Source organism: Tepidiforma thermophila, from assembly GCF_002563855.1.
GTDB lineage: Bacteria > Chloroflexota > Dehalococcoidia > Tepidiformales > Tepidiformaceae > Tepidiforma > Tepidiforma thermophila.
The window spans coordinates 2,638,184-2,692,517 of record NZ_PDJQ01000001.1 but is presented as its reverse complement, the minus strand read 5'-3'; the positions used below and the strand labels follow the sequence as shown (position 1 = coordinate 2,692,517).

Below are 54,334 nucleotides of genomic sequence, written 5' to 3'. Positions count from 1 at the left end.
CCGCATCACAATCGCGTTGTTCAGCACCTGGAACGCCCCGGTGCCCGCACCGATCGCGAGCATCGCCAGGAGCGCGACGCCAAAGTTCGGCGCACTCGCCAGCAGCACAAGCGACAGCCCGAGCACGACTCCGCCCGCCGCCATCAGTGACCACGCATGCCGCGACCCCGCTGCCCCCGCCACGCCGACCGACACCACGAACCCGCTCGCTGCCCCGGCTGCCATCAGGAGCGCCATGTCCTTCGACGACCGCCCCAGCTCATTCTCCAGAAAGCCGGGCAGCACCACGAAGTACGAGAACCCCGCCATGATCACCCCGATAAAGGTGACCACTGCCAGCATCAGCCGCGGCCGGGCCCGGATGTGCCGCACACCCAGCGCCATGTCATCGCGGAACGACCGCCCGCCCCGCGCCACCGCCTGAGACGGCGGCAGCATCGAGAGCGTCAGCACCACGAACACGAACAGCCCCGCCATGAACAGGTAGGTGCCGCCCGTCCCAATGAACGAAACGCTGATCAGGCCCGCCGCCACGAACGGCCCGATCACCCGCGTCAGCGTCATCCCAACCTGCTGCAGCGCAATTCCGTTCGGCAGGTCGTGCGCCGGCAGCAGCTCCCCAATCCACGCCTGCCGGGCCGGCCCGATGAACGAGAAGACAGCCCCCATTACCAGCGTCGAAAGCGCCAGCAGCGGAATCGTGATCAGGTCGAACACGATCAGCAGGCCGACGGCCGCAAAATTCAGCCCGATGATCGACTGTCCGATAAACAGCAGCCGCCGCTTCGGCAGCCGGTCCGCCGTCACACCCCCGAACGGCGACACCAGGATCGTCGCCAGCCCCATCCCGAGCGATACGAACCCAACCGCCCCGTTCCGCCCCGTCAGCTCGAACGCGACAACCGCCTGCACGACCGACGACATCATGAACGCGAGGAACGCCAGCGACGTCCCGATCCAGAGCACCCGGTAGTGCCGGTACTCCAGCGCCTTGAACGTCCGCGCAGCCCATGCCGAAATCATTCACCGCATCCTAACCGAATGCCGGCTGCCACTGCCAGCGGTCTGGTGCCTCGCCCGTCCCCCTACACGAACCCCCGCAGCTGGATTGCCCGCGCAACCCGCTCCAGCCCGATATCGAACGCCGCCTCCCGCGGCTGCGTGCCGTCCCGCGCCGCCCGCGTCATCAGCTCGTCGAAGGTCGCCACCATCCGCTTCTCGAGCTCATCCAGCACCCGCTCGAGCGGCCAGCGGAACTGCTGGATGTTCTGCGTCCACTCGAAGTACGAGACGGTCACGCCCCCCGCATTCGCAAGGATGTCCGGCAGCACCAGCACCTTCTTCGCCCGCAGGATGGCGTCCGCCGCCGGCGTCACCGGGTGGTTCGCCGCCTCCACCACCACCCGAGCCTTCACCCGCGCCGCGTTCTCCTCCGTGATCACCTCGCCGATGGCTGCCGGCACGAGGTAGTCGCAGTCGAGCTCCAGCAGCGCTTCATTGGTAATCGGGTCCGCCGGCTCGAATCCCGCCACGCTCCCGGCCACCGCAAACCACCGGTCGAGCGCCGCGATGTCGATCCCCTCCGGGTTCCAGATGCCCCCTTTCACGTCGCTCACCGCAATCACCCGGAAGCCCATCTCGCTCGCGATCCGCGCCGTCCAGCTGCCCACATTCCCGTACCCCTGGATCGCCACCCGGATATCCTGCGGCGCCACCCGCTCCATCCGCGCCAGCTCCCGCATGCAGATCGCCACGCCGCGCCCCGTTGCCTGGTCCCGCCCGTAGCTCCCGCCAAGCTCGACCGGCTTCCCCGTCACAATCCCCGGCGTGTACCCGTACCGCGCACCGTAGGCATCCATCATCCACGCCATCGTCTGCTGGTTGGTGCCCATGTCCGGCGCCGGGATATCACGGTTCACCCCGAGCACCATCCCGATGTGCTGGGTGTACGTCCGTGTCAGCCGGTTCAGCTCTGTCTCGCTCATGTGCGTTGGGTCGCACATCACCCCGCCCTTGGCACCCCCGAACGGCAGGTCCATCAGCGCGCACTTATAGGTCATCAGCATCGCCAGCGCCCGCACCTCGTCCAGGTCCGCCTTCGGGTGATACCGCACCCCGCCCTTGTATGGGCCCCGCGCCCCGTTGTGCTGCACCCGGTACCCCTCGAAAATCCGCAGCGTCCGGTCGTCCATCCGCACCGGAACCTGCGCCCGCACCTCCCGCCACGACGTCCGCAGCAAATCCACCACCTCGGGCGGCGTCCGCAGCCGGTCGGCCGCTGCAATCACACTCTGCAGCACCGACTCCGTCGGCGACACATGCCGCGGTTCGCTCGTCGTCGTCATTCCGGCGCCTCCCATGGTCAGGGTCGCGCGAAGCCTACACCCCGGCTCGCGTTCCCGCTGTCACCACGCCAAACTTGTCGGCCATGGGCCACGTCTTCATTACCCGGGCAATTCCCGGCACCGCCGTCGCACAGCTCGAAGCCGCCGGCCATACCGTCGAGGTCTGGCCCGGCGAACTCCCGCCCCCGCCCGATGCCCTCGCCGCCGCCCTCGCCCGCAGCGATGCGGCCATGACCATGGTCGTCGACCGCATCACCCCTGCCATGCTTGCCGGCGCGCCCCGCCTCCGCATCGTCGCCAACATGGCCGTCGGCTACGACAACATCGACCCCGCCGCCGCGGCCGAAGCCGGCGTCTGGGTCACGAACACCCCCGGCGTCCTCGCCGAGACGACCGCCGACCTCGCCTTCGCCCTCCTCCTCGCCGCCGCCCGCCGCGTCGTCGAAGCCGACCGCGATACCCGCGCCGGCGGCTGGAAAACCTGGTCGCCCACGGCATTCCTCGGCACCGACCTCTTCGGCGCCACCCTCGGCATCGTCGGCCTCGGCGAAATCGGCGAGGCCGTCGCCCGCCGCGCCCGCGGCTTCCGCATGCGCATCCTCTATCACTCCCGCACCCGCAAACCCGCCCTCGAAGCCGACCTCGGCCTCGAATTCTGCGACCTGCACAGCCTCCTCGCCGGGTCCGACTTCGTCTCGCTCCACACGCCGCTTACGCCGGAGACCCGCCACCTCCTCGGCCCGGCGGCGTTCGCCGCCATGAAACCTGGCGCCATCCTCGTCAACACCGCCCGCGGCGGTATCGTCGACCAGGATGCCCTCGTCGAAGCCCTGCGCAGCGGCCGCCTCGGCGGCGCCGCCCTCGATGTCACCGAGCCCGAGCCCCTCCCGCTCACCCACCCCCTCTACAGCTTCCCGAACGTCATCATCACGCCACACATCGGCAGCGCCAGCCGCGCCACTCGCGCCCGCATGGCCGAGATGGCCGCCGCCAACATCCTCGCCGTCCTGGAGGGCCGCGAGCCGCCCAACCCCGTGAATCGCCCGCCCCGCCCCCGCGGCTAACTTGACACATAACGCCGCACAAACGAAAAAAGAGCCTTACATAGCGTGCACAGTCGCGGCCGCTGCTCCCAGCTTCCCCGGGGTGCCCCTTGAGCAAATCCTCCAAAGCGCCAGGCAACCTCTGGCTCGCCGAAGAACTCTGGAAACTCGACGCCATCGAATTCGGCGATTTCACCCTCGGGCGCACCGCCGTCCATTCCCCCATCTACATCAACCTCCGCCGCCTCATCTCCAACCCCAAAGCCCTCAACCGCTGCGCGCGCATCATCAAAGAGGAGCTCGAAGCCCTCATGTCGATGCGCAACCCCCACGTCCACCCCTTCACCCTCGTCGCCGGCGTCCCCTTCGGCGGGCTGCACGTCGCCACCGCGTTCTCCCTCCTCGCCAACGTCCCGATGATCTACATCCACCCCCCGCATACCGATAAGGCGGATGTCATTGAAGGCATCTACGTCCGCGGGCAGAGCTGCCTCATTATCGACGACCTCATCACCGGCGGAGGCTCCATCCTCCAGACCGCCGCAACCCTCGAATCCGCCGGCCTCGTCGTCCGTGACGCCGTCACCCTCATCGACCGCCAGGAAGGCGGCCGCCAGGCCCTCAAGGCCGCCGGCATCAACCTCATCTCCATCCTCACCCTCGAGCAGATCGCCAACTACCTCATGTCGGCCGGCCACATCACCGAAGACCAGTACCGCGCCACCATGGAGTACCTCGCCTCCCGCAACGGCGGCTGACCGCCGGCAGACGCCCGCCCTCACCCGGCCCTTCCCCCGGTAAAGGCCCGTCACCTTTTGCCTTCCCCCGGCCATACGTACAGTGAATCCCGCTGTGTGCGAACCGGGGGAAGGCGCCCATGACCACCGGGCTGGCGACGTCGCCGATGCTGAACTGGCAGCCCGCGCTGCCCGGCGCGACCCCGCCGCCTGGGAAACGCTCTTCGAGCGCCACTACCGTTCCGTGTACGCCTACCTCCGCTTCCGCCTCGCCAGCCCCCAGGAGGCCGAAGACCTCGCCTCCCAGGTCTTCGAAACCGCCTACGCCCGCGCCGATACCTTCGACTACCGCGGCGTCCCCATCCAGGCGTGGCTCCTCGCCATCGCCCGGAACCTCGCACGCGATGCCATCAAGAAACGCATTCGCCGCGGGCCTTCCGATGACCTCGAAGCAGCCGACCTCGCCGGAATGCTCGCCGAGGCCGACCCCGCGCCCGGCGTCCACCTCCGCAGCGACCTCGCCCGCGCCCTCGCCGAACTCACTGAAGACCAACGCGAGGTCATCCGCCTCCGCTTCATCCTCGATAAATCCGTCGCCGAGACCGCAGTCCTCATGGACCGCTCCGAAGACGCCGTCAAAAACCTCCAGCGACGCGCCCTCGCTGCCCTCCAGCGCGCCCTCGGCGGCGCACACTACCTCAGCGGAGGCGGTGCATCGTGACGCCTGACCGCCTCGCCGACCTCCTCCAGCGCGCCCTCGAAACCGGCGTCATCCCGCCCGAGGCCGACCCTGCCGAGCGCGCCGAGCTCGAAGCCCTCCTCGCCGCCCGGGGCGAACTCCGCGCCGTCCGCGAGGCAGTCGCCCGCGAGGCCGATGCCGCCATGCCCGCCGCCCGCGCCCGCTTTCAGCGCCACCTCGCCGCGCATCGCCCCGCCCCGGTCGAGGTGCGGACCGTCGCGGCCCGCCCTTCGTTCGTTGCGCGCCTGTTCGCCGGCCGCCGCCTCCAGTTCGCCGGGTCGCTGGCCGCGCTGCTCCTCGTCGCCTTTGTTGCCCTCCTCGCGACCCGTCCCTTCCAGGGGGCCCGGGAAGTCCAGGCGCTCGGCGTCGACGACTACGTCCAGCTCTCCGGCGTCGTCACCGAATCCGCGCCCGACCGCGTCGTTATCACCAGCCCCGACCTGGGCCCGGTCACCGTCGCAGCCTCCGGCGCCGCCTTCCTCGATGCTTCGGGCGTTACGCTCCAGGCACCGCCCCCGCCCGGCGCCGCCGTCATTGTGACCGGTATCGTCCGCGATGCCCGCAAGGGCCGCATCGCCGTCGATGGCCAGGCCCTCGCCATCGCCGCGGTCGACCTCCCCGCGGGCAACCATCGCCCCCTCGACCGGCTCCGGGCGCTCCCCGAAATGCCCGAAGGCATGCTCGCCCTCGTCGCGATCGGCCGCGATGGCCGCGACGGCCGCGCCATCGTCATCCTCCCCGATGGCCGCCGCGCCCTCGTCCAGGTCGATGCCGGCTCCCTCGAACAGGTCGTCGCCGCCACCGGCTCCCCCCTCGGCACCCGCGTCCGCCTCGCCGACCACGACGGCGGCCCGTTCCGGCTTGAACGCCTCGCCGGCGATGACGCGCACCAGGGCGGCCCCGGCGCCCACCGCGGGCTCGCTCGCATCGCCGGCACGATCCGCGCAGCCTCCCCCGACGGCTTCACCCTCGAAACCGCCACCGGAGAAGTGAACGTCCGCCTCCGCCCCGGCTTCCGCATCCTGCCCGGGAAGAGCGGCCTCTCCGTCGCCGAAATCCGCGCCGGGGCCAGCCTCGATGGCTACAGCGCGGCCGTCGCCGGCGGCTTCGATCCCCGCACCGGCACCTTCATCGCCACGGTCGTCGTCCTCGGACCGCCCCCCTGAGCCCCCATCCGCTTGAGCATCCCCCGCCGGTGGCGCACCCTGAGGGCATCACACCCCGCAGGCAGAGCGATTCCGCATGACCACTCCCTCCGCCCCGTCCCGCTGGCTCATCACCGGCGGCACCGGCTTCCTCGGCTCTCATATCGCACGCCGCCTCCTCAATGACGGCATCCACCCCGTCCTCTTCGACATCGTCCCCCTCCCGCCCGATGACGCCGATATCGCCGACCGCGTCACCTTCATCCAGGGCGACGTCCAGGACCGCGAGGCAATCCGCCAAGCCCTCGAGGGCGTCGACGTCGTCATCCACGCGGCCGCCGCCCTCCCCATCCAGGTCTCGAAGCGCAAAATCTACGCCACCAACGTCCGTGGCACCCGATACGTCCTCCACGAGGCGCTCAAGGCCGGCATCCGCCGCGTTGTCTTTATCTCCTCCACCGCCGTCTACGGCGTCCCCAAAATCCACCCGATCGACGAAACCTCGCCCCTCCATCCCCTCGGCCACTACGGCGCCTCCAAGGTCGTCGGCGAGCAGCTCTGCCGCGACTACCAGGCCCGCGGCCTCGAAGTGAACATCATCCGGCCCAAGACCTTCCTCGGCACCGGCCGGCTCGGCGTCTTCGAAATCCTCTTCGAATGGATCGCCGAGGGCCGCCGCATCCCCCTCCTCGGCAACGGCACCAACCACTACCAGCTCCTCGAAGTTACCGACCTCGTCGATGCCATCGTCCGCGCCGCCACCCGCCCCGACGTCGTGAACGAAACCATGAACGTCGGCGCAGACCGCTTCCAAACCCTCAACGAAGACATGCAGGCCCTCTTCGACCACGCCGGCTCCGGCTCGCGCCTGTGGCACCTGCCGGCCCGGCCCGGCGAGCTCGCTCTCCGCGTCCTCGAACTGCTCCGGCTCTCCCCGCTCGCTGCCTGGCACTACGGCACCATGTGGCGCGACTCCTACGTCGAAGTCGACAAAGCGAAACGGCTCCTCGGCTGGCAGCCGCAATACTCCAACGCCGAAGCGCTCATCCGCGCCTGGGACTGGTACATCGAAAACAAAGGCCGCTACGACACCGGCGTCACCCACCGCGTCGCCTGGCAGAAGGGCGCCCTCGCCATCCTCCGCCGCCTCAGCTGACCCGCCCGGGGGGCTTTTTTACGGGAGCTTCAACTGCTGCCCCACCGCCAGCCGGGTGCAGTCGTCCTCGGTGAGGTTGTTCACCCGCAGCAGGTCTTCGAGCGCCACGCCGTTCGCCTGGGCGATCGAGAAGCAGGTATCCCCCTCCGCCACCGTGTGCGTCCGCCCGCCGGCGTCCGGCGTCGCCGTGCCCGCGCCCGGCGTGCGCGTTGCTCCCGGGGTGCCAGTGCGCGGCGTACCCGGGGGCTGCGTCCCGGGCTGCTGAGTCGGCGGGGTCGGCGTCCCGCTCGCAGCCTGCGCCGTCTGCGTCCGGTTGAGCGCATCCCGGGTGGCCACGGCATCCGCCGGGGAGATCGTCCCCCCGCCGCCGTCGCCGACCACCTGCTGGATCACGAACGCAATCACCACCACCACAATCGCCAGCGCAAAGAGCCCGATCGTCGCCACCGGCATACTGATGCCGCCCGGCCGCGGACGCGGTCCCAGCGCGCCCGGCGCGGGCCGCCGCGGCGCACGGGGTGAACCCGCCGCCGGCTGTCCGAACGGTCGCCGGCTCGCTCCCTGCCGCCCGGCTGGACCCGGCACCGTGGCTGCCGGGGGTGGCGGCGCCGCAGCCGGGGCCTGCCTCCCCGGGATCCCCTCACCCAGGTACACCGGGCAGGTCACATGGTTCGCCCCAAGGCAGTAGCTCTCCTGGTGGGGCAGCGCAATCCGCGTCGGGGTCTCGAGCCGGTAACAGCGGTGCGCCTCGGTCGCGTAGGTCGCGTGCGAATCGGCGTCATCCGCCAGCCCAAGATACGGGCATACCTGCGAATACTCTTCCTGCGTCACGCCCTCTCCTGTCCCCCGGGGCTATCCCACCACCGCGGCCCATCCTACCAGCATTCCGCAATACAGGAACCGCCCTGCCTCCTGCCGGCCGTTCCGCCCGGGCCGGTCATCTTGGGGGTGGGGGCGCCCCTTGCGGAGCGCCCCCGTGCGACGGGGAGGACAATGTCGCCAGGCGTCCTTTGGTCAGGAGGCCGCCTACCTCTACAAACGACCTTCTCCGCCCGAGCCCGAGAGACCGATCGCGGACGATTCGGTAGCCAGTTGGGTGCCCCTGTCATACCATCAATAAAGGCGAGACCGGCCGGGCTCCCCGCCCCTCCCCGCATCGCCCGCACGCGCGCCGCGGGTTGACAGCACCTCGTGCTATGCTACCCTTCTCCCTTGGCGCTTATTGACTGGCGAACCTATTGAGTTTGCACAGGTCGTAAAGCTGCGTGCTTGAAGACGGCTCTGCGCATGGGGAACCAGCGCGGGGCGCTGTTCACGAACAGGCTTTCCGGCCTGTTTTCGTGCCCAAAACTCCAGGTGGCCCTCCCGGCCCCATCCCTGGCGCCCTCGCGGGCGCCGCCAGACGCTGAATTGCAGGGGAAGCAGGAATGCCGACCATCAACCAGCTCGTTCGCAAAGGACGAATCAAGAAGACGAAGAAGTCGGGCGCGCCTGCCCTGCTCTTCAGCTTCAACTCCAACACCGGCAAGCTGACCAAATCGGCCCGGCGCGGCAACCCGCAGAAGCGCGGGGTCTGCACCCAGGTCCGCACCCAAACGCCGAAAAAGCCGAACTCCGCCCTCCGCAAGGTCGCCCGCGTGCGCCTCGTCAACGGCATCGAAGTCACGGCCTACATCCCTGGCGAAGGGCACAATCTCCAGGAACACTCCGTCGTCCTCGTCCGCGGCGGCCGCGTCAAAGACCTCCCGGGCGTCCGCTACCACATCGTCCGCGGCGCCCTCGATGCCGCCGGGGTCAACAACCGCAAGCAGGGCCGCTCCAAGTACGGCACCCGCAAGAACGCCCAGCCCGCCGCCGGCCGCAAGCGCTAACCAGCCAAGGAAGTATCCCGGAGTCCACGCCATGGCCCGACGCACCAAGCCCGAGAAACGCCCGATCCCGCCCGACCCCCGCTACGGCAACGTCCACCTGCAGATGTTCATCAATAAGCTCATGCGGCGTGGCAAAAAGAGCGTCGCCGAGAAGGTCGTCTACGGTGCGCTCGAGCGGATCCAGAACCAGACCGGCCGCGACCCGCTCGATGTCTTCCAGCAGGCGATCCGCCAGGCCACGCCCGTCCTCGAAGTCAAGCCCCGCCGCGTCGGCGGCGCCACCTACCAGGTGCCCGTCGAAATCCGGCCCGACCGCCGCATCGCCCTCGCCATGCGCTGGATCCTCAACGCCGCCCGCAACCGCAACGGCCGCTCCATGAGCGAAAAGCTCGCCGCCGAGCTCCTCGACGCCGCAAACGGCACGGGCGCTGCGATCAAACGCCGCGACGATACTCACCGGATGGCGGAGGCCAACCGCGCCTTCGTCCACTACCGCTGGTAAGCCAGGAGTCCCATGCCCCGCAACGCCGACCTCGATCGCATCCGGAATATCGGCATCATCGCCCACATCGACGCGGGCAAAACCACCGTGTCCGAGCGCATCCTCTTCTACACGGGCAAAACCTACAAGCTCGGCGAAGTCCATGAAGGCGCCGCCACCATGGACTGGATGGAGCAGGAGCGCGAACGCGGCATCACCATCACCGCCGCCGCGACCACCTGCGAGTGGCGCGACCACCAGATCAACCTCATCGATACCCCCGGCCACGTCGACTTCACCGCCGAGGTGGAGCGCTCGCTCCGCGTCCTCGACGGCGGCGTCGTCGTCTTCGATGCCGTCGCCGGTGTCGAACCCCAGTCCGAAACCGTCTGGCGCCAGGCCGACCGCTACGGCGTCCCCCGCATCGCCTTCGTCAACAAAATGGACCGCGTCGGCGCCGATTTCTGGCGCACCGTCGAAATGATGAAGGACCGCCTCGGCGCCAACCCCGTCCCGGTCCAGATCCCCGTCGGCGCAGAAGCCGACTTCGACGGCTGCATCGACCTCGTCGAAATGTGCTGGTGGTGGTTCGGCGGCGAGAAAGGCGACAAGCCCGAGCGTCGCGAAATCCCGGCGCACCTCCGCGAGGTCGCCGAAAAAGCCCGCGAGCAGCTCATCGAAGGCATCGGCAACGTCGACGACCAGATCGCCATCGCCTACCTCGAAGGCCACGAGATCGGCGTCCACGAGCTGAAGACTGCGATTCGCCGCGCCACCCTCCACAGCCTCGCCCAGCCCGTCCTCTGCGGCTCCGCACTCAAGAACAAGGGCGTCCAGCTCATGCTCGACGCCGTCGTCGACTACCTCCCCAGCCCGCTCGATATCCCGCCGGTCAAGGGCGTCGACCCCAAGAACGGCGGCGAAGTCGTCCGCCACGCCTCCGACGACGAGCCCCTCGCCGCCATCGCCTTCAAAATCGTCTCCGACCCCTACGTCGGCCGCCTCGCCTACATCCGCGTCTACTCCGGCGTCCTCAAAGCCGGCGAGACGGTGCTCAACTCCACCAAGCAGGAGCGCGAGCGCATCGGTCGCCTTCTCCAGATGCACGCCAACCAGCGCGAAGAGATTACCGAAATGGGTGCGGGCGGCATCTGCGCGGCCGTCGGCCTGAAGCAGACCTTCACCGGCGACACCCTCTGCGCCCCCGACGCCCCCATCATCCTCGAGAGCATCCAGTTCCCCGAGCCCGTCATCCGCGTCGCCCTCGAACCCAAGAGCAAGGAAGACCAGGACAAGCTCGCGACTGCCCTCTCAAAAATGGCCGAGGAAGACCCCACCTTCCACTGGACCTTCGATGAGGAGGCCGGCCAGACCATCATCTCCGGCATGGGCGAGCTCCACCTCGAAGTCATCGTCGACCGCATGAAGCGGGAGCACAAAGTCGAAGCGAACGTCGGCCGGCCCCAGGTCTCCTACCGCGAGGCAATCACCCGCCCGGCGAAGGCCGAAGGGCGCTTCGTCCGCCAGTCCGGCGGCCGCGGCCAGTACGGCGTCGTCGTCCTCGAGGTCGAACCCCTCGAGCGCGGCCAGGGCTTCGTCTTCGAAAACCGGATCGTCGGCGGCGCCGTGCCGAAGGAGTACATCCCCGCCGTCCAGCAGGGCGTCAAGGAAGCGCTCCAGGGCGGCGTCGTGGCCGGCTACCCGGTCCTCGATATCAAGGTCGCCCTCGTCGACGGCTCCTACCACCCCGTCGACTCCTCGGAAATGGCCTTCAAGAACGCCGGCTCCATCGGCGTCAAGGAGGCCATCAAGAAGGCCGGCCCCGTCCTCCTCGAACCGATTATGAAGGTCGAGGTCCGCTGCCCCGAGGAGTACTTCGGCGCCGTCGTCGGCGATATCAACAGCCGCCGCGGCATGATCCTCGGCACCGAATCGATGGGCAAGACCCAGATCGTCCACGCCATGGTCCCGCTCGCCGAGACCTTTGGCTACTCTACCGAACTCCGCTCCATCACCCAGGGGCGCGCCAGCTACAGCATGGAGTTCGACCACTACGAAGAAGTCCCCAAGAACATCGCGGCCACGCTCGTCAAGCAGGCTGTCGGCTAACCATCAACCACCGCCCACCCGGGCAAGCAGGAAAGGATAGATACCATGGCGAAGGCGAAATTTGAGAGGACGAAACCGCACGTCAACGTCGGGACGATCGGGCACGTTGACCACGGGAAGACGTCGTTGACGGCGGCGATCACGAAGGTGCTCTCCCTGAAGGGGGAGGCGGAGTACCGGCCGTTCGATTCGATTGACAATGCGCCGGAGGAGCGTGCGCGCGGGATTACGATTGCCATTGCGCACGTGGAGTACGAGACGGACAAGCGCCACTACGCGCACGTCGACTGCCCGGGCCATGCGGACTACATCAAGAACATGATCACGGGCGCGGCCCAGATGGACGGGGCGATCCTGGTGGTCGCGGCGCCCGAGGGGCCGATGCCGCAGACGCGGGAGCACGTGCTGTTGGCGCGGCAGGTGGAAGTGCCGGCGCTGGTCGTCTTCCTGAACAAGGTGGACATGATGGAGGACCCGGAGCTCCTCGAACTGGTCGAGCTGGAGCTGCGGGAGCTGCTGACCTCGCAGGGCTTCCCGGGCGATGAAGTGCCGATCATCCGCGGCTCGGCGCTGAAGGCGCTGGAGTCGACCTCGACCGACCCGAACGCGCCCGAGTACAAGTGCATCTGGGAGCTGATGGATGCGGTCGACAACTACATCCCGACGCCGGTGCGGCCGCTCGACAAGCCGTTTTTGATGCCGATCGAGGACGTCTTCGGCATCAAGGGGCGCGGCACGGTGGTGACCGGCCGGATCGAGCGCGGGGTGGTGAAGGTCGGCGACGAAGTGGAGATCGTCGGCCTGCGGGAGACGAAGAAGACGACCGTGACGGGCGTCGAGATGTTCAAGAAGATGCTGGACGAAGGCCAGGCGGGCGATAACGTCGGCTGCCTCCTGCGCGGCATCGAGCGGGATGAAGTGGAGCGCGGGCAGGTGCTCTGCAAGCCGGGGAGCATCAAGCCGCACACGAAGTTCGAGGCCCAGGTGTACGTCCTTTCCAAGGAAGAAGGCGGGCGCCACACCCCGTTCTTCAACGGCTACCGGCCGCAGTTCTACGTCCGCACCACCGACGTCACCGGCACCATCCACCTGCCCGAGGGCGTCGAGATGGTCATGCCCGGCGACAACATCACCATGACCGTCGAACTCATCCAGCCCGTCGCCATCGAAGACGGCCTCCGCTTCGCTATCCGCGAGGGCGGCCGCACCGTCGGCGCCGGCGTCGTCACCAAGATCCTCGCCTGAGGCACAGGACACCCGAGGGGACCGGCACCATGGCACGACAACAAATCCGCATCAAGCTCAAAGCCTTCGACCACCGCCTGCTCGACCAGTCGGCGCGGCAGATCGTGGAGGCGGCAGAGCGGACTGGCGCGGCCGTCGCCGGGCCGGTCCCGCTCCCAACCTCCATCGAGAAGTTCACCGTCATTCGCGGCCCCCACATCCACAAGGATGGCCGCGAACAGTTCGAAATCCGCACCCACAAGCGGCTGATCGACATCATCGAGCCCACCTCCAAAACCGTTGACACCCTCATGCGGCTCCAGCTCCCCAGCGGAGTCGACATCGAGATAAAGCTGTAACCGCCATGACCATCGAAGGAATGCTCGGCCGCAAACTGGGGACCACCCAGGTCTTCGACGCACAGGGCAGGCTGCGCGGCGTCACCGCCGTGGAGGTGGGCCCCTGCTATGTCACGCTCATCCGCACCCCCGAGAAGGACGGCTACAGCGCCATCCAGGTCGGCTACCAGGAAGACCGCCGCCTCAATAAGCCCGAAACCGGCCACCTCCGCGCCGCCGGCGGGCTCAAGCTCCGCCACCTCGCCGAGTTCCGCACCGACGGCACCGCCACCTACAGCCTCGGCGACCGCCTCGGTGTCGAGCTCTTCGAAGTCGGCAGCCGCGTCGATGTCACCGCCACCTCCAAGGGCCGCGGCTACCAGGGCGGCGTCAAGCGCCACGGCTTCCGCGGCGGCCCCCGCACCCACGGCCAGAGCGACCGGCACCGCGCACCCGGCTCCATCGGCTCCGGCACCACGCCGGGCCGCGTCCTCAAAGGCACCCGCATGGCCGGCCACATGGGCGCCGAACGCGTCACCGTCCGGAACCTCGAAGTCGTCACCCGGAACGACGAGGCCGGGGTCATCTTCGTCGCAGGCTCAGTGCCCGGCCCGAAGGGCGGCCTCGTCCGCATCCGCAAGGCAAGGAAGGTATCGAAATGAAGCTTCCGGTCTTCGATACCGCAGGCAACCGCATCCGCGAGATCGACGCCGCCGATGAGGTGTTCGGCATCGAACCCAACGGCGCTGTCCTCCACCAGGCCTACGTCGCCCAGATGGCCAACCGCCGCGCCGGCCTCGCCAACACCAAGCGCCGCGGCGAAGTCGCCGGCTCCACCATCAAGATCCGGCGCCAGAAGGGCCTCGGCCGCTCCCGCCAGGGCTCCATCCGCGCCCCGCACCACGTGGGCGGCGGATCGGCCCACGGCCCCAAGCCGCACAGCTTCGCAAAGCAGCTCCCCCGCACCATGAAGCGGCTCGCCCTGCGCTCCGCCCTCAGCAACCACGCGCAGAACGGCAGCCTGCTCGTCGTCGATGGCCTCGCCGCCCCCGATGGCAAGACCCGCACCGTCCAGGCAATCCTCGATGCCCTTAAGGTCGACCGCCGGGCCATCGTCGTCAGCGGCGAGCACAACCCCGAACTCACCCGCGCCGCCCGCAACATCGAAAACGTCAAGGCGCTGCCCGCGCAGTACCTCAACGTCGTCGACCTCCTCAACGCCCACCACGTGGTCATGAGCGAAGACGCCGTGCGCAAGTGCGAAACGCTCTGGGGCGGCGTCAACATCAAACCGCAGCGCGGCCGCACCCGGGAGGCAGTCTGATGCCGAGCGAACTCCACCCCTACGCCGTCCTCATCCGGCCGATCATCACCGAAAAGTCCACCATCCTGGCCGGCCAGGATAAGTACGTCTTCGAAGTCGACCCGCGGGCCAACAAGGCCCAGATCAAAGAGGCCGTCCAGCTCGCCTTCAACGTCCGTGTTGCCGACGTCAACACCATCAACATGAAGGGCAAGCCGCGCCGCTTCGGTCGCCGCGTCGTCCATCGGCCGAACTGGAAAAAGGCGATCGTCACGCTCGTCCCGGGCGACAAAATCGAACTCTTCGAGGGGGTCTAGGCCATGCCCATTAAGCAGTACAAGCCCACGTCCCCCGGCCGCCGCAACGCTACCGGCGACACCTTCGCCGATATCACCAAAGACCGCCCGGAGAAATCGCTCGTCGTCTCCCTCCGGAAGAAGTCGGCCGGCCGCAACAACCAGGGCCGCATCACCGTCCGCCACCGCGGCGGCGGCCACCGCCGGCTCTACCGCATCATCGACTGGAAGCGCGACAAGCACGGCATCCCGGCCCGGGTCGTCGCCATCGAGTACGACCCGAACCGCACCGCCCGCATCGCCCTCCTCCAGTACGCCGACGGCGAAAAGCGGTACATCCTCGCGCCCAACGGCCTCACCGTCGGCGCCACGCTCGTCAGCGGCCCCGAGGCCGAGGTCCGCGTGGGCAACGCCCTGCCCCTCGCCAACATGCCGACCGGCACCCAGATTCACAACATCGAACTCACCCCCGGCAAAGGCGGCCAGCTTGTCCGCAGCGCCGGCGCTGCTGCCCAGCTCATGGCCAAGGAAGGCGAGTACGCCCTGGTCCGCCTGCCCAGCGGCGAAATGCGGCGCGTCCGCATCGAATGCATGGCCACCGTCGGCCAGGTCGGCAACCTCGAGCACTCCCTCATCAAGCTCGGTAAAGCCGGCCGCAGCCGTCACCGCGGCCGCCGGCCCGAAGTCCGCGGCGCCGTCATGAACCCGCGCGACCACCCGCACGGCGGCGGCGAAGGCCGCGCGCCCGTCGGCATGCCCGGGCCCAAAACCCCGTGGGGCAAGCCGGCCCTCGGCTACCGCACCCGCAACAACAAGCGCACCGATAAGTACATCGTGCGGCGCAGGTCGTAGGAGAGGAGCACGACATGTCCCGTTCGACCAAAAAAGGCCCGTTTGTCCATCCCAAGCTCGAAAAGAAGGTGATGGCCATGCGGAACGCCCAGAACCGGACGGTCATCAAGACCTGGTCCCGGGCGTCCACCATCCTCCCGGAGATGATCGGGCTCACCATCGCCGTCCACGACGGCCGGCGTCACGTGCCCGTCTTCATCACCGAGAACATGGTCGGCCACCGGCTCGGCGAATTCGCGCCGACCCGCACCTTCCGCGGCCACGTCGCCAAGAGCGATAAGCAGAGCAAGGTGAGGCGGTAGCCATGGAAGTCCGAGCCGTTACCCGCGGCATGCCCGCATCCCCCCGCAAGGTGCGCCTCATCCTCGAACGCCTGCCCGGCCTCTCCGTCGACCAGGCCCTGGCGCTCCTCCGCTACGTGCCCTCTCCCCACGCCCGAACCATCTCGAAGACGGTGCTCTCCGCCGCCGCCAACGCAGAGAACAACTACAACCTCGATGTGGACGAGCTCTACATCAAGCGCGCCTACGCCGATGAGGGCCGTACCCTCAAGCGCTTCCGGCCGCGCTCCCGGGGCCGCGTCAGCCCCATCCTCAAGCGCTCCAGCCACATCACCATCATCCTCGACCAGAGGGAGGCCTAGCCCATGGGCCAGAAAGTCCACCCCCACGGCTTCCGCCTCGGCATCCTCTACGACTGGGAATCAAAGTGGTTCGCCGACCGCGACTACACCCAGAAGCTCCACCAGGACATCGACCTCCGCAACTTCGTCCTGCGTGAGCTGCGCGATGCCGCCATCAGCCGCATCGAAATCGACCGGAACGCGAACCTCACCACCATCACCATCCATACCGCCAAGCCCGGCATCGTCATCGGCCGCGGCGGCGCAAAGGTCGAGGAGCTCCGCAACACGCTCGAGCGCTACACCGGCGGACGCGTCCGCGTGAACATCCAGGAGATCCGCGTCCCCGAGCTCGATGCCTATCTCGTCGCCCGCTCCGTCGCCGACCAGCTCGAACGGCGCGTCGCCTTCCGGCGCGCCATCAAGCAGGCCGTCCAGCGCACCATGCAACGAGGCGCCCGCGGCTGCCGCATCACCATCTCCGGCCGGCTCGGCGGCGCCGAAATGTCCCGGCGCGAAACCGAAACCCAGGGTCGCGTCCCCCGCCATACCCTCCGCGCCGATATCGACTACGGCCTCGCCGAAGCCCTCACCACCTTCGGCACTATCGGCGTCAAGGTCTGGATCTACAAGGGCGATGTCCTCCCCCAGCGCGCCGAGCGCCCCGCCGAAGAGCCCGCCCCCGAGCCAGCGCTCGTTGCGCCCCGCGCTGCCGAACCCGACGGACCGGCCCACACCGCCATCTCCATGGAGCAGCAGGCCGCCGTCCGCGAATCCACCGAGGGGGCGAACTGATGCTGCAGCCACGACGCGTCAAGCACCGCAAGCAGCACCGCGGCCGCATGGATGGCTCCGCCCAGGCCGGCAACTACGTCGCCTTCGGCGAATGGGGCCTCCAGGCCCAGGGCGCTGCCTGGATCGATGCCCGCCACATCGAATCCGCCCGCCGCGCCATCACCCACGAAATGAAGCGCGGCGGCAAGGTCTGGATCCGCATCTTCCCCGATAAGCCAGTGACGGCGAAACCCGCCGAAACCCGCATGGGCTCCGGCAAGGGCGCACCCGACCGCTGGGTCGCCGTCGTCAAGCCCAACCGCATCATGTTCGAAGTCGCCGGGGTGCCCGAGCCCGTGGCCAAGGAGGCCCTCCGCCTCGCAGCCCACAAGCTCCCCGTGCCGACCAAAATCGTCCGACGCGAAGAGGCGGTGATCTGAGATGGCCAAGAAAGCCCAGGACTACCGTCAGCTCGACGATGCCCGGCTCGACCACGAAATCAACGAGGCCTACCGGGCACTCTTCACCCTCCGCTTCCAGCACGCCTCCCGGCAGCTGGAAAACTACCGGGCCCTGCGCGAAGCACGCCGCACCATCGCCCGGCTCCGCACCATCAAGCGCGAACGCCAGCTCGCGGCGCTCGCCGAACAGGAGAAGGCCCATGGGTAGCCAGCGCGTCCTCCAGGGCACCGTCGTTTCCAACAAAATGCAAAAAACCGTCGTCGTCGCCGTCGAACGGAAGAAGACCCACCGTCTCTACCACAAGGTCGTCACCGTCACCGGCCGCTACAAAGCCCACGACGAAAACAACGAGTGCCGCCTCGGCGATATCGTCCGCATCCAGGAATGCCGCCCGCTCTCGAAAGAAAAGCGCTGGCGCGTCATCGAAATCGTCAGCCGCGGCGACGTCGCCGAAGTCGCGCCCGAAGCCATCGGCCGCGATATCGAGGTGACCACCCAGGTCGCACCCAAGTCGGAGGTGAGCGCGTGATCCAGCAGGAAACCCGCCTCAAAGTCGCCGATAACTCCGGGGCCCGCTCCCTGCTCTGCATCCGCGTCCTCGGCGGAAGCAAGCGGCGCTACGCCCGCCCCGGCGATGTCATCGTCGCCTCCGTCAAGTCGGCCCAGCCCCACGGCAACATCAAAAAGGGAGATGTCGTCAAGGCCGTCGTCGTCCGCGTCGCCAAGGAGTACGGCCGCCCCGATGGCTCCTACATCCGCTTCGACGACAACGCCGCCGTCCTCCTCGCCAACGACGGCGAAAACCCGCGCGGCACCCGCATCTTCGGGCCCGTCGCCCGCGAGCTGCGCGACCGCAACTTCATGAAAATCGTCTCCCTCGCGCCGGAGGTGCTCTAATGCCGGCCAAGATCAAAAAAGGCGATAAGGTCGTCGTCATCGCCGGCAAGGACCGCGGCAAACGCGGCACCGTGCGCCAGGTCATCACCAAGCACAACCGGGTGATCGTCGAAGGCGTCAACATCATCAAAAAGCACATGCGTGCCCGCCAGCCCGGCCAGGCCTCCCAGATCATCGAGCGCGAGGCGCCCATCCATATCAGCAACGTCATGCTCATCGACCCGAACACCGACCAGCCCACCCGCGTCACCTTCCGGCGGCGCGAAGACGGCACCCTCGTCCGGGTCGGCAAACGCAGCGGAGAGGACATCGAATAATGCCGCCCCGCCTGAAAGAGAAGTACCAAAAGGAAGTTGCCCCCGCACTGCAGCAGCAGTTCGGGTACCGCAACGTCATGCAGATCCCCCGCATCACCAAGGTCGCCGTCAACGTCGGCCTCGGCGAAGCGCTGCAGGACGCCAACGCGCTTGACCGGACTGCCGAGCAGATCATGGCCATCACCGGCCAGAAGCCGATCATCACCCGCGCCAAGCGCTCCATCGCCAACTTCCGCCTCCGCGCAGGCAACCCCATCGGCGTCGCCGCCACCCTCCGCGGCGACCGCATGTACGAGTTCCTCGACCGCCTCATCGCCGCCGCCCTGCCGCGCATCCGCGACTTCCAGGGTCTTAACCCCAACGCCTTCGACGGCCGCGGCAACTACAGCCTCGGCCTGCGCGAACAGCTCATCTTCCCGGAGGTCGATTACGACCGCGTCGATAAGGTCCGCGGCCTCCAGGTCACCATCGTTACCACCGCCAAAACCGACGAAGAAGGGCGCCGCCTCCTCGAACTCCTCGGCATGCCCTTCCGCAAGAACTAGGAGCACCGCGATGGCATCAAAAGGCATCGTCAACCGCGACCTCCGCCGCCGCGAACTCTACGAGAAGTACGCCGGCAAGCGCATCGCCCTCAAAGCCGAACTGAAGAAGGCCTGGGGCGACCCGAAGCGCGTCGCCGAAATCTACGCCGAACTGCGCAAGCTGCCCCTCAACAGCAGCCCCACCCGGCTCCATAACCGCTGCCTCGTCACCGGCCGCCCGCGGGCCTACATCCGTAAGTTCGGCCTCTCGCGCATCACCATGCGCGAATACGCCCACCGGGGCCTCCTCCCCGGAGTCACCAAGTCCAGCTGGTAAGTGCGCAAGCAAACGCCAGGGGGAGATCGCACATGACCGTTAGTGACCCCATTGCTGACATGCTCACGCGCATCCGCAACGCCAACGCCGCGCGGCACGACGTCGTGAACATCCCGGCCTCCAAGATGAAAATCGCGATCGCGAAGGTCCTCAAAGAAGAGGGCTTCATCCGCGACTACCAGGTCATCGAGGAGCCGGGCAAACCCCAGCCCAACCTCCGCGTCGAGCTCAGCTACAGCGGCCGCAAACAGCCCGTCCTCAACGGTCTGCAGCGCGTCTCCAGGCCGGGACTCCGCGTCTACGTCCAGCGTCGCGAAATCCCGCGCGTCTACGGCGGCCTCGGCATCGCCATCCTCTCCACGCCCAAGGGCGTGATGTCCGGGCAGGAAGCCCGCCGCCAGGAAGTCGGCGGCGAGCTTCTCTGCTACGTCTGGTAAGGGGGCCAGTACCGATGTCACGTATCGGCCGACAACCCGTTCCCATCCCGCCCAACGTCACGGTCACCATCGACGAACACAACCGCGTCGTCGTCAAAGGGCCGAAAGGCGAACTCTCCCGCCAGTTCCCGCCCGCCATCTCCTTCCGCCGGGAAGACGGCGTCATCACCGTCCACCGGCCCGACGACGAAGGCGATTCGCGCGCCCTCCATGGCCTCTCCCGCACGCTCCTCGCCAACATGATCACCGGCGTGACCACCGGGTTCACCAAGGTCCTCGAGGTGCAGGGCGTCGGCTACCGCGCCCAGCTCCAGGGCTCGGCCCTCCAGCTCGCCCTCGGCTTCTCCCACCCGGTCATCGTCAACCCGCCTGAGGGCATCAAGTTCAGCGTCGATGGCCCCCGCATCACCGTCGAAGGCATCGATAAAGAGCAGGTCGGCCAGGTCGCAGCCAACATCCGCAAAATCCGCCCGCCCGAGCCCTACAAGGGCAAGGGCATCCGCTACCTCGGCGAACGCGTCCGGCGCAAGGCCGGCAAGTCCGGGAAGGTTGGCAAGAAATGAGCACCACCACCAGCGTCCTCGCACGCAAGCGCCGCCACCTGCGCGTCCGCAAGAAAGTCTTTGGCACCCCCCAGCGGCCGCGCCTCAACGTCTTCCGCAGCGCCCAGCACATCTACGCCCAGGTCATCGACGACACCACCGGGCACACCCTCGCTGCCGCCAGCGACCTCGAGCCTGCCATCGCTGAGCAGGCCAAGGGCAAGACCAAGACCGAGCGCGCCGCGCTCGTCGGCGCCGCCGTCGCCGAGCGCGCCCGCGCGAAGGGCATCCAGACCGTCGTGTTCGACCGCGGCGGCTTCCTCTATCACGGACGCGTCCGCGCGCTTGCCGAAGCCGCGCGCGAAGCGGGATTGGGGTTCTAAATGTCCGACAATCGCCCGGAACGATACGAACAGCCCGGCCCGGAGGAGCTCTCCGAGAAGGTCATCTACATCAACCGCGTCGCCAAGGTCGTCAAGGGCGGCCGCCGGTTCAGCTTCTCCGCCCTCGTCGTCGTCGGCGATGGCCGCGGCTCCGTCGGCGTCGGCCTCGGCAAGGCGAATGAGGTCCCCGAAGCCATCCGCAAAGGCTCCGCCCAGGCCCGCCGCAACATGGTCCGCATCCCCATGAAGGGCGGCACCATCAGCCACCCCGTCTGGGTCCGCTTCAAGGCCGCCAAGGTCATGCTGAAGCCCGCCAGCCACGGTACCGGCGTCATCGCCGGCGGCGCCGTCCGCTCCATTATGGAAGCCGCCGGCGTCACCGACGTCCTGGCCAAGACCTTCGGCTCCCGCAACCCGATCAACGTCGCGCAGGCCACCATCCGCGGCCTCGCCACCCTGCAGGACACCGATGGCGCCCGCGAACGCCGCCTCGCCATCGCCCGTGGAGAACAGTGAGATGCCTCGCCTCACCGTCACTTGGCGCAAGAGCGCCATCGGCTACAACAAGGAACAGAAAGACACCATCCGCAAGCTCGGCCTCCGCCGCCTCCAGCAGTCGGTCGAGGTCGAAGACACCCCCGCCATTCGCGGCATGATCGCCAAGGTCAGCCACCTCGTCGACGTTAAAGAAGGAGGCGCCTGATGTTCGGTGCCCACAATCTCCGCCCCCCGCGCGGCGCCACCCACGCCAAAAAACGGGTCGGCCGCGGCAACTCCAGCGGCCACGGCACCTACGCCGGCCGCGGCCTCAAAGGCCAGCGCTCCCGCTCCGGCAAAAAGCTCGCCTACGACGCGTTCGAAGGCGGCCAGTTCCCCTTCTCGCGCAAGTTCCATGTCCTGCGCGGCTTCAACAACAAGTGGCGCGTGCCCTTCCAGCCCGTCAATCTCGAAGCCCTTGAGCGCTTCGACGACGGCGCCACCGTCACCCCCGAGACCCTCAAGGCCGCCGGCATCCTCAAACACCTCCGCGAACCGGTGAAGATCCTCGGCCGCGGCGAGCTCACCCGGAAGCTCAACGTCGCCGCTCACGCCTTCAGCGCCACTGCGAAGGCCCGCATCGAAGCGGCCGGCGGCACCGCCACCGTGATCGCCGCAGCACCGGAATCCGCCGAGAAGGGAAGCTGACATGAGCGTCCAGGCAGCGCAGCGCCCCCGGCTCCTCCAGGCCATGGTCGACGCCTTCCGCCAGGAAGACGTCCGCCGGAAGCTGCTCTTCACGCTCGCCATGCTCGTCGTCTTCCGCTTCGTCGCGCACGTCCCGCTCCCCAACATCGACCGCGACGCCCTCGAGCAGGCCTTCGAAGGCAACGCCCTCCTCGACTTCCTCAGCATCTTCTCCGGCGGCGCCCTCCAAAACCTGAGCGTCGCGGCCCTCGGCGTCTACCCCTACATCACCGCCTCCATCATCATGCAGATCCTCCAGCCGCTCGTGCCCTCCCTCAGAGCCCTCGCGGAGGAAGGCGAACAGGGGCGCCGCCGCATCCAGGTCATCACCCACTGGGTCGCCGTCCCGCTCGCCATGGTCCAGGGTTACGGCCAGATCCTCTTCATCAACGCCCAGGGCGCCGATGTCGTCCGCGACTTCGGGTTCCAGAACGACGTTCTCGGCACCTTCGCCACGCTCTTCACCCTCGCCGCCGGCACCATGTTCCTCGTCTGGCTCGGCGAGCTGATCACCGAACACGGCATCGGCAACGGCGTCTCCCTCATCATCTTCGGCGGCATCGTCGCAACCCTGCCGTCCCTCATCCCCCGCATCACCACCACCTCCATCCTCACCGTCCTCGCCTTTGCCGCCGGCGCCCTCGCCCTCATCTACCTCGTCGTCTTCTTCCAGGAGGCCCAGCGCCGCGTGCCGGTCCAGTACGCCCGCTCCGCCTTCCGCGGCGGCCGCATGTATCGCCAGCAGGGCCAGAGCCACATCCCCCTGCGCGTCAACATGGCCGGCATGATCCCGCTCATCTTCGCCTTCTCCATCATGATTCTCCCGGCCACCATCGCCTCCTACTTCGTCAACTCCGGCGGGTGGGTCGGCTCCGTCGCGAACTTCTTCGTCGACCAGTTCCAGGGCGGCCGCGGCGGCTCCGGCACTGGCTGGTACTGGCTCATCCTCTTTGTGCTGGTCGTCATCTTCACCTTCTTCTACACCATGGTGCAGTACCAGCAGCAGCAAATCGCCAAGAACCTCCAGCGCCAGGGCGCCTTCATCCCCGGCATCCGCCCCGGCCCGCCCACCGAGGCCTACCTCATGCGCGTCGTCACCCGCATCACCTGGGCCGGCGCCTTCTTCCTCGGCTTCGTCGCTGTCATCCCCTTCTTCGTCGGCCTCTTCACCGACGTCCGCGCCCTCACCATCTCCTCCACGGGCTTCCTCATCGTCGTCGCTGTCGTCCTCGACACCATGAAACAGCTCGAGGCGCAGCTCCTCATGCGCAACTACGAGGGGTTCATTCGCTAACGTGTACATCGTACTTCTCGGTCCACCCGGCGCCGGCAAAGGCACCCAGGCCCAGCGCATCGCTGCAGCCACCGGCCTCGTCCACATCTCCACCGGCGACATGTTCCGCGAGCACGTCCGCAACAACACCGAACTCGGCCAGCTCGCCAACCAGTACATGTCCCGCGGCGAACTCGTCCCCGACGAGGTCACCATCAGGATGCTCATCGAGCGCATCAGCCGCGACGACGCGAAAGCCGGCGCCATGTTCGACGGCTTCCCCCGCAACATCATCCAGGCCGGAGCGCTCGATGAAGCCCTCGCCGCACGCGGGGCCAAAGTCGACCGCGCCCTCCTCATCAAGGTCTCCGATGAGGAGCTCGTCGCCCGCCTCGGCGGCCGCTGGATCTGCCGCAACTGCGGCCGCCTCTACCACGAACGGAACGACCCCCCGAAAAAACCCGGCATCTGCGACGCCTGCGGCGGAGAACTCTACCAGCGCGACGACGACCGGCCCGAGGTCGTCCGCGCCCGCCTCGAAAAGCAGAAGCCCCCGGCCGACCTCATCGACTACTACCGCCGGGCCGGCGTGCTCCGCGAAATCGACGGCGAACGCTCCCTCGATGAGGTGACCGCCGCACTCCTGGAGGCGATCCGGTAACCGCAGCCATGGCGATCAAACTCAAGTCCGAGGACGAAATCCGGCTCATGCGCGAGGCAGGCCGCCTCGTGGGGCGCACCCTTGCCCAGATTCGGGAGATGGTGCGGCCCGGCCTCAACATCCTCGAAATCGAAGAGTTCGTCGCCCAGGAATTCAAAAAGGCCGGCGCAAAGGAAACCTTCCGCAACTATCGGCCGTCGCCCCGCTACCCGCCCTACCCCTCCAACATCTGCATCAGCATCAACGAGCAGCTCGTCCACGGCATCCCCGTCGACCGCGAACTCAAGGAAGGCGATATCGTCACCTTCGACCTCGGCGCCACCCTCAATGGCTACGTCGGCGACTCCGCCATCACCGTCGGCGTCGGCAAAGTCAGCCCCCTCGCCGAAAAACTCATGCGCGTCACCGAGGAGGCCCTCTGGGCTGGCATCCGTGCCGCCCGCGCCGGCAACTACCTCAACGACATCCGCGGCGCCATCGAAGACGCGATCCGACCGCACGGATTTGGTATCGTAAAAGGGTATGGCGGCCACGGTGTCGGCCGCGATATGCACGAAGAGCCGCACGTCGAAAACTACCGGCAGCGCTTCCGCGGGCCCGAACTCAAGCCCGGGCTCGTCCTCGCGCTCGAACCCATGGTCACCGCCGGCTCGCCGGAGGTCGTCGAAGGCCCCGACGGCTGGACCGTAAGCACGAAAGACGGTAGCTTATGCTGTCATTTCGAACATACAATCGCCATCCGCGCCGAGGGTGAGGCCGAAGTCCTCACCCTCCCATGACGTTCCGAACTCCACCGCACGAGGGTCTATGGCAAAAAAGGACGCGATCGAAGTCGAGGGCACCGTCGTTGAACCCCTCCCCAACGCCATGTTCAAGGTCGAGCTGGCCAACGGCCACGAAGTGCTCGCCCATGTCAGCGGAAAGATCCGGATGAACTTCATCCGCATCCTCCCCGGCGATCGCGTCCTCGTCGAACTCTCGCCCTACGACCTCACGCGCGGGCGAATCACCTACCGATTCAAATAGGCCGACCCGGCCGCGACCAGGAGAGCCATGAAAGTACGAGCATCCGTCAAACCACGCTGCGACAAGTGCAAGGTCATCCGCCGGCACGGTCGCGTCATAGTCATTTGCGAAAATCCCAAGCACAAGCAGCGCCAGGGGTAAGGCCGCATGGCACGTATCGCAGGAGTCGACATCCCAGCCGACAAGCGACTCGAAGTCGCCCTCACCTACATCTACGGCATCGGCCCGACCCGCGCCAAAGAGGTCCTCGCCGCCACCAACATCTCCCCCGATGCCCGCGCGCGCGACCTCACCGATGAAGAGATCATTCGCATCCGCGACTTCATCGAAAAGAACTACATCGTCGAAGGCGACCTCCGCCGCGAAGTCCGCCAGAACATCGCGCGCCTCATCGAAATCAACTGCTACCGCGGCCAGCGCCACCGGCGCAACCTCCCGGTCCGCGGCCAGCGCACCCGCACCAACGCCCGCCAAAAGCGCGGCGCCCGCAAAACCGTCGCCGGCAAGAAGCGCGCAGGAAAGAAGTAACAGGAGCTCCCCATGGCCGACCAGAAACGAGCCGACCAGAAGCGCGGCGCCGACAAGAACCGCCGCCCCAAGCGCCGCGAACGCAAATCTATCCCCCGCGGGCGTGCCTACATCAAGAGCACGTTCAACAACACCCTGGTCACCCTCACCGACCCCAACGGCAACGTCATCGCCTGGGCCTCCGCCGGCGCCTCCGGCTTCAAGGGCTCCCGCAAAGGCACACCCTTTGCAGCCCAGATGGCCAGCGAAAACGCCGCCCGCCGCGCCATGGAGCATGGCCTCCAGTCCGTCGAGGTCTATGTCCGCGGCGCCGGCAGCGGCCGCGAAGCCGCCATCCGCTCCCTCCAGGCCGCCGGCCTCACCATCACCGCCATCCGCGATGTCACCCCCATCCCCCACAACGGCTGCCGCCCCCCCAAGCGGCGCCGCGTCTAGGAGCTCGAATCCCCTATGGCACGCTACACCGGCCCCGTCTGCCGCCTCTGCCGCCGCCACGGCGAAAAGCTCTTCCTCAAGGGCGAACGCTGCTTCACGCCCAAGTGCGCCTTCGAGCGCCGGCCCAACCCGCCCGGCCCCCGGCCGGCGCGCCGCCGCAAAATCTCCGACCGCGGCCTCCAGCTCCGCGAAAAGCAGCGCGCCCGCGCCTCCTACGGCGTCCTCGAAAAGCAGTTCGTCCGCTACTACAAGGAGGCCATCCGCCGCCCCGGCGTCTCCGGCGAAAACCTCGTCCGGCTTCTCGAAACCCGGCTCGATAACATCGTCTACCGCCTCGGCTTTGCCGACTCGCGCGCCCAGGCCCGCCAGATCGTTCGCCACGGCCTCATCGCCGTAAACGGGAAAAAACTGGATATCCCCTCCGCTCACCTCAAAGAAGGCGACACCGTCTCCTTCACCCCCCGCGGCCAGCGCAGCGAGTTCTTCAAAATCCTCCAGGAAAACATCAAGTCCAAAAACCCCCCAACGTGGCTCTCCCTCGACCTGGCCAGCATGACCGGCAAAGTCACCGCACCGCCGGCCGTTATCCCCGGCGAAACCCACCTCTTCAACGAAAACGTCATCATCGAGTACTACTCGCGCTAACCCCGTCAGCGGTTGAGGGCACCCACCATGGAATCACTCGAACTAACCGGGCAATCGGCTGAAGCCGCACACCCCCAGCTCAACGTCGAGGAGCAAACCGCAACCTACGCCCGCCTTGTCGCCGAACCGCTCGAGGCCGGCTACGGCATCACCCTGGGCAACGCGCTCCGCCGCGTCCTCCTCTCCTCCCTCGAAGGCGCAGCCATCACCCACGCGCGTATCGACCAGGTCCAGCACGAATTCTCCACCATCCCCGGCATGGCCGAGGACACGACCGAATTCCTCCTCAACGTCAAAGAGATTCGGCTCAAGCCCATCTCCAGCCGCCCCGCCACCATCACCCTCGACGTCGAAGGCCCGGCCGTCATCACCGCCGCCGACCTCCAGGTCCCGGCCGATTTTGAGCTCGTCAACCCCGACCTCTACCTCGGCCGTCTCGAAACCCCGGGCAGCCGCATCTCCGCTGAATTCCACGCCACCACCGGCAAGGGCTACCAGCCGGCCGGGTCCGTCGAAGGGCTCCCCCTCGGCTACATCCCCGTCGACGCCATCTTCACCCCGATCCGCAAGGTCAACTACCGCGTCGAAAAAACCCGCGTCGGCCAGTCCACCAACTTCGACCGCCTCATCCTCGAAGTCTGGACCGACGGCACCATCGACCCCGTCGAAGCCGTCGGCGTCAGCGCTGAAATCCTCGTCGAACAGTTCTCCCTCTTCATCCAGCACACCCGGCCCGAGCTCGCACACGCCTACCACCCCGCACTCGGCGCCGGCGCCACCGGCGGGCTCCTCATGGCGCCCGATCGCTACAACACCCCCATCGAAGACCTCAACCTCTCCGTCCGCGCCTATAACTGCCTCAAGCGGTCCGGCCTCATGACGGTCGGTCAGGTCCTCGAAAAAACCGAAGACGAGCTCCTCGGCCTCCGCAACTTCGGCCGCAAGTCCTACGACGAGCTCCGCGAGCGCCTCATCGAGCTCGGCTACATCGACCCCGACCAGCCCGGCCTCGTCCCCCTGGTCGACCAGCCCGCACGCCCCGGAGCCCGTCCGGCCCGGCCCGGCCCCGTAGCCCGGCCCGCACCGCGCACCAGCGCCGTCATCATGGATGACGAAGAAGACGACGAAGAAAACCTGAGCGCCCTCGGCAAGGCCCTCAAAGAAGCGCTGCTCAAAGACGGCAGCGCCGAGGACCTCATCGGCGCCGACGACGAGGAGTAGCCCCATGCGACACCGCGTAGCCGGCCGCCACCTCGGCCGCGAAACCTCCCACCGGATGGCCCTCTACCGGAACCTGGTCACCGACCTCCTCCGGTACGAGAAAATCACCACCACCGAAGCCAAGGCCAAGGAGATCCGCCCCATGGCCGAGCGCATCATCACCCTCGGCCGCCGCGGCGACCTCCACGCACGCCGCCAGGCTCTCCGCTTCCTCTACGACCCCAAGGTCGTCAAAAAGGTCTTCGATGACATCGGCCCGCGGATGAAAGACCGCCCCGGCGGTTACCTCCGCATCACCGCCCTCGAGCCCCGCAAAGGCGACGGCGCCCGCATGGCCACCATCGAACTCGTCGACATCGCCGGCGCCGTCGCCGTGCCCCGCCCCAAACGCGTGACCGCGCCGCCGTCCCCGCGCCGCGCCCCGACCCCCGGCGCCGCCGCCGCAGCCGCCGCCGCAGCCGAAATCGAAGCAGCCCGCGCCGCCGAATCCGCAGCCGCCGCGGACGAGGCCCCGGCCGAGGAACCCGCCCCGGCTGAAACCCCGGCCGCAACCGCCGCCGAAGCACCGCCTGCTGGCGAGGCCGTTCAGGAAACCGCCGCCAGCGGCGAATCCGCCGCTGAGGAGGAAAAGAACGACTGACCCACCCGCCGCGAAACGGTTCGCGGCAACGGTCAGCTACGACGGGACCGACTTCGTCGGCTCCCAGGTCCAGCCCAACGGCCGGACCGTCCAGGAAGAACTCGAACGCGCCGCCGCGCGGCTCTTCGGAGCTCCGGTGCGCGTCGAACTCGCAGGACGCACCGATTCCGGCGTCCACGCGAGAGGCCAGGTGGCCGCCTTCACCGCCGCAACCCGGCTCGAAGCGGCCGCCATCGGGCGAGCGCTCAACGCGCTTCTGCCCGAAGATGTAGCAGTACGCGCCGTGCGCGAAGTCCCGCCCGGGTTCGACCCCCGCCGCTGGGCCCGCCGCCGCCGCTACCGCTACACCATCGCCAACGGCGAGGCGCGAGACCCCCTCGCGCGCCGCTACGCCTGGGACCTCGAGGGCACCCTCGATGAACCGGCCATGCAGCACCTCGCCGCAGCCTTCGCCGGCCGGCGCAACTTCAGCGCCTTCGCCGGCAAACTCGAACCCGGGCGCTCCCCCGTGCGCACCGTGTTCGAAACCGGGGTCCATCGCGCCGGCGATGAACTCCACATCGATATCGAGGCAGACGCGTTCCTGCCCCAGATGGTCCGGCGCATCGTCGCCGCCCTCGTCCGGGTCGGACGCCATGCCGAAACAGAGGAGGAAATCGTCCGCCTGCTCGAACAGGCACGGCCCGGCAGCTACACCTACGTCGCTCCCGCCCGCGGCCTCTGTCTCGAACGCGTCTGGTACGACGAGGGATACCAACCATGAACACCACCGTCCGCATCAAAGCCTCGCAAATCTATAAAGACTGGCACGTCATCGATGCCGCCGGCCAGCCCCTCGGCCGCGTCGCCACCCGCGTCGCCACCCTCCTGCGCGGCAAGCACAAGCCCACCTACGAGCCGCACCTCGATGACGGCGATTTCGTCATCGTCGTCAACGCCGCGAAGGTCCGCGTCTCCGGCAAAAAAGCGCAGGACATGGTCTACTACCGGCACTCCGGCTACCCCGGAGGCCTCAAGGCGCGAAGCTTCGCCGAGCAGCTCCAGCGCTTCCCCGAAAAGGTCATCGAGCGGGCCGTTTGGGGCATGCTCCCCAAGGGCCCCCTCGGCAAGCAGATGCTCCGCCACCTCAAGGTCTACGCCGGCCCGGACCATCCCCACCAGGCGCAGGTCATCGCCAGCCAGCGCGCCCAGGAGGCCCGTAAGGCCGCCCTCGAAGTCCTCGCGACCACGCCCTACCGCCCGAAGGGCCTCCGACCGCTCACCGCTGCGGAAGTGGTCGTCCCTGCTGCCCCCTCGAGCGAAGCCGCCAAGGTTGCAGCCCGCGCCCGCGCCCGCGTCATGAAGCAGGAGGCCGAGGCCGCCGCACCCGTGGAAACCGCCCCCGCCGAGGAGCCGGCACCGCCTCCCGCGGAAGCCCCGGCCTCCGGCGCAGAAACGCCCGCGGCAGCCGCCGAAACCGAAACCACCGCCGCCGCCGCGCCCGCGGCCGAAGCAAAGCCCGCACGCCGCCGCCGCGCAAAGGCCGAAGAGACCGAGGAGTAGCCACCATGGCCGAGCAGCAGTACTACTACGGCACTGGCCGCCGCAAGACCGCCGTCGCCCGCGTCCGCCTCATCCCCGGCCCCGGCGCCATCATCGTCAACGGCAAGCCGATGGAAGAGGTCTTCACCCGCGAAGCCCACCGCGTCGAAATCCTCGAACCGCTCCGCCGCCTCGGCCGTGAAGGCCGCTTCTCCGCCACCATCAAGTGCGCCGGCGGCGGGATCAGCGGCTGGGCCGGCGCCATCCAGATGGGCATCGCCCGCGCCCTCGTCGCCTCCGACCCCTCCCTCAAGCCCCTCCTCAAGCGGCCGGAAAACCTCCTCACGCGCGACCCCCGCATGAAGGAGCGCAAAAAGCCCGGCCTCAAGCGTGCCCGCAAGGCGCCCCAGTTCACCAAGCGCTGACCCCGCCTGCCTCCGCATTCCGCAGCGACCGGGGGCCCCGCACAGGCGGGGCCCCCGCCGTCTGTCGCGCGTGTCACCACGCCGCCACCGGCCCGTTCCCCGGCGCCCGCCCCGGCGCAGCCCGCCCGCTGCCGATCACCGCAGGTGGGGAGCTTCGTGAACAAGGGGAACCTCGTCTTCGTCGGCGCACTCCTCGCTGCCGGGGCGCTCGCCTACCAGTCCACCATGGGCGGCGCAGCGGCTCCGCCGCCTGCAACCACGCCCACCCCCGCTGACGCCGGCGCCCACGGCGAGCCCGAAATCGCACGCGGCACCCCGACACCGGCGCCATCCCCGAGCGCCACCCCGTCCCCGGCGCCCTCCGTCGTCGCCGTCCCGACCACCCGCCTCACGCTCGACCAGGTCCGCTCCCTTCCCCGCACTCCCGCCGCAGCGCCCGCGGCAAATCCCTACCGTCCCCACCCGCCCGCCGAACCCCGCTCCGAATCCCCTCCCCCGCCGCCGGCGCCTTCTCCCTCGCCCACCCCGTCCGCCGTTCCGCCGCCCCCCTCGCCTACCCCGGCGGCGCCAGCCAGCCCGGCACCGCCGACCGAAGCGCCGCCGCCGGCAACTCCCGCGCCCTCCCCGACCGTGCGGCCCGGCGGCCTCCCCTACCCGCCGCCGCTGCCGCCCCCGCCCGACGGCAGCCTCGCCGCGCCCCCGCGCGAATAACCGTCCCGGTCAGGGCAGCTGCCGGCCCGTCCCCAGCCGCAGCGCCAGCAGGTCGTCCGGCTCGCTGAATCCGAACCGGGCATACAGCGGCTGGCTGCGCGACGTCGGCCACAGAATCACGGAGTCTACCCCGGCACCGCGGCAGGCCCCGAGCGCCGCCTCCAGCAGCGCGGCCCCGATCCCGGCGCCCCGGGCCGCCGGCACGACGTACATGCTCGTCACATAGCCGTGCAGCTCCTCCTCGTCGCCCGGGTTCGGCACCTTCTCGATGAACTGCAGCCAAACGCACCCCGCTGCTGCGCCGTCTTCCGCCTCAGCCAGCCACGCCCGCCAGCGGCTCCCCGGCTCCAGCCGGCCAGCCATCCAAGGCACCGCCCGCGCGAGGAACGCCTCCAGCGGCTCGCTGGCCTGCCCCAGCTCAGCGCGGAACGCATACCGCAGCCGCGCGAGCGCCCGCGCGTCTCCCGGGCCGGCCGGGCGGATCGCTGCCCCGTCCACGGCTCAGCCTACTCGTCCTCGTCCAGGTCCATCCGCACCCGGTTGATCTCGTCCAGCGCCCAGCCCACAAACCGCTCCGCTGCCTCCGGTGTCGGGCCGGTCGCCGCCCGGCCGAGGTGCTGCTTCAGCGCGAGCCGGACCGGCATCATATTTTTCCGCTGCCGGAAGAACCAGTACGCCCCTTCCTGCTTGCTCACGAAGTCGCCCGTGTACGCATACCGGAGCGCCCGCACCGCGTTCAGCACCGCGTAGCCCGGCGTGGCATTCGCGAGCGCCCAGCCCAGCTCGTCGGCCATCGCTTCCAGGACCCAGCTCCGCGGAATGAGCGGGAACATCTCCTCCGGCGGAGGGCCGATAATCGCCCGTCCCTTCTCCCGTGCGACCGCGTAGTGGATCAGCAGGTCAGGGTCGCCTGGGTGGCCATGCCCGTCCACGAACGTCCGCGCCTCCGGCACCGTGCACAGGTGCAGCTCGAACGGCGGCGAATGGCTTTCGACGTCCAGCGACGCATCGGTCACGATGCTCAGCTCCAGCCCCGAACCCGGACACGGCATCTCCGGGTCCATCAGCAGCTCCGCCACCACCCGCTGCTCGTCCTTCGTGAGCGGACGTTCCACCACGGCCAGCATGTCGAAGTCCGACCGCAAATACTGGAACGCCCCCATCGTCGCCGAACCGTGCAGGTACAGCCCGATGAGGTTCTCGCCCAGCGCCCGGTCGAGCCGCCGCCCCACATCACGCGAAAAGCCCCTGATCTTCCGTTGCAAATGCATGCCCGCACCCTACCTCGTGGTGTGACGCTCCAGGAACCCCATCACCGCCGCGCCCGCTTCTTCGCGAAACTCGATGAAGTACCCGTGCCGCCCTCCTCGTACAAGATACAGCTCCGCTCCCGGGATCCGCCCCGCCAGCAGCTCCGCGTTCGCGGTCGGGTTAATCCGGTCCTCCGTCCCGTGGATCACCAGCACCGGCGCGCGGATCTCCGTCAGCTTCTCCCATGCATCGTGCCCCTGGCTCGCCTCGTAATGCAACCGCTGGGCGTACGCCGGGATCGGATTCCGTGCCCGTTCGCGCAAAAACGCCAGGTACTCCGGGTGCTCCGCCAGCCAGCCCGGGCTCACCATCTCTTCCGCCAGCCATGTCGCTGCTGTCTTAGGGTCCTGCGGCCGGTTCCGCATCTTCGCATCCACCTCCGCAGGCCGCCTGACCCCGTGCGCATCGCCGGGCGTCGTGCACCCGAGCACCACGCAGCCCACCCGGTCCGGGTAGTCGATGGCAATCCACTGGCAGATACGGCCCCCCATCGAAATCCCGTACACGTGCGCACGGTCAATCCCAAGGTGGTCCAGCAATCCGACGGCGTCCGCGGCCAGCATTCGCGTCGTGTATGGCGGCTCAGTCGGCTTGTCGCTCAGGCCCGTACCCCGGTGGTCGTACACGATCACGCGGTACCGCGCCGCGAAGTCCTCGATCACCGGGTCCCACCCGTGATGGTCGCTCCCCTGGCCCATCACCAGCAGCAGGGGCTCGCCCGCGCCGTGCACCTCGTAGTACAACCGCACCCCGTTCCCTACCGCGAACGGCATGCCGGAACGCTACCGAATTGCCGCCCTCGGCGCAATCTCGTTCCATCCTGAACGAATGTCCAGCATTAGGGAAAGCGGTTGAACCACAGCAGCCCCAGCGTTCCCCCCGCCAGCACCAGCACCCCCGCGAGCGCCGCACCGGCCCAGCTCACATCCGTTTGCTCCTCGTAGTACCCGATCCGGTCCCCAAGGTCCCGGTAGATGCTCGCCAGCTGGTCCGCACCCGGCGCCTGGAACGCCCGCCCACCGGTCGTCTCCGCAATCGCCTGCAGCGTCGCAAAATCCGGCGGCACCCGCACCGTCCGCTGCCGCCCTTGCGGATCGATCACCACCGCCACGCCGTCCGGCGTCCCCAGCGCAACCGCGTACACCGGGATCCCGGCCTCCGCCGCCAGCCGCGCCGCATCCAGCGGCTGGTACGTGCCGACCGTGTTCGCACCGTCTGAGAGCAGCACGATCACCGCCGGGGCCGCCTCCCCCTCCGCGCGGATCGGCGCCTCCGGCGTCGGCGCGGGGCCGCCGCTCCCACCATCCGTGGGCGCGAGCGCCGCCTTCACCACGTCGACCGCCGTCGCCAGCGCGTCGCCCATCGCCGTCCCGCCCAGCGGCGAGAGCCGGTCGATCGCCGCATGCACGCTCTCCTTCTCCGTCGTCGGCGGAACCAGCACGCTCACCCCGCTCGAAAACGCAATCAGGCTGACGCGGAACCCCTTCGGCAGCCGGTCGACCAGCGTGTGCGCCGCCTCCTGCGCCGCGGCCATCCGCGTCGGGTTCACATCCGTCGCGTTCATCGAGCCCGAGACGTCCGTCACCAGCACCACCGTCCCCTCCTGCCGCGGGGTCTTCGTCACCAGCTGCGGCCGGGCCAGCGCGACAACCACCGCCGCGATCGCCAGCAGGTACAGCACCGGGGGAATGTGCCGCCGCCAGCCCGGGCTCCCCTCGACCACGTTCGCCAGCAGGTCGAGGTTCGTAAACCGCGCGGCGTACCTCGGCCGCCGCCGCTGCATGACCGCGTACAGCCCCGCCAGCAGCGGCACCACGCCCAGCCCGAGCAGCATCCACGGCCACAGGAACGTCATCGCACCACCCCGTTCTCCAGCAGCCCTGCCGCGAACGGCCGCAGCCAGTCGCCAGCGGTCCACAGGACAATGTGGCGCGCCCCGGCCCGCCGGATCGCAGCCGCAACCTCCTCCCGCTCCTCCTGTGCCGCCGCCGCAAACCGTTCCCGCAGCCGCTTCGAACCCGTATCCACCCGCAGCCGCCGACCCGTCTCCGGGTCGACCAGCCACAGCTCCCCCACGTCCGGCAGTTCCTGCTCTCGCGGGTCGCGAATCTCCACGGCAATCACATCATGCCGTCCGCACAGCTGGAGCAGCGGCCGCTCCCAGTCCCGCGGCCCGCGAAAGTCCGAGACGAGCATCACCAGCCGCCCCCGCCCGGCGAACCGGTCGACCCGCCCAATCGCCCGCCCGAGCGAGGCAGCCGAACCTTCCGCCGGCAGCTGCAGCCGGAGCGCCAGGAGCAGCGCCAGCAGCCCCGCGCGGCCCTGCGCCGGCCGCGTCAGCCGCTCTTTCGCTCCATCGAAGATGTATACCCCGAGCGCGTTCCCGTGCCGCGTCGCGACGTGCCCCGCTGCCAGCGCCACGCCCTCGGCAACATCGAACTTCCGCCGGTCGGCCGTCCCGAAGAGCATCGACGGCGAAGCATCGAGCACCAGCCACGTCGTCAGCACCCGCTCCGCGACGAACTCCCGCACATGGGGGACGAGCGTCCGCGCCGTCACGTTCCAGTCGATCCGCCGCACATCGTCGCCCGGGACGTACTCCCGCACCTGCGCCAGTTCGGTCCCGGCGCCGAGGCCGTGCGACCGGAAATCGCCCGCCAGCAGGCTGCTCACCCGCCGCCCGATGCTGATATCGAGCGCGCGCAGCACAGCCTCCGGCATCGGCCCCGGGCCGGGCGCCTCCCTGGTCGGCCGGCGGACGGCCAGTCCGCTCACGCCGTTGCCCCGGCCGCCAGCTCAATGCGGGGAACCGGCACCGCCGCAAGAATCTCGTCCAGGATCTGGTCAGCCGTCACCCCTTCGGCCAGCGCCTGGTACGTCAGCACCATCCGGTGCCGCAGCACATCCCGCGCGAGGTCGTACACATCGCCGGGGAGCACGTACGCCCGGCCGCGCAGCAGCGCAACCGCCCGTGCGGCATGGACCAGGTTGATGCTCCCGCGCGGGCTCGCGCCGAACGCGATGTGCTCCTTGTGCCGCACCAGCCCGAACCGCTCCGGGTGCCGCGTCGCATTCGCCAGCGCGACCGCGTACTCCGCCACCGCCCGGTCGACGTACACCTCCTCCGTGAGTTGCTGATACCTCGCCAGCTCCTCAACCGGGAGCACCTGCTTCACCTCACCCACCGGCGCCAGCGAGCGCTGCACGATCGCCAGCTCCTCCGCCTCCGCCGGGTAGTCCACCACCACCTTCATCATGAACCGGTCGACCTGCGCCTCCGGCAGCGGGTAGGTCCCTTCCGATTCGATCGGGTTCTGCGTGGCCATCACCAGGAACGGGTGCGGTACCCGGAACGTCTCCAGCCCGATCGTCACCTGCCGCTCCTGCATCACCTCCAGCAGCGCCGATTGCACCTTCGCGGGTGCCCGGTTGATCTCATCCGCAAGGAGGATGTTGCAGAACACCGGCCCCTTCTCGGCCACGAAGGTGCCCGTGTCCGGCCGGTAGATCCGCGTTCCCACCAGGTCGCCCGGCACCAGGTCCGGCGTGAACTGAACCCGGTGGAACGTCCCGCCCAGCACCTCCGCCACCGTCTTCACCGTCAGCGTCTTCGCCAGTCCCGGAACGCCTTCGATCAGCAGATGGCCGTTCGCGAGCAGCGCCACGAGAACCCGCTCGAGCATCTGCTCCTGCCCGACGATCACCCGCTTGATTTCGAACATCGCAGCCTCGAACACCGCATGCGCGCGGGCCGCGGCTTCCTGGCGCGATTCACTGCTCAGATGTGTCACGAAGGTCCTCCGGGGCATGGGCTAACAGCCCTGCAGCCACTACCGTGCGTCATCCGCCCGCAAATGCCGGTAAAGTGCCGCCCTCCTGCTTGACGCCGCCGAGACAAAGCACCCCTCCCGGGTACCGGGAGGGGCGCCAGTGCACAGAATCGCCGCCCGCTGGGGCGCCTAGGCGTGGAGTGCCACGGCCACGTCCTGCAGCCCGAGCGCTTCCAGCTTCGCCTTCGACGGCTTGCAGGTCTCGAGGTCCCAGTCGCACGCCTTCAGGAACTCGACCTCGAGCGTCTCGGTGTCGAGCTTGATGCCCTGGAGCGGCCCGGCGTGCGTCGCCTCGGTCGATTCGCCGGTCACCCGCGGCGGAACATACCGCTTCCGCGGGTTCCCGCCCTCGCGCACCTCGTACGCCATGCGCAGGTTCGCGATGCGCTCGCCCACCTGCATCATCTCGTCGAGGTCCATGTCCCAGCCGGTCACGGCGTTGAACCACGTCGGCATGTTCGCCGTGTTCGCCGCCATCATGATGAATTGGCACATGCCGCCGGCGTTCACCACGTGCATGTACTCGCTCGCCGCCTTGTGGTGCTCGCCGCGGCCGGTGTACACCTTGTTGTCCGCCGGCGCCGGCGGGATCTTGCCCAGCCGCTTGTTCCCCTCGTACTGGGTGTGCCGCGCCGGCGTCGGGTCGAGCTTGTAGGTCGTGTAGTACTCCGGCTGGAGCTTCGGGTCGTGCATCGGCAGCTCCTGCCCGCCGATGTGCATCGCATACTTCTCAGCACCGCGCCCGATCTTCTCCGCCGCCACCTTCACGCCGTCGGCGAACACCGCCGCAATCCCCCTCCGTTCGCCCATCGCCTTCAGGAAGGCGATCATCGCGTCGGCGTCGCCCCAGCGGAGCTCGATGCCCTCGGTGTCCTCCTTCGTGATGATGCCGTTCTGGTAGCACTCGATCGCCATCGAGATGGCCCCGCCCGCGCTGATGACGTCGAACCCGTACTCGTTGCACAGGTGGTTCGCGTAGATCAGCGCATCCGGGTCCGCCACCAGGTTCATCGTCCCGAAGGCCGCCATCGCCTCGTACTCCGGCCGGTGCGTGTGGTGCGGATACGGGTACTTCGGATTCGTCGACTCCTTCGACTCCGCCCCGCACGCAATCGGACACCGCCAGCAGCCGTACGACTTCTCCATCCGCGGGTTGATCTGCGACCCGCCGTCGATCTGCTGCGCCTGCGGGAAGTCGATGATCCCGACGCCGCCCCAGTTCTTCACCGGGCTGTCGCCGTTCAGCGCCGACATCGCCGTGATACCCGTCGTGCCGAAGTTGTGGAAGAAGTCCTTCAGCGGCTTCACGAACTGGTCCAGGTTCTCCCGGAGCATCTTGATCGTCTCCGGCGTCTGGCTGATGACCTTCCGGTCGGCCAGCACCACCACCGCCTTCAGCTTCTTCGAGCCCATCACCGCGCCCACGCCCGAGCGCGCCGCCAGCCGGCCGTGGTCATTGCACACGCCGCTGATCAGCGACAGTGTTTCGCCCGCCGGGCCGATGTTCGCGACGCTCGCCCGCTTCCCATGGCGGTCCTTCAGCACCTTCTCGTTCTCGATGGCGCCCTGGCCCCAGAGGTCGCTCGCGTCGCGCAGCTCGAACTTGTCGTTATCGATGAGCAGGTAGACCGGCTTCTCCGACTTCCCGAAGAACATGATGCCGTCCCACCCGGCCAGCTTCAGCACGCCGCCGAAGTCGCCGCCGCAGTTGGCGTCGCCCCAGCCGCCCGTCAGCGGGCTCTTGCACACCACCTGCCACCGCTGGCCGAACAGCGGCGTGCCCGTCAGCAGCCCCGCGAACATGCCGAGCATGTTCTCCGGGCCCAGCGGGTCCGCGCCCTTCGGCACACGGTCCCAGAGCATCCGCGCGCCGATGCCGTATCCGCCGAGGTACTGCCGGTAGAGCGATTCATCCGGGTATTCCACCGTGATCTCACCCGTGGTGAGATTCACGTTCAGCATCTTGCCGTTATAGCCCTTCTCCGCGAGGGCACCGCTGGTCGCTGTTGCTGTCGTCAACTCCCTTTGCCTCCCTGGCGCTGGTTGCGCCTGCTGCGCACTGCATCGTTGCCGGTTTCACGAACGCCCGCAATATGCCGCGTCGATCATAACGAACTCACCCAAGCCCCGGAGCCAGCCGCGCCACCTCCTCTTCGTCCAGGCCCAGCACCTCCAGCAGCACCTCCATCGAATGCTCCCCCAGGCACGGCGACGGCCTCCGCGGCCCGCTCGCGTACCCGCTGATGATGAACTGGTGCCCCTCGTACGGCACCTCGCCCATCTCCGGGTGCTGCAGCGGGTGGAAGAACCGCCGGTGCGCCAGCTGCGGGTCCGCCAGCAGGTCGCTCGACCGCTTCACGAAGCCGGCCGCAATCCCCGCCTCCTGCAGCCGCTCCATCAGCGCCATCCCGTCCTGCGGCGCCGTCCAACCGGCCAGCAGCCGCTCGAGCTCCTCCCGCCCCGCCTGGCGCCCTGCAAGGGTCCGCCAGCGCTCCTCCTGCGCCCACGGCTCGCCGATGAGCGCCGCCAGCCGCGCCCAGGCCGCGTCGTCCTCCACCGCGATCGCAATCCACTCGTCCGTCCCCGCAACGGGGAACGCGCCATGCGGCGCCATCGCCGGGTCGGTGTTGCCGGCCCGCCGCGGCACCTTCCCGTTGACCTGGTACTCCACCAGCTCTTTCGCGAGGAAGTGCAGCGCCGCCTCCATCTGCGCCTGCTCGATCCGGCAGCCCTCGCCGGTCCGCTTCCACCGGTCGACCGCGGCCATCACCGCCGTCGCCAGGAAGCGCGGCGCAATCGTATCCGTGTACGCCGTGAACGGCCCCGATGGCGGCCGGTCGTCCCACCCGGTCACCTCGTAGAACCCGCTGATGGCTGCCGCGTGGTTCCCATACCCGGCCATCGGCGCCGCTGGCCCGTTCTGCCCCATCAGGCAGGTCGAGACATAAATCACGTCGGGGTTCAGCGCCTTCGCCGCTTCGTACCCCAGTCCCAGCTCGTCCATCGTTCCCGGCGTGAACGACTCCAGCACCACATCCGCCCACGCGATCAGCTTCCGCGCAATCTCCCGCCCTTCTTCCGATTTGAGGTTCACGGCGATCGACCGCTTCGATGTGTTGAACGCGCCGAAGAACTGGCTCCGGTTCGGCCCGAACACGCCGTCCTTGAACGGCCCGCCCACCCGCAGCCGGTCCGGCGGATTGGCGGTCTCGATACGGATGACGTCCGCTCCATGGTCGGCGAGGTACTTCCCCGTAATCGGCCCCACGCCGATCCACGAGAAGTCCGCCACCTTCAGCCCCGCCAGCGGCAGCGTCCCCTCCGGGTCGCTGCCGGCCGGCTTCCGCGGCTCGCGCGCTGGCAGCGCCTCCGGCCCGGCCTGCTCCTCGACCCGTTCCCCGAAGACCAGCGGGTCGCACAGGGCACGGACCCACGGCCCCGGCGCCTTCACCACCACGCCCGGCCGCACCTCAAGGTCTCGCCAGTACTCCCGCACCTTCAGATGGATGAAATCCAGGATCTCCGGCACCGTCGTCACCGGCGCAAACGTCACCCCCGTTTCCAGCCCCAGCTCGAGCAGCTCCCGCTTCGTCCGCGTCTCGATCCACCGCTGCAGCGCCGCCAGCACCTCCTCGTACGAGTACGTGAGCGGCTCCCCGGCCAGCACCTTCACGTCGTACCGGGCCCACTCTTCCCCCTCCAGCCACTCCTCAGGCACGATACCGTCGCGCACCAGCCACTTCATCGCCGACACGAGCGTCGCACCGTTGCCCATCACCACTACTTCGCCATCCTTCGCCCGGTACACCATCGGCAGCGTGATCGTCCCGAGCTGGAGCGCCGTCCCGGCCCGCTCGAAGTCCCTGCCCTGGATGGCGTGGGCAATCATCGCCTGCAGCCCGGTCCAGAAGACCGCCGCCTGCACGGAAACATCAACGAACCGTCCCACGCCCGTCCGCTCGCGAAGATGGTGCGCCACCAGCGCACCCACCGCGCTCTCCGCCGCAGCATGGTGCCAGCACTGCGGCACCGGCACCCGCACCGGCGGCCGGTCCGGGTCGCCATTCAGCGCCATCATCCCGCCCATCGCCGCCAGCACCAGGTCCGTCGTCCGGTAGTGAGCATACGGGCCGTCCTGCCCGAACGGCGTCGTCGCCACATACACCAGCGCCGGGTTCACCGCCCGCAGCTGCTCCCAGCCGAGGCCCCGCGCCGCCATCGCGCCCGGTGGCGCGTTCTCGAACAGGAAGTCCGCCGTCTTCACCAGCTCGAAGAAGCGCTCCCGGTCGCCCGGCGCGTCCAGGTCGAGTGCTACCCGCCGCTTCCCGCGGTTCGAAACCGCGTACTGGAGCGCGTCCTCCTCCGCCGGGGCGAACCCGGGCGGCTCCACGCGAATGACCTCCGCCCCGAGGTTGGCCAGCATCAGCGGCCCCAGCGCCGCCCGGCTGTCCGTCAGGTCGATGACACGGTAGGGGCTCAGCATGCCCATCGCCTGCCTCCCTTGCTGTCTGTCGTGTTTCTGTGCGTCAGCGCTCCAGCCGGTCGAGCCGGCCCATCAGCTTCTGGTCAATCGCCACGTGCCGCAGCAGCTCCCACGCCACCAGCCCTACACCCGCGATGATGCCCCCGGCCACCGCCAGCCACCCGGTGTCGTTCGCAGCGCCGATGCCGAGCACCACCGCGCCCGCGCCGGCAATGAGCGCCCCTGCCGCCGACGTCGCGTGCCCGGCTTCGTCCTCGTGCATGCGGGTCAGCCAGTTCCTGCGTTCCATCCGGACCTCCTGGATATCACGAATCGGCCCGAACTATAGCAGCCCCGGCACCGCTTTGGACGTCCGTCCAGTAAAAAAGGGGGCCGAGATCGGCCCCCTTTTTTCGCTTCGCGCTGCCTCGCTAGTTCGCAGGCGCCACCCAGCTCACCGTCGCCGGCGCGGTCGGCCGCAGCGCGATGAAGTACGCCGTCCCGGCCCGGAACGTCGTGAAATCGTTCGCACCCGGCACGTTCTCCGTGCCCGGGAAGTAGCCCCGCCACGTCTGCGTCTGCGGGTTGAACAGCCAGATCGCCCCGATCAGCGACGACACGTTCGTCGTGCCCGCCTGCGTCCCGCCAATCGCCTGCGCAATCGGCTTGTTGTCCGCGCCGGTCCACACGATCAGCGTGAACGTCCGATAGAGCGTGTACTGGATGGTCGAGGCCGACGTGTTCGTGAAGTTGTCCGCGGAGGTGTTCGGGCTCGTCCCGGCCGCGTTCGTCACCCGCACGTCCACCACACCCGACGGCGTCCCGGCCGGCACCGTCGCCGTAATCTGCGTCGAACTCACCACCGTGAACGTCGCCGAAACCCCGCCGAACGTTACCGAGGTCACCCCGACAAAATTCGTGCCGGTAATCGTCACCGTCGTCCCGATCGGACCGCTTGTCGGGTTCAGTCCCGTCACAGTGGGAATCGGCGTGCCGGTGCAGGTGAAGTCGTCCGCAGCCGTGTTCGGGCTCGTCCCCGCCGGCGTCGTCACCCGCACATCAACGACGCCCGCGCCCTGCACCGGCGCCACGGCTACCAGCGTCGTCGACGAGATGTAGGTGAACACCGCCTGCACCGTCCCGAACGTGACCGTCATCCCGCTCGGGGTGAATCCCGTCCCGGTGACGGTCACCACGGTGGCGCCGTTGCACGCCCCCTCCGAGGGCGTCAGCGAGAGCACCGTCGGCCCCGACGTGTACAGGTAGTCGTTCGCCGTCCCCGTCGTCACGTTCGAACCCACCGGCGTCGTCACGACTACCTCCACGACGCCCGCCGGCTTCGGCGGCGTGACGCAGGTAATCTGCGTCGCGCTGACGACCGTGAACGACGTGCATGGCGTGCCGCCGAAGGTCACGCTCGTCGCCCCGGTGAAGTTCTGCCCGTTGATCGTCACCGTCTGGCCGCCCGCTGTCGGCCCGACATTCGGGACAATCGACGTAATCACCGGGATGCTTGTCGAGTCGCTGATTTGCAGCGTCGCCGTGTTTGGCGATCCCAGCGTCGCTCCGCCGGTCGGGTTCGAAAGCGTCAGGGTGACCGTCTCGGTGCCCTCCGGCGCCGTGTCCGGGATCGGCGTCACGGTGAACGACTTCGTCCCGCCCTCGCCGTCCGCCCAGGTCAGCGTCCCGCTTACCGCGATGTAGTCCACGCCCGGGGTCGCGGGGTTGCTGCCGCCTGGGCTCGTCGCGTAGTCGACCGTCACCGTACCGACCGTCCCGCCCGTCCGCGAAACCGTGATGGTAATCGGACCGCCCGCCTCCGACCCGGTATAGGTCGCCGACGTGAACTGGATGACCCCGGTCCCGTCATCATCCAGGATAGTTAGCACCGCCGTCGTCGGCGTCCCCAGCGTCGCCCCCGTCGCGCCCGATAGCGACAGATTGATTGTCTTTGGTCCATCCAGCACGGTGTCCTGCAGGATGGTAATTACACACGGCTTGGGAGAGGCGTCGCCGCTGGTCCAGCTGAGCGTCTGGGGCGTCGTCGCAGTGTAGTCACTGCCCGGTGTGGCCGTGCCCGCCGAGATAGTGCACTGCACGCTGGCAGCCCCGGTGCTCCCGTCGATGCGCGTCACCGCAATGGACGCGGTGCCCGCCCCCTCGCTCACCGTGTACGTCGCCGACGTGAACTGCAGCGTCCCCGGTCCGTCGTTGTCAACGATGGTAACCGTGTGCGTGGTAGGCGTGCCCGCCCCGCCGCCGAACCCGGAACTGCTAACCAGCTTGAGGTTGATGGTCTCGTTCCCCTCATTCAAGCCGTCGTCGAGGATGGAGACGTTGCAGTACTTCGGTCCCGTCTCCCCCGGATTGAACGTGATCGTCTGGTTGCTGAAGGTGTAGTCGTTGCCGGTGCCCTCCGTCGCCGTCCCCGCCGGGCTGTCGAGCTGGCACGTCACGGAGTCCGTCCCCGCCGTGCTCCCCTCCCGCACCACCGCCACCTGGTGCGTTGGATTTCCCTCCACCACCGACGACGTCGCCGACTGGAACGAATACTTCGGCGGCCCGTCGTTATCCAGAATGGTCAGGGTGAACGAGTTGGGGCTCCCAACCACCCCGCCGCCCGTGACCCCGGCAATCGTGAACGTGAGATTCCGCGTGCCATCCACGACGGCGTTGTCAATGGTCTGAAGACATGTCCCTGGCAAACCCGGATAGTCGATTGTCCGGTTGACCTGCCCCGGGGAAAAATTCACGAACGCCGAGACCAGCCCGCCGACGTCCGGGGATGCCGCGGGCGACACGGTGACCTGCACCTGCTGCAGGCCCGCCGTGCCCCCGCTCCGGTGGATGTTGATGCAGGCCGTCTGCCCTTCCGTCACCGTCAGCGCTGTCACCGGCGCCCCAGCCGTGTTCCCGAAGAAGAACGACCCGTTGGTCGCAGCATCGGCCGCCGCCCGCTCGCGCGGGACCCCGGCTACCGCCGCCAGCACAGCTGCAGCCAGCCCCAGCACAGCCGCCAGCGCGCTCCGCCGCGCCGGCGAAACCGTCGCACGCATCCCTCGCATGGGCTCACCTCCTGCTCGTCCTAACGTCCGCTCGCCGTGCCAAAGTTCCCGGCGCGCGGGAAATCACCGTAACTCTACCCCGCCCGGTCAAGGCCTCGACACCCGGGCAGCCCCCAATTCGTACACACGCAGGCAAACCCGGCCGCGCGGCCGCCAGGTCCTACGGCCGGTGACCACGCAGCCGCGGCCCCAGCTGGTGCCGCTCCACCGCGTACGCCTGCTCCACCCAGTCGCACAGGATCGGCCGCGTCTCCCGCGGGTCGATCAGGTGCTCCACCCCGAACGCGTGCGCCGTCCGCAGCGGCGACCGCACCGCGCCCAGCTTCGCCATCAGCTCCGCCCGCAGCGCGTCCGGGTCCTCGGCCGCGGCGAGGTCCCGCTTGTACGCCGCCTCGATCCCGCCTTCCAGCGGCAGCGACCCCCAGTCCGCGCTCGGCCAGGCGTACCGCAGGTTCAGGCCCGCCGTGTTCGCGTGCCCCGCGCCCGCCACCCCGTACAGCCGCCGGAGGATGATCGTCACCCACGGCACCCTGGCCTGGAACACCGCCGCCAGCGCCAGCGCACCCTTCCGGATCGTCGCCTGCTTCTCGCCCCACGTCCCGATGACGAACCCCGGCTGGTCGGCAAGGTTCACGCACGGCAGGTGGAACGTGTCGCAGAGGTCCACGAACCGCGCCAGCTTCTCGCTCCCCTGCGCGGTCAGCCCCCCGCCATAGTGGTACGGGTCGTTCGCCAGAACCCCCACCGGGTAGCCGTCCAGCCGCGCGAAGCCCGTCACCACACTCTGGCCCCAGCCCGCGCCGATTTCGAAGAACGAATCGCGGTCGAACACGCTCGCGATGATCTGCCGCACCCGGTACGGCCGCCGCCGGTTCTTCGGGATCGCGCCGATCAGCCACTCGTCGCGGCGCTTCGGGTCGTCGTTCGGCTCGCTCCGCGCCGGCTGCTCCCACGCATTCTGCGGCAGGTACGAAAGGAACCGCCGGATCTGCGCAAACGCGTCCTCCTCGCTCTCCGCGAGGTTATCCACCACGCCGTTCCGCCAGTGAATCTCCCACCCGCCGAGCTCCTCCTTCGTGACCGTCTCCCCCATCCCCGCCTCCACCACCGGCGGCCCGGCCACGAACACCTGCGAGGTGCCTTTCACCATGATGCTGAAGTGCGACGTCACCACCCGCGCCGCCCCCAGCCCCGCTACGCTCCCCAGCGCCGCCGCGACCACCGGCACCTCCGAAAGATTCGCAATCACGGTGTCCCACCCCGGGTTCGCCGGGATGTACGTGTGCCCCTGCGTGCCCTGCGTCCGCACGCTCCCGCCCCCGCCGGTGCCGTCGACCAGCCGCACGATCGGCACCTTCAGCTCGCGCGCCATCCGCTCCGCGTACACCTGCTTCCCCGCGATCGCCGCATCGGCCGCGCCGCCGCGCACCGTGAAGTCGTCGCCGCCGACCACCACCCGCCGCCCGGCGATCCGCGCCATCCCCGCCACGAAGTTCGCCGGCCGGAAGCTGACAAGGTTCCCCTCCTCGTCGTACTCCGCCTTCCCGGCGAGCGTCCCGAACTCCGCGAAGCTCCCCGGGTCCACCAGCGCGGCAATCCGCTCGCGCACCGTCAGCTTCCCGCCCGCATGCTGCCGCGCGATGTTCTCAGGCCCGCCCATCCCGTAGGCCAGTTGCTCCCGCCGCCGGATCTCATCGACCTCCGGCTGCCACGTCTCGTTCGACTGGGTCATCCCGAACCCCCTGTCCTGTGCGTCCCTGCAGTGCACCGGATTCTACCCGCGCCGCCGCGCCGGCTGCGCTATCATCCCGCGTCATGGACCTTCTCGCAGACCTGCGCGTCCGCGTCATCGCCCATTCGCCGGCCGCGGCGTACGCCGGGTGGCTCCTCCGCCAGTTCGGCGCCGCGGTCGACATGCGCTCCGCCCTCGACCCCGAGGGGCTCGGCGCCTTCCTCGCCGGGGGCGCCGTCTTGGACCCGGCACCGGACATCCCGGACGAGGCAGCGCCGCTGCTCATCACCGACGTCCCCGTTTCCGATGCCGCCGTCGCCGCAGGCTTCTGGGTCGGCGAGGAGCGCGAACCCGTCGGCTTCCACCTCTACCCCGCGCTCGCCATCCGCGCTGGCGGCGAATACGTGACCGCCCACGGCCCCGCGCCGCTGCTCGGCCAGCACACCGCCGAAGTTCTCCGGGGCCTCGGCCTCCGCGAGGACGAACTCCGCGACCTCGAGGCGGCCGGCGTCACCGGCACCATGCCGGCCGAGCGCGCCCGCGCCTGACCCACTCCCCACGACGAGGCCGGGGCCGGCCCGCCGGACCGGCCCCGGTGCCAGCGCGCCCGGTGCGGCGCTCAGTCGGCCACGAGAATCAGCGTCCCCGTCGTCGAAAGGCTCCCGCCCGTGCCGTTGACGATGCACGAGCGCGCATTCACCTGCTTCCCGGGCAGGCCGGTCACGCCGTCCTCGGCAGTCCGCGAGAGCTGCCGGTACGCCTCGACCAGCAGCTGCATCCCGTACATCCCCGAGTGGTTGAAGGAGAGCCCGCCGCCGTTGGTGTTGATCGGGAACTTCCCGCCCGGCGCCGCATGGCCGTCCTTCCAGAGCCGGAAGCCTTCGCCCCGCGGCGCCAGCCCCAGCATCTCGGCCGTTATCCCGGCGGTGATCGTGAACGAGTCGTAGATCATCGCCATCTCCATGTCCTCCGGCCCCATGCCGGCCATCCGGTAGGCCGCCGCAGCCGAAGCCGCCGCCGACGTCGCCGTGAAATCCTCCATCTCGAGCATGTTCGAATGCCCCATGCTCTCGCCGGCCCCGGCAATCCACACCGGCTTCGTCTTCACGCTCCGTGCAATCTCCGGGCTCGCGACCAGCACCGCGCCGCCGTAGTCGGTCACCAGGCAGCAGTGCAGCAGCGTCAGCGGCCAGGCCACCACCCGCGAGTTCTGCACGTCCTCCACCGTAATCGGCCCGCCGCCCGGGTTCGTCTCCTTCGAAAACATAATCGCCCGCGGGTTCAGCATCGCCCACTGCCGCGTCACCACCGCAATATGCGCGAAGTCCTCCGGCGTCGAACCGAACCGGTAGTTGTGCCGGGTCATCGCATGCGCGTAGTTCGAGGGCGCGCCTGCCACCCCGTAAATCGCCTGGAACTGCTGCCCCGGGTCCCAGGGGTCCGGCGCGCCCCGCGGCCGCCCGGTCCCCCGCCCGCCGGTCGCCCGCGCCGACCACCCGTTCTCGCCGTGGCTGATGAGCGCCACGTCGATAATCCCGGCGTGGATCGCCGCCAGCGCATGGTGCACGTGCATCTCGAACGAACACCCGCCCACCGACGTCGTATCGATGTACTTCGGATGGAGCCCGAGGTGCTCCGCCAGCTGCGACGACCAGCCGGCGCTGAACACCCCGTCGATCCGCGAAATCGGGATGCCCGTCTGCTCGCTGACGTTCTTAATCGCCTCGATGTGCAGCTGCATCGCCGTCTTGGGCGTTGCGGGGTAGCCGATCTCGTTCGCCTCTGCCGCCCCGATGATGGCGGCCGCGCGGGAAAGCTCTCCGGGCATCCGTTACTCCTCCACCACGCGCCAGAACGGGATGCTCACCTCGTCGCTGGCCTGTTCGAATTCCACGCGCACCTTCGCCCCGATCCGGATCGACTCCGGCTTCGTCGGGTCGACCCCGCGCAGCACGGTGAACATCCGGTCCCCCTCGTGCAGGTCGATGTACGCCGTGACGAACGGCACCTCATCGGTCCAGCCGCCGAAGGCGCGGTGCTGGACCGCGAACGTATGGATGCGCCCCTCGCCCTTCGCCTCGATCCACTCCAGCTCCCGAGAGTGGCAGAACGGGCAGAGCAGCCGCGGGTACCAGTGGACCCGGTTGCAGGTCGTGCAGCGGGGCAGCATCAGCTTTCCCGCCTTCGCCCCCTCCCAGAACACACGGTACTAGGGAATCCTTGACGTTCTGGCCATCGCTGTATTCGCGAATTGACGTAATTCTTGGAAGCCAGGGTGCGTTGGTACATATCTGGTACGTATCCGGCCGTTCTATCACGCCATGGCATAACCCTGATGCGATACATGCGCACATATATTAGGTGTGCTGTTTTTCACCCGACATCCCCGCCAACCCGACAAAGCCGCGTTCGCCGACATCTACGACCGCCCGCCGAGGGCCGCAATCGGCCGCGGAATAACCTGCCAAACCCCTGCCACCGAAGTCGGGGTCGTCGGGATTCAGCCGCGGAGGGCGGCGTCGATGGCAGCCGCGGCGGCTGCGGCGGCGCCGGGGAGCACGTGGCCGTAGGTGTCAAGGGTCAGCGTGGCGGAGGCGTGGCCGAGCAGGGCGCCGGTGGTGCGGACGTCCACGCCGGCGACCATCGCCAGCGTCGCCGCGGTGTGCCGGAGGTCGTGGAAGCGAATCTTGGGGACGCCGGCGCACTCGAGCAGCCTGTCGAACCACTCCCGGATTGAACGGGCGTTCAGGTAGTAGCCGTCCTCGCGGCAGAAGACAAGGTCGAGGTCACGCCACGCTGGGCCGGCCCGCAGCCGCTCCTCCAGCTGGCGCTGGCGGTGGGCGCGAAGGGCCGAACGAGCAAGTTCGCCGAGCGCCACCGCGCGCCGGCTGCTGGCCGTCTTCGGCTCCTGGATGCGGTACTCGCCGTCGGCACGGGCGAGGGAGCCGGTGATACGAACGGTGCCGCCCTCGAGGTCGACGTCGCGCCAGCGGAGCGCGAGGAGTTCTCCCTGCCGCATGCCGGTGGTGAGGGCGAGGACGGCGAGGGCCTCGAGCCGGTCGCCCATGGCGGCCTCGAGCAGGCGACGGGCCTCCTCGGGGCCCAGGACGGTGCCGGCAGTTGCCTGCGCTACCCGCGGCGGGGCGGCACGGTCAGCAGGATTGGCCGCGAGGTAGCCCAGCCGGACGGCATCGGCCAGCGCTTTGTGCACGATTTTGTGGGTGATGCGTACGGTGCTGGGCGCCAGCCCCGCGTCGAGCAGGCGCCGGTACAGCCGTTCGAGGTCGAGCGGCTGGAGTGCGGTCAGCCGCCGGTCGCCCAGGTGGGGCAGGACGTGCCGGGTGATGCGGTCGCGGTACGTGCTGGCAGACTGCGGCTTCAGCCGGTGCTGTGCGCCTGCGAGCCACTCCTCGAGGAACTGCCGCACGGTCAGCCGGCCGGGCGGCCCGAGCACGCCGCGCGCCCGCTCGGCGAGCAGCTCCTGCACGAGCCGCTCCGCCTCCCGCCGGGTGGCCGCCCAGCGCACCCGGTACTTGCCACCGCCGACATGGACCGCCGCGCGCCACGGTTTATTGCGCCGCGCCGGGTCGTTCACCCTATGAACCGAACCGCTGCCGTAGGGTCGTCGCGCCATCGTGCCCTCCGCTGTGAGTCTGCCACCGTTCGCTGCCGTCCACCACGGGGCGCCGCCGTCCGCCGGGGGAGCCGGCCAGGCATGCGCCGCTCGGCGGCTCAAGTCCCGGTGTTCGCCACGCTCAGCCGCCGGACGGCCGCCACGGCTCAGGGATGTCGTCGAGCTCGACCGCGGCCGGGGGCTCCGGTAGCTCGGCCGGGGCCGCGGGCTGCCGCAGCTGGTGCTTCTTGCCGAGCACCAGTTGCTGGAGGCGGAACCGGGCGAGCGGCGTGGGCGCCGGGAGCTTGCGCAGCTTCTGCACCTGGCGCTCCGCCTGGGCCATGCGGGCAACCACCGGCGCCATCCGCTCCCCCGCTGCCATGCACGTCCACAGCCGCTCCCGTTCATCGACCAGCAGCACGTACTCCCGAAGGACGGCGCCGTCGGCGCGGCGGTCGAGTACTTCCCGGACGGGCGAGCTCCAGAGCTCTCGCCACGCCTGCCGGGCCACCGCCCCCACACGGCCGCAGCCGCGCGGCAGAGGCGGTACGGTCCGGTCGCCGTCGTCGTACACTACAAGAGCCCTGTCACGTCCGCCGCGATGGAACTGGAGCAGTTCGACGGCCTTCTGGCGTTGTCCTGCCATCACTCGACCGCTCATGTCGCCCCTGCAAGCCCTTTGCGGCGGGCGACCGAACTGATTGTGGACGCGCGCGATTTTGGTCAGGGGGCCGCGGTTCCATGGGCCCGCCCCGAACTTTCGATCCGGCCTTCCGCCGCCACCGCGTAGGCAGCCGGCGCGGGCTGCTCCGGGGCGGGGGACCTGGTCGGATATGAGTCCCCTTAACGTATGCCAGTCCTGGCCTGTCGTTGTCGCCGGCCGGCGAACGATTCCCGCTCACTGGGCCACCGTCGCAAAGGCGATGATGATGGATGTCCCCTCGCAAATGCAGCTTGCTCCGCGTCGAACTGGCCCTCGATGGCGGCGTTCCTGGGGCTGCGGTCCTTTCGACTCCACGTGCCTGGCGCAAGCAATGGGGCACGACCGCGGCACCCTACCTCCGGGGCGAGCAGGGCGGGCAGGAGCCCCAGTTGCAGGCGCCTGTGCGCTGCGTTCTCGCCGTGGCCCGTGTGGACGGCGGCATTAATGGTCGCTCGCGTAGCTGTCGTCATGCTCCTCAAGGGCGAGACGGTCCACTACGGGCTTAACGCGTGGTGGAGGCCAACCTCGTGCGAGATAGTCGGTCACCTCTCCTCTCGCGAGGACTTCGGCACACTGGTCCCACCGCTCGGCATTCGGGTCGATGTCGTGTTCGTATTGGAGTTCGAAAGCATTCCTTGCGCGCTCTCGCTCAGCTAGGTACTGCTCGAGCCTGTTTCGCAGGGTCTCCGCGTCCTCGACCCAATCGTCTTCGATGGTATCCGGAAGACTTCCGAAGATATCGTAGGTGTCTTTCATCCGCTCCGAAAGGACCTCATAGACCCTTTCATCCTGGGTATCATGGTAAACAAGGTTGAGCATGTCAACCGTTTCCCGCAACTGACCGATTCGTTTAATCCGGCCAAGTCTCTGCTCGAGACGTGATGGATTCCATGGCAGATCGACGTTAATTAGCGTCCCTAACGTCTGCAGGTTTAGCCCTTCACAGGCCGCATCGGTGGCAACAACGAGCCTGATATCTCTACGCGCAACCGCATCCTTAATGTCATTACGGTTTACGAAAGCGCTTTCTCCCTCTCGGTATATGCGGCTCTTTCCTGCGCCAGCATAGACGGCTATCGTCTCCGCTGGAATTCGTTGCGCGAGATTCTCTGCGAGCCAAACTGCTGTGTCGTAGTACTGGCTGAAGATGATGCATCCGTGCTCAAGCCAAGTACGGCCGTCAGTACGGTGCCTTTGAAGAAAGTAGTCAACGGCATCGAGCTTCGGATCTCGGGCGTCGGGGCTGGAGAGCTGCTCCACAATCTCCTGAAGGTGTCCAATCTCGTCCGGAGTCAGCTTCCCAATGACACGCCGCACTCGCTCAGCGTTTTCGTCTTCATCGTCTGGTACTGCGCTAGCGAGCATACGTCGTGCTGTCGAGAGTCCAGCAGCAAAGCTTGAGCAGATGCGCTGCCTCATGAGCACCTTCATGAAGCCGGCAGCCTTATCGCGAGCATGGAGAGACTCGCAGAATCGCTCCGCGGCCTCGTAGGCGGATTGGAACCAGGGGTTAGTCAATAGCCCTAATCCGTTCACAAAGACAACGTCTTGGTACGTCCCAGGACCTGCATATCGGTCGGGATGGAGACGCACCCCGACCCTTGGCAAGAGCCCCTGGTTCTCCAGGATGTCGCGTCGGCGCAGGACCGTGTGCCGCACTATGGGGTTATGGAGTTCGAAGAATCGGTCCACCAGTGCCTCGCCGAGGACGAGGTGTCGATCTTCCGGGAGCTTCTCGTACGGGATATTGCTCGCATTGAACGTATGCTGGTCCAGTCCGAGCTGAGTCCTCAACCCAGCCAGCCACGGGAGTTCCGTTGACGGCGGAAGCGGCGATCGAAGCCACTCCCATGCTTCGCTCTCGTTCTGAGGCGTGACTTCGCCTTTGACGATCGGGAGTGCCCGGTGAACGTCGCGCCAGACCGAAAACGTCTGTGCACCGAGGACGAACCCCGCCCCACGGTCGAGGACCTCCAGCAGGTCCCAGAGCTCGGCCACGTTCGTTTGAATCGGGGTGGCCGTCCCGAGCAGGAGATGACGGGTCCGTTCGGCGACCTGGAGCATGAACGCAAGCAGATTGTTCGGCTCGCCGCGCTGGTCCTTGCCCATCGCTGAGCGCCGACGGGCGCGGTGCGCCTCATCGAGGATGACGGTCCCGTAGCGAAGACGGAGCAACAGTTCGCTTTCGGCCGTCTGTTGGGTGATGAGCCCGGTAGAAACAATGCCGACCTGCCTCGGGCATCGGAGGATTTCCGCCGGCCCATTGGTACCGACCAGCGACCCGGTGAAATCCAGCCACTGCTTTTCGTTCGACCGCCAAACCGCGGACGGCACCCCGAGCCGGTCCCAGAGTTCGACTTGCCACTGGAGCGTCAACGAGGCGGGACAGAGGATGAGGACCGTCCCGTCTCCGAGAAGCGCTGTGACAACCGCCGCCGTGCCCATGGAGAGCGTTTTCCCGAGCCCGACCTGGTCGGCCAGCAGCAGGCGCGCTTTCCCATAGAGTTCGCGATGCTCGACCACCATGCTGACGAACGAGCGCTGCCAGGGCTGGAGCTGTTCGCCACGCCGATAGATGGGTGACTCCACGAAGGCCGCCGGAGCTGCCTTTTTCGGCTCCTCCTGGACGTTGCGGAGCGGGATCTCCGACCTTCGCGTGAGCCGCTCGATTTCCGTGATGATGGCCTCGGGAAGCGGCACCGCCTCCTTCCAGAGGGCGTCAAACTCCTCCTGGACCCAGGCCACTGCCTCGGGCGACGGATCCTCCCAGACGATCTCGTAGTTTGTTGTAAACGCTGCCCTCGATTCATTGACCGAGCCGATGAAGCTTGTCGTGCGCCCATCCGCCAGCTCAATCACACCGGCCTTGCCGTGAATGAAGACGCGATTCCGCGGCACCACCCGAATTTCGACGCGCCCGGAGCGGAGCAACTCCAGCAGACGGAGGTACCGTTCCCGGTGGAGCAGCGCCTCGACTGCCGGGTCCAGTTCGTTCCAGCGAGCCTTGAGCTGGATTTCCCGCTGATACTGCGCCACCCGGAAATCGCGCTCGTCGAGGTCGCTGTTGCACACGACCCGCACCCGCTCGATGCCGCCAATCTCCTCGCCGACCAGTTCGAAGATGGAGCTCCGAAAATAGCCGGCGATCCGGTCGTACCGCCGTGCTCCCGCGAGCCGGTCGCGGAGGAATACCTGGTCCAGCTGCTCTCTGCGGGAGGAAAACCGCCGCAGCCCGCTCATCCGCTGAAGCCCTGGTTTCGCACGAGATCACGCAGCACCCGGGCAGCCCGCGCCTCCTCCGGCCGGGTTACCTCGACGCGGCGCGCGAGGTAATCGGCAATTTCCACCACCCGGCCTCGCACCCGGGTATCCGAGAGGAAGCGGGGCAGGTTGTGCTCGAGGTGGGTGAGCACCTCTTCTGCCGGCATCCCCTTCTGGAGCTCCATCAGCGCGTAGAGCGTGGCGCGCGTGGTTGTCCCGCCAAATTCGGAGCCGTCGTGCATCTCGCTCCTCTCGAGCTCGAGCGCGGTCTTGAGCCGGGCGTGGTTGGCCCGCTGGTCGCCCATGAGGGCGCGGAAATCGCGGACCGCGAACGCCTTGGCGAAGTTCTGGAAGTTATCAAGTGAGCGCTGGCCCCGGGACTCGAGGTCGACCATCTTGAGGTAGAACCGTTCGGCGCCGTTGAGTTCCCGCCACGTGCTGTCGCTGATGCCCGCGGGAACGAGGTGCCGATTCGCTTCCTGAACGGCGTAGGCGATGAGTTCTTCGACGAAGGTCACCTCGCCTTTTTTGCGCGGGCGTCGCGCCTCCTGCGTCATGTCCCTGCCATCGATGCGGCTGTACCTGGTCAGCACCCGCAACGCGGCAGCGTAGCCCGCCATCTGGAGGTCGGCATCCTCGAAGACATTGTGGTCGGGGCCGTAGAGCGCACGGGCTTCCCGGTTCAGGCCCAGCAGCTGTTCGACCTGCTGCTTCACCTCATCCTGCAGTTCGAGCTCAAGTTCGGGCCGCGAGACCCGCTCCTCTCCCCTGCGCTTCCGGCAGACGAGCAGCACGGTGCCTTTCACGTACGCACCCTGCCGGAGCGCGCTGTCGGTTTCGGTTTCGATATACCAGGCAGCGGTGGCCTGCAGGCCGGAGGCCCAGACGATCCCGGCAAGGTCGGCCCAGATCTTCGCCGACTGGTGGGTGAACATGATGACCTGCAGGCCGTTGTCCGGCATCAGCTCCGTGAAGCGGCGGTAGCAGGCGATCATCCCCTGGCGGAAGTCTTCATCTTCGCCTTTGATCGCCAGGGGGCGGCGAGCATCCCAGACCCACCCGTCCCATTCGGGGTGGCGCTTCTTGCGAAGCCAGGCGATGAAGAAATCGAGG

General features: G+C 68.3%; 64 protein-coding genes and 1 pseudogene (2 of these 65 cut by a window edge). 45 read left to right on the top strand and 20 right to left on the bottom strand.

Annotated features, from left to right (window positions below; all coding sequences use genetic code 11):
* Both A9A59_RS13105 and A9A59_RS13100 read right to left on the bottom strand, forming a co-directional pair.
* A protein-coding gene (locus A9A59_RS13105; RefSeq protein WP_098504697.1) for an MFS transporter crosses the window boundary here: on the bottom strand, positions 1-1,023 show its 5' portion. 237 nt of this gene lie to the left of the window's left edge; only the first 1,023 of its 1,260 coding nucleotides appear in the window; the start codon lies at positions 1,021-1,023; its stop codon lies off the left edge, out of view.
* A 62-nt stretch (positions 1,024-1,085) separates the two neighbouring features.
* The gene (locus A9A59_RS13100; RefSeq protein WP_098504696.1) at positions 1,086-2,345 is read right to left on the bottom strand and encodes a Glu/Leu/Phe/Val family dehydrogenase; all 1,260 of its coding nucleotides are present in this window, start codon (positions 2,343-2,345) and stop codon (positions 1,086-1,088) included.
* A gap of 83 nt (positions 2,346-2,428) precedes the next feature.
* Here A9A59_RS13100 and A9A59_RS13095 point away from each other — a divergent pair, with 83 nt between their 5' ends.
* From A9A59_RS13095 to A9A59_RS13075, 5 genes are all read left to right on the top strand, one after another.
* Entirely contained in the window at positions 2,429-3,409 is a 981-nt protein-coding gene (locus A9A59_RS13095) for a 2-hydroxyacid dehydrogenase (protein WP_098504695.1), read from the top strand.
* An 89-nt stretch (positions 3,410-3,498) separates the two neighbouring features.
* Positions 3,499-4,146, top strand: coding sequence for an orotate phosphoribosyltransferase (locus A9A59_RS13090; protein WP_165772737.1), 648 nt, complete (start codon positions 3,499-3,501; stop codon positions 4,144-4,146).
* 94 nt (positions 4,147-4,240) lie between these two features.
* A complete protein-coding gene (locus A9A59_RS13085; RefSeq protein ID WP_165772736.1) occupies positions 4,241-4,846 on the top strand; it encodes an RNA polymerase sigma factor in 606 nt (201 codons plus the stop codon).
* Entirely contained in the window at positions 4,843-6,030 is a 1,188-nt protein-coding gene (locus tag A9A59_RS13080) for a hypothetical protein (RefSeq protein WP_098504692.1), read from the top strand. The genes A9A59_RS13085 and A9A59_RS13080 overlap by 4 nt, the downstream gene beginning before the upstream one ends.
* 76 nt (positions 6,031-6,106) lie before the next feature.
* Positions 6,107-7,165, top strand: coding sequence for an NAD-dependent epimerase/dehydratase family protein (locus tag A9A59_RS13075; RefSeq protein ID WP_098504691.1), 1,059 nt, complete (start codon positions 6,107-6,109; stop codon positions 7,163-7,165).
* 18 nt (positions 7,166-7,183) lie between these two features.
* Here the strand turns inward: A9A59_RS13075 and A9A59_RS13810 are convergent, their stop codons facing one another.
* The gene (locus tag A9A59_RS13810; protein ID WP_133117628.1) at positions 7,184-7,996 is read right to left on the bottom strand and encodes a LysM peptidoglycan-binding domain-containing protein; all 813 of its coding nucleotides are present in this window, start codon (positions 7,994-7,996) and stop codon (positions 7,184-7,186) included.
* Positions 7,997-8,592: 596 nt separating this feature from the next.
* On the opposite strand from A9A59_RS13810, the gene rpsL reads away from it, so the two are divergent.
* From rpsL to A9A59_RS13805, 39 genes and pseudogenes are all read left to right on the top strand, one after another.
* Complete coding sequence (gene rpsL, locus A9A59_RS13065; protein ID WP_098504689.1) at positions 8,593-9,036, top strand: 30S ribosomal protein S12; 444 nt, start codon at positions 8,593-8,595, stop codon at positions 9,034-9,036.
* Positions 9,037-9,067: 31 nt separating this feature from the next.
* Positions 9,068-9,538, top strand: coding sequence for a 30S ribosomal protein S7 (rpsG, locus tag A9A59_RS13060; RefSeq protein WP_098504688.1), 471 nt, complete (start codon positions 9,068-9,070; stop codon positions 9,536-9,538).
* 12 nt (positions 9,539-9,550) lie between these two features.
* A complete protein-coding gene (fusA, locus tag A9A59_RS13055) occupies positions 9,551-11,626 on the top strand; it encodes an elongation factor G (protein ID WP_098504687.1) in 2,076 nt (691 codons plus the stop codon).
* 45 nt (positions 11,627-11,671) lie between these two features.
* Positions 11,672-12,871, top strand: coding sequence for an elongation factor Tu (gene tuf / locus A9A59_RS13050; RefSeq protein WP_098504686.1), 1,200 nt, complete (start codon positions 11,672-11,674; stop codon positions 12,869-12,871).
* A gap of 29 nt (positions 12,872-12,900) precedes the next feature.
* Positions 12,901-13,209, top strand: coding sequence for a 30S ribosomal protein S10 (gene rpsJ / locus A9A59_RS13045; protein WP_098504685.1), 309 nt, complete (start codon positions 12,901-12,903; stop codon positions 13,207-13,209).
* A gap of 5 nt (positions 13,210-13,214) precedes the next feature.
* Positions 13,215-13,850 carry a 50S ribosomal protein L3 gene (gene rplC / locus A9A59_RS13040; RefSeq protein ID WP_098504684.1) on the top strand — a complete coding sequence of 212 codons (636 nt, stop codon included), beginning with the start codon at positions 13,215-13,217 and terminating at the stop codon, positions 13,848-13,850.
* On the top strand, positions 13,847-14,512 hold the full coding sequence (rplD, locus tag A9A59_RS13035) for a 50S ribosomal protein L4 (protein ID WP_098504683.1): 666 nt from the start codon (positions 13,847-13,849) through the stop codon (positions 14,510-14,512). Before rplC ends, rplD begins: the two co-directional genes overlap by 4 nt.
* Positions 14,512-14,808, top strand: a complete 297-nt coding sequence (gene rplW, locus A9A59_RS13030) for a 50S ribosomal protein L23 (protein ID WP_098504682.1) — start codon at positions 14,512-14,514, stop codon at positions 14,806-14,808. Before rplD ends, rplW begins: the two co-directional genes overlap by 1 nt.
* A 3-nt stretch (positions 14,809-14,811) precedes the next feature.
* Positions 14,812-15,639: a 50S ribosomal protein L2 gene (gene rplB / locus A9A59_RS13025; RefSeq protein WP_098504681.1), complete on the top strand. Its 828-nt coding sequence runs from the start codon at positions 14,812-14,814 to the stop codon at positions 15,637-15,639.
* A gap of 14 nt (positions 15,640-15,653) precedes the next feature.
* Positions 15,654-15,941 carry a 30S ribosomal protein S19 gene (rpsS, locus tag A9A59_RS13020; protein WP_098504680.1) on the top strand — a complete coding sequence of 96 codons (288 nt, stop codon included), beginning with the start codon at positions 15,654-15,656 and terminating at the stop codon, positions 15,939-15,941.
* A gap of 2 nt (positions 15,942-15,943) precedes the next feature.
* Positions 15,944-16,282, top strand: coding sequence for a 50S ribosomal protein L22 (rplV, locus tag A9A59_RS13015; RefSeq protein WP_098504679.1), 339 nt, complete (start codon positions 15,944-15,946; stop codon positions 16,280-16,282).
* A gap of 3 nt (positions 16,283-16,285) precedes the next feature.
* A complete protein-coding gene (rpsC, locus tag A9A59_RS13010; protein WP_098504678.1) occupies positions 16,286-17,056 on the top strand; it encodes a 30S ribosomal protein S3 in 771 nt (256 codons plus the stop codon).
* Entirely contained in the window at positions 17,056-17,475 is a 420-nt protein-coding gene (gene rplP, locus A9A59_RS13005; RefSeq protein WP_098504677.1) for a 50S ribosomal protein L16, read from the top strand. The genes rpsC and rplP overlap by 1 nt, the downstream gene beginning before the upstream one ends.
* 1 nt (position 17,476) lies before the next feature.
* Positions 17,477-17,704 (top strand): 50S ribosomal protein L29, encoded by a 228-nt coding sequence (gene rpmC / locus A9A59_RS13000; protein ID WP_098504676.1) that lies wholly within the window; start codon positions 17,477-17,479, stop codon positions 17,702-17,704.
* A complete protein-coding gene (gene rpsQ, locus A9A59_RS12995; protein ID WP_098504675.1) occupies positions 17,697-18,026 on the top strand; it encodes a 30S ribosomal protein S17 in 330 nt (109 codons plus the stop codon). The genes rpmC and rpsQ overlap by 8 nt, the downstream gene beginning before the upstream one ends.
* Positions 18,023-18,394 carry a 50S ribosomal protein L14 gene (gene rplN, locus A9A59_RS12990; RefSeq protein WP_098504674.1) on the top strand — a complete coding sequence of 124 codons (372 nt, stop codon included), beginning with the start codon at positions 18,023-18,025 and terminating at the stop codon, positions 18,392-18,394. The genes rpsQ and rplN overlap by 4 nt, the downstream gene beginning before the upstream one ends.
* A complete protein-coding gene (gene rplX, locus A9A59_RS12985) occupies positions 18,394-18,711 on the top strand; it encodes a 50S ribosomal protein L24 (RefSeq protein WP_098504673.1) in 318 nt (105 codons plus the stop codon). Before rplN ends, rplX begins: the two co-directional genes overlap by 1 nt.
* Positions 18,711-19,256 (top strand): 50S ribosomal protein L5, encoded by a 546-nt coding sequence (rplE, locus tag A9A59_RS12980; RefSeq protein WP_098504672.1) that lies wholly within the window; start codon positions 18,711-18,713, stop codon positions 19,254-19,256. The genes rplX and rplE overlap by 1 nt, the downstream gene beginning before the upstream one ends.
* Before the next feature lie 10 nt (positions 19,257-19,266).
* Entirely contained in the window at positions 19,267-19,572 is a 306-nt protein-coding gene (rpsN, locus tag A9A59_RS12975) for a 30S ribosomal protein S14 (RefSeq protein WP_098504671.1), read from the top strand.
* Positions 19,573-19,604: 32 nt separating this feature from the next.
* Positions 19,605-20,009: a 30S ribosomal protein S8 gene (rpsH, locus tag A9A59_RS12970; protein WP_098504670.1), complete on the top strand. Its 405-nt coding sequence runs from the start codon at positions 19,605-19,607 to the stop codon at positions 20,007-20,009.
* Between the two features lie 14 nt (positions 20,010-20,023).
* Positions 20,024-20,572, top strand: a complete 549-nt coding sequence (gene rplF, locus A9A59_RS12965; protein WP_098504669.1) for a 50S ribosomal protein L6 — start codon at positions 20,024-20,026, stop codon at positions 20,570-20,572.
* Entirely contained in the window at positions 20,569-20,934 is a 366-nt protein-coding gene (rplR, locus tag A9A59_RS12960) for a 50S ribosomal protein L18 (protein WP_098504668.1), read from the top strand. The genes rplF and rplR overlap by 4 nt, the downstream gene beginning before the upstream one ends.
* The gene (gene rpsE / locus A9A59_RS12955) at positions 20,935-21,450 is read left to right on the top strand and encodes a 30S ribosomal protein S5 (protein WP_098504667.1); all 516 of its coding nucleotides are present in this window, start codon (positions 20,935-20,937) and stop codon (positions 21,448-21,450) included.
* Position 21,451: 1 nt separating this feature from the next.
* Positions 21,452-21,637, top strand: coding sequence for a 50S ribosomal protein L30 (gene rpmD, locus A9A59_RS12950; RefSeq protein ID WP_098504666.1), 186 nt, complete (start codon positions 21,452-21,454; stop codon positions 21,635-21,637).
* Positions 21,637-22,119 carry a 50S ribosomal protein L15 gene (gene rplO / locus A9A59_RS12945; protein WP_098504665.1) on the top strand — a complete coding sequence of 161 codons (483 nt, stop codon included), beginning with the start codon at positions 21,637-21,639 and terminating at the stop codon, positions 22,117-22,119. Before rpmD ends, rplO begins: the two co-directional genes overlap by 1 nt.
* 1 nt (position 22,120) lies before the next feature.
* Entirely contained in the window at positions 22,121-23,452 is a 1,332-nt protein-coding gene (gene secY / locus A9A59_RS12940) for a preprotein translocase subunit SecY (RefSeq protein WP_098504664.1), read from the top strand.
* 1 nt (position 23,453) lies between these two features.
* Positions 23,454-24,092, top strand: a complete 639-nt coding sequence (locus tag A9A59_RS12935) for an adenylate kinase (RefSeq protein WP_098504663.1) — start codon at positions 23,454-23,456, stop codon at positions 24,090-24,092.
* An 8-nt stretch (positions 24,093-24,100) separates the two neighbouring features.
* Complete coding sequence (gene map, locus A9A59_RS12930) at positions 24,101-24,871, top strand: type I methionyl aminopeptidase (RefSeq protein ID WP_098504662.1); 771 nt, start codon at positions 24,101-24,103, stop codon at positions 24,869-24,871.
* A gap of 28 nt (positions 24,872-24,899) precedes the next feature.
* On the top strand, positions 24,900-25,118 hold the full coding sequence (gene infA, locus A9A59_RS12925; protein ID WP_098504661.1) for a translation initiation factor IF-1: 219 nt from the start codon (positions 24,900-24,902) through the stop codon (positions 25,116-25,118).
* A 27-nt stretch (positions 25,119-25,145) separates the two neighbouring features.
* Positions 25,146-25,259, top strand: a complete 114-nt coding sequence (gene rpmJ, locus A9A59_RS12920; RefSeq protein WP_098504660.1) for a 50S ribosomal protein L36 — start codon at positions 25,146-25,148, stop codon at positions 25,257-25,259.
* Between the two features lie 6 nt (positions 25,260-25,265).
* Complete coding sequence (gene rpsM / locus A9A59_RS12915) at positions 25,266-25,646, top strand: 30S ribosomal protein S13 (protein ID WP_098504659.1); 381 nt, start codon at positions 25,266-25,268, stop codon at positions 25,644-25,646.
* Positions 25,647-25,658: 12 nt separating this feature from the next.
* Positions 25,659-26,081, top strand: a complete 423-nt coding sequence (gene rpsK / locus A9A59_RS12910) for a 30S ribosomal protein S11 (RefSeq protein ID WP_098504658.1) — start codon at positions 25,659-25,661, stop codon at positions 26,079-26,081.
* A 15-nt stretch (positions 26,082-26,096) separates the two neighbouring features.
* Entirely contained in the window at positions 26,097-26,726 is a 630-nt protein-coding gene (gene rpsD / locus A9A59_RS12905) for a 30S ribosomal protein S4 (protein WP_098504657.1), read from the top strand.
* A 27-nt stretch (positions 26,727-26,753) separates the two neighbouring features.
* On the top strand, positions 26,754-27,947 hold the full coding sequence (locus tag A9A59_RS12900; protein ID WP_098504656.1) for a DNA-directed RNA polymerase subunit alpha: 1,194 nt from the start codon (positions 26,754-26,756) through the stop codon (positions 27,945-27,947).
* Between the two features lie 4 nt (positions 27,948-27,951).
* Positions 27,952-28,587, top strand: coding sequence for a 50S ribosomal protein L17 (gene rplQ, locus A9A59_RS14395; RefSeq protein ID WP_098504655.1), 636 nt, complete (start codon positions 27,952-27,954; stop codon positions 28,585-28,587).
* Positions 28,481-29,350 (top strand): tRNA pseudouridine(38-40) synthase TruA, encoded by an 870-nt coding sequence (gene truA / locus A9A59_RS12890; protein ID WP_098504654.1) that lies wholly within the window; start codon positions 28,481-28,483, stop codon positions 29,348-29,350. The genes rplQ and truA overlap by 107 nt, the downstream gene beginning before the upstream one ends.
* Positions 29,347-29,754: pseudogene (rplM, locus tag A9A59_RS14370) on the top strand (50S ribosomal protein L13); the annotation flags it as partial. The gene truA and the pseudogene rplM, both read left to right, overlap by 4 nt.
* 380 nt (positions 29,755-30,134) lie before the next feature.
* Positions 30,135-30,533 (top strand): 30S ribosomal protein S9, encoded by a 399-nt coding sequence (gene rpsI / locus A9A59_RS12880; protein WP_098504652.1) that lies wholly within the window; start codon positions 30,135-30,137, stop codon positions 30,531-30,533.
* A gap of 156 nt (positions 30,534-30,689) precedes the next feature.
* Positions 30,690-31,244, top strand: coding sequence for a hypothetical protein (locus tag A9A59_RS13805; RefSeq protein WP_133117627.1), 555 nt, complete (start codon positions 30,690-30,692; stop codon positions 31,242-31,244).
* Positions 31,245-31,253: 9 nt separating this feature from the next.
* On the opposite strand, the gene A9A59_RS12875 is transcribed toward A9A59_RS13805, so the two are convergent.
* From A9A59_RS12875 to A9A59_RS12825, 11 genes are all read right to left on the bottom strand, one after another.
* Complete coding sequence (locus tag A9A59_RS12875) at positions 31,254-31,742, bottom strand: GNAT family N-acetyltransferase (protein WP_098504651.1); 489 nt, start codon at positions 31,740-31,742, stop codon at positions 31,254-31,256.
* Positions 31,743-31,750: 8 nt separating this feature from the next.
* Complete coding sequence (locus A9A59_RS12870; protein ID WP_098504650.1) at positions 31,751-32,515, bottom strand: aminoglycoside adenylyltransferase domain-containing protein; 765 nt, start codon at positions 32,513-32,515, stop codon at positions 31,751-31,753.
* A gap of 9 nt (positions 32,516-32,524) precedes the next feature.
* Positions 32,525-33,328: an alpha/beta fold hydrolase gene (locus A9A59_RS12865; RefSeq protein ID WP_098504649.1), complete on the bottom strand. Its 804-nt coding sequence runs from the start codon at positions 33,326-33,328 to the stop codon at positions 32,525-32,527.
* Positions 33,329-33,393: 65 nt separating this feature from the next.
* Positions 33,394-34,410: a VWA domain-containing protein gene (locus A9A59_RS12860; protein WP_098504648.1), complete on the bottom strand. Its 1,017-nt coding sequence runs from the start codon at positions 34,408-34,410 to the stop codon at positions 33,394-33,396.
* Positions 34,407-35,330, bottom strand: coding sequence for a DUF58 domain-containing protein (locus tag A9A59_RS12855; RefSeq protein ID WP_098504647.1), 924 nt, complete (start codon positions 35,328-35,330; stop codon positions 34,407-34,409). The genes A9A59_RS12860 and A9A59_RS12855 overlap by 4 nt, the downstream gene beginning before the upstream one ends.
* Positions 35,327-36,337, bottom strand: a complete 1,011-nt coding sequence (locus A9A59_RS12850; protein WP_423242401.1) for an AAA family ATPase — start codon at positions 36,335-36,337, stop codon at positions 35,327-35,329. Before A9A59_RS12850 ends, A9A59_RS12855 begins: the two co-directional genes overlap by 4 nt.
* Before the next feature lie 177 nt (positions 36,338-36,514).
* A complete protein-coding gene (locus A9A59_RS12845; protein WP_133117626.1) occupies positions 36,515-38,404 on the bottom strand; it encodes an aldehyde ferredoxin oxidoreductase family protein in 1,890 nt (629 codons plus the stop codon).
* Between the two features lie 97 nt (positions 38,405-38,501).
* Entirely contained in the window at positions 38,502-40,874 is a 2,373-nt protein-coding gene (locus A9A59_RS12840) for a CaiB/BaiF CoA transferase family protein (RefSeq protein ID WP_098504645.1), read from the bottom strand.
* 37 nt (positions 40,875-40,911) lie between these two features.
* Positions 40,912-41,157, bottom strand: coding sequence for a hypothetical protein (locus tag A9A59_RS12835; protein WP_098504644.1), 246 nt, complete (start codon positions 41,155-41,157; stop codon positions 40,912-40,914).
* 121 nt (positions 41,158-41,278) lie between these two features.
* Entirely contained in the window at positions 41,279-43,912 is a 2,634-nt protein-coding gene (locus tag A9A59_RS12830; protein ID WP_098504643.1) for a Calx-beta domain-containing protein, read from the bottom strand.
* 160 nt (positions 43,913-44,072) lie between these two features.
* On the bottom strand, positions 44,073-45,644 hold the full coding sequence (locus A9A59_RS12825) for an acyl-CoA carboxylase subunit beta (RefSeq protein ID WP_098504642.1): 1,572 nt from the start codon (positions 45,642-45,644) through the stop codon (positions 44,073-44,075).
* A gap of 83 nt (positions 45,645-45,727) precedes the next feature.
* On the opposite strand from A9A59_RS12825, the gene A9A59_RS12820 reads away from it, so the two are divergent.
* Entirely contained in the window at positions 45,728-46,192 is a 465-nt protein-coding gene (locus A9A59_RS12820; RefSeq protein WP_098504641.1) for a CoA-transferase family III protein, read from the top strand.
* Positions 46,193-46,263: 71 nt separating this feature from the next.
* On the opposite strand, the gene A9A59_RS12815 is transcribed toward A9A59_RS12820, so the two are convergent.
* From A9A59_RS12815 to A9A59_RS12795, 6 genes are all read right to left on the bottom strand, one after another.
* Positions 46,264-47,472, bottom strand: a complete 1,209-nt coding sequence (locus A9A59_RS12815) for a thiolase C-terminal domain-containing protein (RefSeq protein WP_098504640.1) — start codon at positions 47,470-47,472, stop codon at positions 46,264-46,266.
* Between the two features lie 3 nt (positions 47,473-47,475).
* The gene (locus A9A59_RS12810) at positions 47,476-47,847 is read right to left on the bottom strand and encodes a Zn-ribbon domain-containing OB-fold protein (protein WP_098504639.1); all 372 of its coding nucleotides are present in this window, start codon (positions 47,845-47,847) and stop codon (positions 47,476-47,478) included.
* 297 nt (positions 47,848-48,144) lie between these two features.
* Positions 48,145-49,278 carry a tyrosine-type recombinase/integrase gene (locus tag A9A59_RS12805; RefSeq protein ID WP_165772735.1) on the bottom strand — a complete coding sequence of 378 codons (1,134 nt, stop codon included), beginning with the start codon at positions 49,276-49,278 and terminating at the stop codon, positions 48,145-48,147.
* A gap of 121 nt (positions 49,279-49,399) precedes the next feature.
* A complete protein-coding gene (locus tag A9A59_RS14180) occupies positions 49,400-49,903 on the bottom strand; it encodes a hypothetical protein (protein WP_165772734.1) in 504 nt (167 codons plus the stop codon).
* Positions 49,904-50,401: 498 nt separating this feature from the next.
* On the bottom strand, positions 50,402-53,200 hold the full coding sequence (locus A9A59_RS12800; protein WP_098504637.1) for a phospholipase D-like domain-containing anti-phage protein: 2,799 nt from the start codon (positions 53,198-53,200) through the stop codon (positions 50,402-50,404).
* Positions 53,197-54,334, bottom strand: partial view of an anti-phage-associated DUF1156 domain-containing protein gene (locus tag A9A59_RS12795; protein WP_098504636.1) — the final stretch only. It continues 1,886 nt past the right edge of the window; only the last 1,138 of its 3,024 coding nucleotides appear in the window; the start codon falls outside the window, past its right edge; it ends in the stop codon at positions 53,197-53,199. The genes A9A59_RS12800 and A9A59_RS12795 overlap by 4 nt, the downstream gene beginning before the upstream one ends.

Excerpts from the sequence above, each read along its gene's own strand:
- A9A59_RS12805 (WP_165772735.1), bottom strand. The coding sequence starts at position 49,278 with ATGGCGCGACGACCCTACGGCAGCGGTTCGGTTCATAGGGTGAACGAC.
- A9A59_RS13075 (WP_098504691.1), top strand. The coding sequence starts at position 6,107 with ATGACCACTCCCTCCGCCCCGTCCCGCTGGCTCATCACCGGCGGCACC.
- rplP (WP_098504677.1), top strand. The coding sequence starts at position 17,056 with ATGCTGCAGCCACGACGCGTCAAGCACCGCAAGCAGCACCGCGGCCGC.
- A9A59_RS12840 (WP_098504645.1), bottom strand. The coding sequence starts at position 40,874 with ATGGGCATGCTGAGCCCCTACCGTGTCATCGACCTGACGGACAGCCGG.
- A9A59_RS12815 (WP_098504640.1), bottom strand. The coding sequence starts at position 47,472 with ATGCCCGGAGAGCTTTCCCGCGCGGCCGCCATCATCGGGGCGGCAGAG.
- A9A59_RS13095 (WP_098504695.1), top strand. The coding sequence starts at position 2,429 with ATGGGCCACGTCTTCATTACCCGGGCAATTCCCGGCACCGCCGTCGCA.
- A9A59_RS12860 (WP_098504648.1), bottom strand. The coding sequence starts at position 34,410 with ATGACGTTCCTGTGGCCGTGGATGCTGCTCGGGCTGGGCGTGGTGCCG.
- A9A59_RS12825 (WP_098504642.1), bottom strand. The coding sequence starts at position 45,644 with ATGACCCAGTCGAACGAGACGTGGCAGCCGGAGGTCGATGAGATCCGG.
- rplO (WP_098504665.1), top strand. The coding sequence starts at position 21,637 with ATGTTCGGTGCCCACAATCTCCGCCCCCCGCGCGGCGCCACCCACGCC.
- rpsM (WP_098504659.1), top strand. The coding sequence starts at position 25,266 with ATGGCACGTATCGCAGGAGTCGACATCCCAGCCGACAAGCGACTCGAA.
- rpsG (WP_098504688.1), top strand. The coding sequence starts at position 9,068 with ATGGCCCGACGCACCAAGCCCGAGAAACGCCCGATCCCGCCCGACCCC.
- rpmJ (WP_098504660.1), top strand. The coding sequence starts at position 25,146 with ATGAAAGTACGAGCATCCGTCAAACCACGCTGCGACAAGTGCAAGGTC.
- rpsS (WP_098504680.1), top strand. The coding sequence starts at position 15,654 with ATGTCCCGTTCGACCAAAAAAGGCCCGTTTGTCCATCCCAAGCTCGAA.
- rplV (WP_098504679.1), top strand. The coding sequence starts at position 15,944 with ATGGAAGTCCGAGCCGTTACCCGCGGCATGCCCGCATCCCCCCGCAAG.
- rplB (WP_098504681.1), top strand. The coding sequence starts at position 14,812 with ATGCCCATTAAGCAGTACAAGCCCACGTCCCCCGGCCGCCGCAACGCT.
- rplC (WP_098504684.1), top strand. The coding sequence starts at position 13,215 with ATGACCATCGAAGGAATGCTCGGCCGCAAACTGGGGACCACCCAGGTC.
- rpsN (WP_098504671.1), top strand. The coding sequence starts at position 19,267 with ATGGCATCAAAAGGCATCGTCAACCGCGACCTCCGCCGCCGCGAACTC.
- rpsE (WP_098504667.1), top strand. The coding sequence starts at position 20,935 with ATGTCCGACAATCGCCCGGAACGATACGAACAGCCCGGCCCGGAGGAG.
- A9A59_RS12820 (WP_098504641.1), top strand. The coding sequence starts at position 45,728 with ATGGACCTTCTCGCAGACCTGCGCGTCCGCGTCATCGCCCATTCGCCG.
- rpsI (WP_098504652.1), top strand. The coding sequence starts at position 30,135 with ATGGCCGAGCAGCAGTACTACTACGGCACTGGCCGCCGCAAGACCGCC.
- rpmD (WP_098504666.1), top strand. The coding sequence starts at position 21,452 with ATGCCTCGCCTCACCGTCACTTGGCGCAAGAGCGCCATCGGCTACAAC.
- rpsL (WP_098504689.1), top strand. The coding sequence starts at position 8,593 with ATGCCGACCATCAACCAGCTCGTTCGCAAAGGACGAATCAAGAAGACG.
- A9A59_RS12835 (WP_098504644.1), bottom strand. The coding sequence starts at position 41,157 with ATGGAACGCAGGAACTGGCTGACCCGCATGCACGAGGACGAAGCCGGG.
- rpsH (WP_098504670.1), top strand. The coding sequence starts at position 19,605 with ATGACCGTTAGTGACCCCATTGCTGACATGCTCACGCGCATCCGCAAC.
- rpsK (WP_098504658.1), top strand. The coding sequence starts at position 25,659 with ATGGCCGACCAGAAACGAGCCGACCAGAAGCGCGGCGCCGACAAGAAC.
- rpsJ (WP_098504685.1), top strand. The coding sequence starts at position 12,901 with ATGGCACGACAACAAATCCGCATCAAGCTCAAAGCCTTCGACCACCGC.
- A9A59_RS14180 (WP_165772734.1), bottom strand. The coding sequence starts at position 49,903 with ATGGCAGGACAACGCCAGAAGGCCGTCGAACTGCTCCAGTTCCATCGC.
- A9A59_RS12870 (WP_098504650.1), bottom strand. The coding sequence starts at position 32,515 with ATGCATTTGCAACGGAAGATCAGGGGCTTTTCGCGTGATGTGGGGCGG.
- rplE (WP_098504672.1), top strand. The coding sequence starts at position 18,711 with ATGCCGCCCCGCCTGAAAGAGAAGTACCAAAAGGAAGTTGCCCCCGCA.
- A9A59_RS12800 (WP_098504637.1), bottom strand. The coding sequence starts at position 53,200 with ATGAGCGGGCTGCGGCGGTTTTCCTCCCGCAGAGAGCAGCTGGACCAG.
- A9A59_RS12865 (WP_098504649.1), bottom strand. The coding sequence starts at position 33,328 with ATGCCGTTCGCGGTAGGGAACGGGGTGCGGTTGTACTACGAGGTGCAC.
- rpsC (WP_098504678.1), top strand. The coding sequence starts at position 16,286 with ATGGGCCAGAAAGTCCACCCCCACGGCTTCCGCCTCGGCATCCTCTAC.
- map (WP_098504662.1), top strand. The coding sequence starts at position 24,101 with ATGGCGATCAAACTCAAGTCCGAGGACGAAATCCGGCTCATGCGCGAG.
- A9A59_RS12900 (WP_098504656.1), top strand. The coding sequence starts at position 26,754 with ATGGAATCACTCGAACTAACCGGGCAATCGGCTGAAGCCGCACACCCC.
- rpsQ (WP_098504675.1), top strand. The coding sequence starts at position 17,697 with ATGGGTAGCCAGCGCGTCCTCCAGGGCACCGTCGTTTCCAACAAAATG.
- rplW (WP_098504682.1), top strand. The coding sequence starts at position 14,512 with ATGCCGAGCGAACTCCACCCCTACGCCGTCCTCATCCGGCCGATCATC.
- tuf (WP_098504686.1), top strand. The coding sequence starts at position 11,672 with ATGGCGAAGGCGAAATTTGAGAGGACGAAACCGCACGTCAACGTCGGG.
- rplX (WP_098504673.1), top strand. The coding sequence starts at position 18,394 with ATGCCGGCCAAGATCAAAAAAGGCGATAAGGTCGTCGTCATCGCCGGC.
- infA (WP_098504661.1), top strand. The coding sequence starts at position 24,900 with ATGGCAAAAAAGGACGCGATCGAAGTCGAGGGCACCGTCGTTGAACCC.
- rplD (WP_098504683.1), top strand. The coding sequence starts at position 13,847 with ATGAAGCTTCCGGTCTTCGATACCGCAGGCAACCGCATCCGCGAGATC.
- fusA (WP_098504687.1), top strand. The coding sequence starts at position 9,551 with ATGCCCCGCAACGCCGACCTCGATCGCATCCGGAATATCGGCATCATC.
- rpsD (WP_098504657.1), top strand. The coding sequence starts at position 26,097 with ATGGCACGCTACACCGGCCCCGTCTGCCGCCTCTGCCGCCGCCACGGC.
- rplR (WP_098504668.1), top strand. The coding sequence starts at position 20,569 with ATGAGCACCACCACCAGCGTCCTCGCACGCAAGCGCCGCCACCTGCGC.
- rpmC (WP_098504676.1), top strand. The coding sequence starts at position 17,477 with ATGGCCAAGAAAGCCCAGGACTACCGTCAGCTCGACGATGCCCGGCTC.
- rplF (WP_098504669.1), top strand. The coding sequence starts at position 20,024 with ATGTCACGTATCGGCCGACAACCCGTTCCCATCCCGCCCAACGTCACG.
- A9A59_RS12830 (WP_098504643.1), bottom strand. The coding sequence starts at position 43,912 with ATGCGAGGGATGCGTGCGACGGTTTCGCCGGCGCGGCGGAGCGCGCTG.
- rplQ (WP_098504655.1), top strand. The coding sequence starts at position 27,952 with ATGCGACACCGCGTAGCCGGCCGCCACCTCGGCCGCGAAACCTCCCAC.
- secY (WP_098504664.1), top strand. The coding sequence starts at position 22,121 with ATGAGCGTCCAGGCAGCGCAGCGCCCCCGGCTCCTCCAGGCCATGGTC.
- A9A59_RS13100 (WP_098504696.1), bottom strand. The coding sequence starts at position 2,345 with ATGACGACGACGAGCGAACCGCGGCATGTGTCGCCGACGGAGTCGGTG.